The 52,219-nt window shown below is 60.9% G+C and carries 46 protein-coding genes and 1 tRNA gene (1 of these 47 only partly in view); 19 read left to right on the top strand and 28 right to left on the bottom strand.

Annotated elements, in window-relative coordinates:
• Nucleotides 1–267: 267 nt before the first annotated feature.
• Together ACILSO_RS04390 and ACILSO_RS04385 are read right to left on the bottom strand one after the other, a co-directional pair.
• A complete protein-coding gene (locus ACILSO_RS04390; protein WP_395736152.1) occupies nucleotides 268–1,833 on the bottom strand; it encodes a DEAD/DEAH box helicase in 1,566 nt (521 codons plus the stop codon).
• Between the two features lie 137 nt (nucleotides 1,834–1,970).
• Nucleotides 1,971–2,453, bottom strand: a complete 483-nt coding sequence (locus ACILSO_RS04385) for a GNAT family N-acetyltransferase (RefSeq protein WP_395736151.1) — start codon at nucleotides 2,451–2,453, stop codon at nucleotides 1,971–1,973.
• 168 nt (nucleotides 2,454–2,621) lie between these two features.
• On the opposite strand from ACILSO_RS04385, the gene ACILSO_RS04380 reads away from it, so the two are divergent.
• On the top strand, nucleotides 2,622–3,479 hold the full coding sequence (locus ACILSO_RS04380) for a L,D-transpeptidase family protein (RefSeq protein ID WP_395736150.1): 858 nt from the start codon (nucleotides 2,622–2,624) through the stop codon (nucleotides 3,477–3,479).
• Here ACILSO_RS04380 and ACILSO_RS04375 read toward each other — a convergent pair.
• From ACILSO_RS04375 to ACILSO_RS04360, 4 genes are read right to left on the bottom strand one after another with little or no spacing between them, the layout of a single operon-like run.
• On the bottom strand, nucleotides 3,453–4,343 hold the full coding sequence (locus ACILSO_RS04375; protein ID WP_395736149.1) for a nitrilase-related carbon-nitrogen hydrolase: 891 nt from the start codon (nucleotides 4,341–4,343) through the stop codon (nucleotides 3,453–3,455). The genes ACILSO_RS04380 and ACILSO_RS04375 overlap by 27 nt on opposite strands.
• Before the next feature lie 21 nt (nucleotides 4,344–4,364).
• The gene (locus tag ACILSO_RS04370) at nucleotides 4,365–4,493 is read right to left on the bottom strand and encodes a FeoB-associated Cys-rich membrane protein (RefSeq protein ID WP_395736148.1); all 129 of its coding nucleotides are present in this window, start codon (nucleotides 4,491–4,493) and stop codon (nucleotides 4,365–4,367) included.
• A 13-nt stretch (nucleotides 4,494–4,506) separates the two neighbouring features.
• The gene (feoB, locus tag ACILSO_RS04365) at nucleotides 4,507–6,693 is read right to left on the bottom strand and encodes a ferrous iron transport protein B (protein ID WP_395736147.1); all 2,187 of its coding nucleotides are present in this window, start codon (nucleotides 6,691–6,693) and stop codon (nucleotides 4,507–4,509) included.
• Entirely contained in the window at nucleotides 6,690–6,929 is a 240-nt protein-coding gene (locus tag ACILSO_RS04360; RefSeq protein ID WP_395736146.1) for a ferrous iron transport protein A, read from the bottom strand. The genes feoB and ACILSO_RS04360 overlap by 4 nt, the downstream gene beginning before the upstream one ends.
• A 193-nt stretch (nucleotides 6,930–7,122) precedes the next feature.
• On the opposite strand from ACILSO_RS04360, the gene argH reads away from it, so the two are divergent.
• Genes argH through tatC form a run of 3 tightly spaced genes read left to right on the top strand, consistent with a single transcriptional unit; the run spans nucleotide 7,123 to nucleotide 10,283 of the window.
• Nucleotides 7,123–8,493, top strand: a complete 1,371-nt coding sequence (gene argH / locus ACILSO_RS04355; protein WP_395736145.1) for an argininosuccinate lyase — start codon at nucleotides 7,123–7,125, stop codon at nucleotides 8,491–8,493.
• A gap of 5 nt (nucleotides 8,494–8,498) precedes the next feature.
• The gene (locus ACILSO_RS04350; protein WP_395736144.1) at nucleotides 8,499–9,101 is read left to right on the top strand and encodes an NUDIX hydrolase; all 603 of its coding nucleotides are present in this window, start codon (nucleotides 8,499–8,501) and stop codon (nucleotides 9,099–9,101) included.
• Between the two features lie 39 nt (nucleotides 9,102–9,140).
• Entirely contained in the window at nucleotides 9,141–10,283 is a 1,143-nt protein-coding gene (gene tatC, locus ACILSO_RS04345) for a twin-arginine translocase subunit TatC (RefSeq protein WP_395736143.1), read from the top strand.
• Between the two features lie 54 nt (nucleotides 10,284–10,337).
• Here tatC and ACILSO_RS04340 read toward each other — a convergent pair whose 3' ends face one another.
• The gene (locus ACILSO_RS04340) at nucleotides 10,338–11,591 is read right to left on the bottom strand and encodes a hypothetical protein (RefSeq protein ID WP_395736142.1); all 1,254 of its coding nucleotides are present in this window, start codon (nucleotides 11,589–11,591) and stop codon (nucleotides 10,338–10,340) included.
• A gap of 128 nt (nucleotides 11,592–11,719) precedes the next feature.
• Here ACILSO_RS04340 and ACILSO_RS04335 point away from each other — a divergent pair, with 128 nt between their 5' ends.
• The 10 genes from ACILSO_RS04335 (at nucleotide 11,720) to ACILSO_RS04290 (ending at nucleotide 21,982) form a co-directional block, all read left to right on the top strand.
• Nucleotides 11,720–12,442, top strand: a complete 723-nt coding sequence (locus ACILSO_RS04335) for an isoprenyl transferase (RefSeq protein WP_395736141.1) — start codon at nucleotides 11,720–11,722, stop codon at nucleotides 12,440–12,442.
• Between the two features lie 62 nt (nucleotides 12,443–12,504).
• Entirely contained in the window at nucleotides 12,505–13,980 is a 1,476-nt protein-coding gene (locus ACILSO_RS04330; protein ID WP_395736140.1) for a sigma-54-dependent transcriptional regulator, read from the top strand.
• A gap of 94 nt (nucleotides 13,981–14,074) precedes the next feature.
• Nucleotides 14,075–14,767: a DUF1080 domain-containing protein gene (locus ACILSO_RS04325; RefSeq protein ID WP_395736139.1), complete on the top strand. Its 693-nt coding sequence runs from the start codon at nucleotides 14,075–14,077 to the stop codon at nucleotides 14,765–14,767.
• 132 nt (nucleotides 14,768–14,899) lie between these two features.
• Nucleotides 14,900–15,427: a sigma-70 family RNA polymerase sigma factor gene (locus tag ACILSO_RS04320; protein WP_395736138.1), complete on the top strand. Its 528-nt coding sequence runs from the start codon at nucleotides 14,900–14,902 to the stop codon at nucleotides 15,425–15,427.
• Nucleotides 15,424–15,843 carry a hypothetical protein gene (locus ACILSO_RS04315; protein ID WP_395736137.1) on the top strand — a complete coding sequence of 140 codons (420 nt, stop codon included), beginning with the start codon at nucleotides 15,424–15,426 and terminating at the stop codon, nucleotides 15,841–15,843. Before ACILSO_RS04320 ends, ACILSO_RS04315 begins: the two co-directional genes overlap by 4 nt.
• Nucleotides 15,844–15,855: 12 nt before the next feature.
• Nucleotides 15,856–16,491 (top strand): Spy/CpxP family protein refolding chaperone, encoded by a 636-nt coding sequence (locus tag ACILSO_RS04310; RefSeq protein ID WP_395736136.1) that lies wholly within the window; start codon nucleotides 15,856–15,858, stop codon nucleotides 16,489–16,491.
• A 27-nt stretch (nucleotides 16,492–16,518) separates the two neighbouring features.
• Nucleotides 16,519–17,154: a hypothetical protein gene (locus ACILSO_RS04305; RefSeq protein ID WP_395736135.1), complete on the top strand. Its 636-nt coding sequence runs from the start codon at nucleotides 16,519–16,521 to the stop codon at nucleotides 17,152–17,154.
• 53 nt (nucleotides 17,155–17,207) lie between these two features.
• Nucleotides 17,208–18,647, top strand: coding sequence for a hypothetical protein (locus ACILSO_RS04300; protein WP_395736134.1), 1,440 nt, complete (start codon nucleotides 17,208–17,210; stop codon nucleotides 18,645–18,647).
• Between the two features lie 71 nt (nucleotides 18,648–18,718).
• Nucleotides 18,719–19,903: a metabolite traffic protein EboE gene (eboE, locus tag ACILSO_RS04295; RefSeq protein ID WP_395736133.1), complete on the top strand. Its 1,185-nt coding sequence runs from the start codon at nucleotides 18,719–18,721 to the stop codon at nucleotides 19,901–19,903.
• 111 nt (nucleotides 19,904–20,014) lie between these two features.
• Nucleotides 20,015–21,982 (top strand): bifunctional aldolase/short-chain dehydrogenase, encoded by a 1,968-nt coding sequence (locus ACILSO_RS04290; RefSeq protein ID WP_395736132.1) that lies wholly within the window; start codon nucleotides 20,015–20,017, stop codon nucleotides 21,980–21,982.
• 12 nt (nucleotides 21,983–21,994) lie between these two features.
• On the opposite strand, the gene ACILSO_RS04285 is transcribed toward ACILSO_RS04290, so the two are convergent.
• Entirely contained in the window at nucleotides 21,995–22,684 is a 690-nt protein-coding gene (locus ACILSO_RS04285) for a hypothetical protein (protein WP_395736131.1), read from the bottom strand.
• 219 nt (nucleotides 22,685–22,903) lie between these two features.
• On the opposite strand from ACILSO_RS04285, the gene ACILSO_RS04280 reads away from it, so the two are divergent.
• The gene (locus ACILSO_RS04280) at nucleotides 22,904–23,311 is read left to right on the top strand and encodes a DUF2721 domain-containing protein (RefSeq protein WP_395736130.1); all 408 of its coding nucleotides are present in this window, start codon (nucleotides 22,904–22,906) and stop codon (nucleotides 23,309–23,311) included.
• A gap of 7 nt (nucleotides 23,312–23,318) precedes the next feature.
• Here the strand turns inward: ACILSO_RS04280 and ACILSO_RS04275 are convergent, their stop codons facing one another.
• The 9 genes from ACILSO_RS04275 to ACILSO_RS04235 all read right to left on the bottom strand — a co-directional run bounded on the left by ACILSO_RS04275 (nucleotide 23,319) and on the right by ACILSO_RS04235 (nucleotide 33,020).
• Nucleotides 23,319–25,448, bottom strand: coding sequence for a hypothetical protein (locus ACILSO_RS04275; protein WP_395736129.1), 2,130 nt, complete (start codon nucleotides 25,446–25,448; stop codon nucleotides 23,319–23,321).
• Between the two features lie 203 nt (nucleotides 25,449–25,651).
• A complete protein-coding gene (locus tag ACILSO_RS04270; RefSeq protein ID WP_395736128.1) occupies nucleotides 25,652–26,263 on the bottom strand; it encodes a lysophospholipid acyltransferase family protein in 612 nt (203 codons plus the stop codon).
• A gap of 12 nt (nucleotides 26,264–26,275) precedes the next feature.
• Nucleotides 26,276–26,917, bottom strand: coding sequence for a (d)CMP kinase (cmk, locus tag ACILSO_RS04265; RefSeq protein WP_395736127.1), 642 nt, complete (start codon nucleotides 26,915–26,917; stop codon nucleotides 26,276–26,278).
• Nucleotides 26,914–28,296: a 3-phosphoshikimate 1-carboxyvinyltransferase gene (gene aroA, locus ACILSO_RS04260; protein ID WP_395736126.1), complete on the bottom strand. Its 1,383-nt coding sequence runs from the start codon at nucleotides 28,294–28,296 to the stop codon at nucleotides 26,914–26,916. The genes cmk and aroA overlap by 4 nt, the downstream gene beginning before the upstream one ends.
• 5 nt (nucleotides 28,297–28,301) lie before the next feature.
• Nucleotides 28,302–29,165: a prephenate dehydrogenase gene (locus ACILSO_RS04255; RefSeq protein WP_395736125.1), complete on the bottom strand. Its 864-nt coding sequence runs from the start codon at nucleotides 29,163–29,165 to the stop codon at nucleotides 28,302–28,304.
• 117 nt (nucleotides 29,166–29,282) lie between these two features.
• A complete protein-coding gene (locus ACILSO_RS04250; protein ID WP_395736124.1) occupies nucleotides 29,283–29,792 on the bottom strand; it encodes a hypothetical protein in 510 nt (169 codons plus the stop codon).
• Between the two features lie 31 nt (nucleotides 29,793–29,823).
• Complete coding sequence (dnaN, locus tag ACILSO_RS04245) at nucleotides 29,824–30,921, bottom strand: DNA polymerase III subunit beta (RefSeq protein ID WP_395736123.1); 1,098 nt, start codon at nucleotides 30,919–30,921, stop codon at nucleotides 29,824–29,826.
• A gap of 234 nt (nucleotides 30,922–31,155) precedes the next feature.
• Nucleotides 31,156–31,231, bottom strand: a tRNA-Ala gene (locus tag ACILSO_RS04240).
• A gap of 76 nt (nucleotides 31,232–31,307) precedes the next feature.
• Nucleotides 31,308–33,020: a tetratricopeptide repeat protein gene (locus ACILSO_RS04235; RefSeq protein ID WP_395736122.1), complete on the bottom strand. Its 1,713-nt coding sequence runs from the start codon at nucleotides 33,018–33,020 to the stop codon at nucleotides 31,308–31,310.
• Between the two features lie 237 nt (nucleotides 33,021–33,257).
• Here ACILSO_RS04235 and dnaB point away from each other — a divergent pair, with 237 nt between their 5' ends.
• On the top strand, nucleotides 33,258–34,784 hold the full coding sequence (gene dnaB / locus ACILSO_RS04230) for a replicative DNA helicase (RefSeq protein ID WP_395736121.1): 1,527 nt from the start codon (nucleotides 33,258–33,260) through the stop codon (nucleotides 34,782–34,784).
• On the opposite strand, the gene mscL is transcribed toward dnaB, so the two are convergent.
• The 6 genes from mscL to ACILSO_RS04200 form a co-directional block, all read right to left on the bottom strand.
• Nucleotides 34,781–35,206, bottom strand: coding sequence for a large conductance mechanosensitive channel protein MscL (mscL, locus tag ACILSO_RS04225; protein WP_395736120.1), 426 nt, complete (start codon nucleotides 35,204–35,206; stop codon nucleotides 34,781–34,783). The genes dnaB and mscL overlap by 4 nt on opposite strands.
• 91 nt (nucleotides 35,207–35,297) lie before the next feature.
• Nucleotides 35,298–37,154: an acyl-CoA dehydrogenase family protein gene (locus ACILSO_RS04220; protein ID WP_395736119.1), complete on the bottom strand. Its 1,857-nt coding sequence runs from the start codon at nucleotides 37,152–37,154 to the stop codon at nucleotides 35,298–35,300.
• Nucleotides 37,155–37,188: 34 nt separating this feature from the next.
• Entirely contained in the window at nucleotides 37,189–39,228 is a 2,040-nt protein-coding gene (locus ACILSO_RS04215) for a 3-hydroxyacyl-CoA dehydrogenase NAD-binding domain-containing protein (RefSeq protein WP_395736118.1), read from the bottom strand.
• A 35-nt stretch (nucleotides 39,229–39,263) separates the two neighbouring features.
• On the bottom strand, nucleotides 39,264–40,535 hold the full coding sequence (locus ACILSO_RS04210) for a thiolase family protein (protein ID WP_395736117.1): 1,272 nt from the start codon (nucleotides 40,533–40,535) through the stop codon (nucleotides 39,264–39,266).
• Nucleotides 40,536–40,539: 4 nt separating this feature from the next.
• Nucleotides 40,540–42,027 carry a phenylacetate--CoA ligase family protein gene (locus ACILSO_RS04205; protein ID WP_395736116.1) on the bottom strand — a complete coding sequence of 496 codons (1,488 nt, stop codon included), beginning with the start codon at nucleotides 42,025–42,027 and terminating at the stop codon, nucleotides 40,540–40,542.
• Nucleotides 41,981–43,018 (bottom strand): patatin-like phospholipase family protein, encoded by a 1,038-nt coding sequence (locus ACILSO_RS04200; RefSeq protein ID WP_395736115.1) that lies wholly within the window; start codon nucleotides 43,016–43,018, stop codon nucleotides 41,981–41,983. Before ACILSO_RS04200 ends, ACILSO_RS04205 begins: the two co-directional genes overlap by 47 nt.
• An 85-nt stretch (nucleotides 43,019–43,103) precedes the next feature.
• On the opposite strand from ACILSO_RS04200, the gene ACILSO_RS04195 reads away from it, so the two are divergent.
• Genes ACILSO_RS04195 through ACILSO_RS04185 form a run of 3 tightly spaced genes read left to right on the top strand, consistent with a single transcriptional unit; the run spans nucleotide 43,104 to nucleotide 44,426 of the window.
• On the top strand, nucleotides 43,104–43,379 hold the full coding sequence (locus ACILSO_RS04195; protein ID WP_395736114.1) for a hypothetical protein: 276 nt from the start codon (nucleotides 43,104–43,106) through the stop codon (nucleotides 43,377–43,379).
• On the top strand, nucleotides 43,376–43,834 hold the full coding sequence (locus tag ACILSO_RS04190) for a Spy/CpxP family protein refolding chaperone (protein WP_395736113.1): 459 nt from the start codon (nucleotides 43,376–43,378) through the stop codon (nucleotides 43,832–43,834). The genes ACILSO_RS04195 and ACILSO_RS04190 overlap by 4 nt, the downstream gene beginning before the upstream one ends.
• Nucleotides 43,812–44,426 carry an RNA polymerase sigma factor gene (locus ACILSO_RS04185; RefSeq protein WP_395736112.1) on the top strand — a complete coding sequence of 205 codons (615 nt, stop codon included), beginning with the start codon at nucleotides 43,812–43,814 and terminating at the stop codon, nucleotides 44,424–44,426. The genes ACILSO_RS04190 and ACILSO_RS04185 overlap by 23 nt, the downstream gene beginning before the upstream one ends.
• Here ACILSO_RS04185 and ACILSO_RS04180 read toward each other — a convergent pair.
• The 5 genes from ACILSO_RS04180 to ACILSO_RS04160 all read right to left on the bottom strand — a co-directional run.
• The gene (locus ACILSO_RS04180) at nucleotides 44,420–45,811 is read right to left on the bottom strand and encodes a proton-conducting transporter membrane subunit (protein ID WP_395736111.1); all 1,392 of its coding nucleotides are present in this window, start codon (nucleotides 45,809–45,811) and stop codon (nucleotides 44,420–44,422) included. The genes ACILSO_RS04185 and ACILSO_RS04180 overlap by 7 nt on opposite strands.
• Before the next feature lie 14 nt (nucleotides 45,812–45,825).
• A complete protein-coding gene (locus ACILSO_RS04175) occupies nucleotides 45,826–47,148 on the bottom strand; it encodes a proton-conducting transporter membrane subunit (RefSeq protein ID WP_395736110.1) in 1,323 nt (440 codons plus the stop codon).
• Nucleotides 47,149–47,184: 36 nt separating this feature from the next.
• Nucleotides 47,185–50,112 (bottom strand): putative inorganic carbon transporter subunit DabA, encoded by a 2,928-nt coding sequence (locus ACILSO_RS04170; RefSeq protein ID WP_395736109.1) that lies wholly within the window; start codon nucleotides 50,110–50,112, stop codon nucleotides 47,185–47,187.
• A 150-nt stretch (nucleotides 50,113–50,262) separates the two neighbouring features.
• Entirely contained in the window at nucleotides 50,263–51,585 is a 1,323-nt protein-coding gene (locus tag ACILSO_RS04165; protein ID WP_395736108.1) for a sensor histidine kinase, read from the bottom strand.
• A gap of 195 nt (nucleotides 51,586–51,780) precedes the next feature.
• Nucleotides 51,781–52,219 carry the 3' portion of a response regulator gene (locus ACILSO_RS04160; RefSeq protein ID WP_395736107.1) on the bottom strand. 203 nt of this gene lie beyond the right edge of the window, so 439 of the gene's 642 nt are visible here — the last part of the coding sequence; the start codon falls outside the window, past its right edge; the stop codon is at nucleotides 51,781–51,783.

Raw genomic sequence — 52,219 nt, 5'->3', positions numbered from 1 at the left:
GCACCCTCCCTCTGATAAGCGCATTACAAGCGCTCAGGAAAGCAGCACAGCACTGAAGGCAAAATCGCTTGGCAGAATGCCAGAATTTAACCGGCATTCCGGGCAGGCCTCTCTAAAAAGAGTGTTTTCACACAGCCTGTAAAGCCGGCACTACTATACGGCGCTGGCTGGGCTTCGATTTTTGGACGATGCGAGGGGACCCAGAACGGGCTGACGCCCGAACTACGTACTCAGAACAGCTGCGGCGTTGATTTATTCTGCGCTTCCTTACCGCCGCTTCTTCTTTTTCCGGCCGGTGAGGATGGCGCGGGCGCGGTCTTCGTCGTCGAGTGCGGTGGTGTACTTGTAGTTGAAGCCTTCGAGCTTACGGCGCTCGATTTTCTGACTGATCAGGCGCTCGATGGAAGCCACATTCATGAGTTCGTCCGCGGCAAAGAGAGTGAAGGCATCTCCCTCTTTCTGCGCACGACCGGTGCGGCCGATGCGGTGCACGTAGTCTTCCGAATGCTCGGGGACCATGTAGTTGATGACATGGGTGACGCCGCTGACGTCCAGGCCGCGGGCGGCGAGGTCGGTGGCGACGATGATTTCGAACTCACCATTGCGGAAGCCCTGCAGGGCGCGCTCGCGATCACGCTGGCCGATGTCCGAGTGCATGACGGCGACCTTGTATTCGTTGAGCTGCTTGAGCTCGGAGTAGATCTGGTCTGCCTGCACCTTGGTGCGGGTGAAGATCATGACGCTTTCGAAATGGGTCTGCTTCAGGATGGCGAGCAGCAGCTCCATGCGCTGATCGCTGGCGACCGGATACATGTAGTGGCTGACGGTCTCGGCGGCGGAGAAGCGGATGCCGACTTCCACGCTTTCGGGATCTTTGAGCGCGAAGTCCGCGAGGCTCTTGATCTGCGGCGGCATGGTGGCCGAGAAGAAGAGGGTCTGGCGCGTGGTCGGAGTTTTTTCCACGATGCGGCGGACGTCGGGGAGGAAGCCCATGTCGAGCATGCGATCCACTTCATCGAGAATCAGCACTTCAACGCCGCGCAGATCGGCCACACCTTCCTGCATGAAGTCAAGGAGACGACCGGGGGTGGCGACTACGATGTCCACGCCTTCCTGCAAACCTTTGCGCTGCTTTTCATAACCGACGCCGCCATGGACGAGGAGGACGCGCAGGCCGGTATGCTTGCCGTATTTTTCAAACTGATCGACCACCTGGGCGGCGAGTTCGCGGACGGGTTCGAGAACAAGGACGCGGAATTTTCCGGGAGCGCCCATGCGGGTGAGGGTGGGGAGGGCGAAGGCGGCGGTCTTGCCGGTTCCGGTCTGGGAGGCGCCAACGACATCCTTGCCGGTGAGGATGATGGGAATGGATTTCTCCTGAATGGTGGTGGGCGTGGTATAGCCGGACTCGCGAATGGCTGCGAGGACCGCAGGGGAAAGGCCGAGGACTTCAAAAGCCTCCGGGTAAGGACCTTCCGGCACGGGGGGCGGAGGAGGAGGAGGCACCGGAGCGTGATTCTGGCGCTCGGGCTTGTCCTCACGCGGGCCACGGGGTGGGCGGCCATCGCGCTCGCGACCGCGGGGAGGACCGCGGCGGCCATCGCGCTCGGGACGCTCACCGCGTTCCCGGGGAGGGCGGCCACCTTCACGCGGAGGACGCGGAGCGTGCTCACGGGCCTTGTCATCATGCGGCCGCTTGTGGGCGTGGATGGTGGCCGGGTGATGATCTTTGGAATGTTCTTTCGAATGCTCCTTGGAGTGTTCTTTGGCAGGCGCATGAGCGGCCGGCTTCTTTTTACCTCTGCCGATGACGCGTTTCAGCCCGTCTTTCAAGCGGCTGAAAAGGGAGGGTTTCTTGGGGGCGTGTTCGGGTCTGCGTGGGGTGGTCACAAGCGTTTTCTAGTAAAGAGACGGGGTCTATCGGCCAGATTGAGGGACAATGCAAACCCGCAGACATCCGACTGGCGAGGTCAGAGCCTCATGGCGTAGTGGACCTGGCGGGCAACCTCCTCGAAACCACAGCTGGGGTAGAGGTGCTGGCCGATGGCATTGGAGGCCATGGTTTCGATCTGTGCGAGCTTCATCCCCTCCTCCCGCATGTAGTCGAGAACGTGCTGGATGAGGCGGCGGCCGAGGCCCAGGCCCCGGGCGCTCTCCACGACGGCGAGGTTGGGAATCCGGCCACGTTGGTTCACCCGGTCCAGGCGGGTGGTGATGTAGCCGAGGATTTCGGTGCCACGCTCAGCGACGAAGCAGCCTTCCGGGCACTGGGCCACGTCGTCGTCGATGTGACTGGCCTTGCGGACCTTCCAGTCCCGCTCGTTCCAGAGGCCATATTTTTGCTCCAGCATCTGCTCAAGGGCGACGCTGCCAAAGGATTCCACCGTAATCCTGCGCAGCTGAGGCAGGTCGTCGTCTCGATACGGGCGGATGTGAAGGGGTGGCTCGTCCATGTTTGCGGGGGTTGAAAGTTGAATAAAAGGGTGATACGTAACGTCTCAAGACAAGCATCAATCGTTCAAATGGCACGGGTCTTGCGAAACACATGTGCAGTTGGCACCGTTGATAACAGTAATAATTCGGAGTTGCGAACATCTTAGCTTATATCATTCTTCTGGCCCATGCCGCTTTTTAGCCGGACTTCTAAAATTTGCCGATTCACTGAAAGCCTGTTTAAGGCGCTCGGAGTCGTGGTGCTGGCGGGAGTCCTCAGCCAATGCTCCGGCACTCCTCCTAAAGGAGACGTGGTGGTGAGCGTAAAGGATCAGAAGCTCGGCATCTACAGCGAGGGCAGGCTGACCAAACAGTACGTCATTTCCACCTCGAAGTTTGGGCTGGGGGACCAGCAGGGCAGCAACCGGACGCCTTTGGGCGCCCATGAAGTCATTGCCAAAATCGGCCAGGGCCTGCCCGCAGGGGCAGTTTTGAAAAGCCGCCGCTGGAATGGCGAGGTGCTGAAACCCAACGCTCCCGGTCGCGACCCGATCGTCTCCCGCATCCTGTGGCTGCGCGGCATGGAGACATCGAACAAGAACGCGTTCAACCGTTACATTTACATCCACGGCACCCCGGAAGAAAACCGGCTGGGCAAGCCCGCCAGCTATGGCTGTGTGCGCATGGGAATGACCGACGTGGTGGATCTGTTCAACAATGTGAACATCGGCGCCAAGGTGGTGATCACCAAAGGCGGACTCCCCGCCGGCCAGAAAGAGAAGGAAAAACCGGCGGCTGCCACGGATGATGTCGATGGCTCACCTGCTCTGAATTCGCCAGCCACGCTGGCCGCCCAGCCGATCGAACTTGCGCGGGTGACGGCCTCGGAAGGTGAAAAGAAGCGCGCGGAAGAAAATGAGGCCAAAGCCAAGGCAAAATCTGCCCCGGAGCGTGAGAAGCCCGCCATCAAATCTAAGACTTCCAAGTCCAAGTCCTTCACCAAGGTGGCAGGCCAGGCCTCACATAAGTCGAAAGCCAAGGCCTGACTCCTGACCGGGGTCGTCGCGGACCAGCTCGAAAGCGGGCATGTTTTTCAGCAGGGAGGGATTGGTCTCCAGCGGCATCCGGCGCATGACCTGCAGATGCTTGCGATCGATCATGAGGCGCTGCTTGTGAATACCCTCCTCAATGAGGCTGCTCTCCTGCCAGCGGGGAGCATCGCGAAATGACATCTGCGAAGGCCAGTAGACGGCGGTGCGGCCCACATTGACATCGATGAGTTCGACCTCGGTTTTGCCGGTGAGGTGGCAGACGCCCACGGCGCAGCCCAGTTCCACAGCACGAGCAGAGGCACAGCGCCCCACCCGCTCGACCCCTAGCACGGTTTCCGTGGCGCTGGGGACAAGCAGCACGTCCACCGCTGATCCGCGAAGGCGCGTGCTGATTTCAGGGATCTCGATGTCGAGGCAAATGACCACCGCGAAGCGCAGCCCGGCGAACTCCCAGAGGTGCAGCTCGGTGCCCGGGGAGAAATCGGATTCCCAAGGGGTGAGGTGCAGCTTGTCCTGATGCAGGACGCGATCTTCCAGAAGGATGGGCGCGCGGTTGCGCAGTTCCTGGCGCTCGGCATCCCAAAAGGGCACGGTGCCGAGCACGACGGCTTTGCCAGGGCGCGTGAGGAGGGATTTCAGCGCCGGGAGGACTTCATTCCAGAAGACTTCGGCAGCACGCTGGAGGGTGCGGGGCTCGACGAGCGGCACGAGGCCGACCCAGGCAAACTCAGGCAGCAGCACGAGGTCCGCGCCGTTGTTCCAGGAGGCTTCCACGCAGTCCACCACGACAGCGGCATAGGCTGCGGGAGATTTGACATCCGTCTTGGTATCAAAGGTGCAAAGATCGATCGCTATCATGGGAGGGGCGCACTCTGCGCCTCATTTCCCACAGCCGCAACTGCCGCCGCAGCCGGGCTTCTTGCGACGTCTGGCGGAGCGGACGATGAACAGCGTGATCGTGACGAGCACGACGGCGAGAGCTGCGATGGACTGCCAGTCTTGGTTCATGGAAAGGAGGGGGTCAGTAGCCGAGGGCGCTGCCGATCTGGAAGACCAGCAGACTCAGTACATACGCCGTGCCGGTCATGTACCCGAGCTGAAAAAGCGCCCATTTCCAGCTGCCGGTCTCGCGTTTCACAATGGCGATGGTGCTGACGCACTGCATGGCGAAGACATAAAAGACCAGGAGGCTGATGCAGACGAGCGGGGTGTAAACAAGGCGGCCGTCCGGTTTGCGCTCGGCGGCGAGTTTGTCGCGCAGCAGGTCGACATCGTCTTCAGCCCCTTCGACGGCATAAACGACACCCATGGTGGAGTTGAACACCTCGCGGGCGGCAAAACTGCCGATGAGGCCGATGCCGATTTTCCAGTCATAGCCGAGGGGGGCGATGGCCGGCTCGATAAACCTGCCGGCACGCCCCGCGAAGCTGTTTTCCAAATTCTGGGACTTGATGGCGTTGAGCTTTTCTTTTTGAGCGTCGAGCTCGGTTTTGGAGGCATCGTCCTTGGCGTCGCCGATTTCCTCGATGCGGTGCTCCAAGGAACGCTGCTCCCTGGCCTGTTCAGCACTGCGGGGGAAAGTGGATGCAGCCCAGATCAAAATGGAAATGCCGAGAATGATGGTGCCAGCGCGGACGAGGAACATGCGCGCACGCTGCCATACGTGCATGAGGATGGATTTGAGCGCCGGCATCTTGTAGGAGGGCATCTCCAGGATCATGGGGCTGGCCGAGCCTTTCATGACGAATTTGTTGAACACCCAGGCGAAGACGAAGGCACCGAAGGTCCCCAAGGCGTAAAGCCCGAGCATGATGCCCGCCTGCGTCAGCGCGCCGACTTCCTTCACGGGGAACAACACGCCAATAAGCAGGGAGTAAACCGGCAGCCGTGCCGAACACGAAGCCAGCGGCGCGATGAGGATGGTGATGAGCCGGTCCTTGGGATTGTCGATGGTGCGCGCGGCCATGACGCCGGGGATGGCGCAGGCGTAGGAGCTGAGGAAGGGCAGGAAAGACTTTCCATTCAGTCCCACCTTGCTCATGGCCCAGTCCATGATGAAGGCGAGCCGCGACATGTAGCCAGTGTCCTCCATGATGCCGATGAAGAAGAACAGGATGAGAATCTGCGGCAGGAAGATGACCACGCCGCTGACGCCTGGAATGACGCCATTGACCACGAGATCGCGCAGATCTCCGGCAGCCATGAGGCCGTCCACCCAAGATCCCAGTTGGCCGAAGCCAGCCTCGATCCAGTCCATGGGGCCTTCGGCCACCTTGAAAATGAGGAAGAAGAGCAGCCCGAGCACCAGCAGCAGGTTCACAAAGCCCAGTACCGGGTGCAGCAGAATGCGGTCGATTTTGGTGGTGATGGTTTCCACCTCCTGGTCGGGCCGTTTCAAGACCTGCTCGCAAAGTTTCTCGATGCTGCGGTAGCGCTCGGCCACGAGTTCGTCCTCCCAGCCGGGAAAGCTTTTTTCCATCTGGCCACGCAGCTCCTGAATGCGGCCGATTTGGGCGTCGCCGATGCCGTAGTGCGTGGGGTCGTGATCGGACAACAGGTAAAGTGGCTCCAGCAGCGAGGCACGGCTGTGGATGGCGCCGGTCTGACAAAGGGGGCCGCGGCTCTGCTCCAGAGCAGCACGCACGCCCTCTGGCAGCTTTGCGCTCTGCCACTTCGGCGGGGTGAGATCTTCGCGGCTGAGGGCTAGCTTAAGCTCGATGAGTCCCTGACCAGTGATGGCCTGAGTCTGAACGACGACGACACCGAGCAGCTCGGACAGTTTGGCCGCATCAATGCGCCACTCGCGCTGCACGGCCACGTCGATCATGTTCAGGACGAGAATCGTCGGCAGGCCGAGTTCGAGCACCTGGCTGACCATGTAGAGATTGCGCTCCAGATTGGCGGAATCCACCACGCAAACTACGCGATCCGGGCGCGGGGTGTCGGCCCTGCGTCCTAGGAGGACATCGCGCAGGACGGCTTCATCCGGCGAGCGCGCGTTCAGGCTGTAAGCGCCGGGAAGATCGATAAGGCGCAGTTTTTTGCCGTGCTGGCTGTAGCACTCGCCGATCTTTTTTTCGACGGTGACACCAGGGTAGTTGGCCACCTTTTGCTTCAGGCCCGTAAGCAGATTGAAGAGCGTGGTCTTCCCGGAATTCGGGTTTCCCACGATGGCGATGAGTGGCGGTTCAGTCGCGGCCTGGCTCATGCGACGGCGGGGGAGATGGCGATGAAAGCCGCCTCATGGTTGCGCATGGAAAGATGGGAGCCGCGCACACAGATTTCAATGGGTTCACCCAGGGGTGCACGACGCGTCACACGCACGCGGGTGCCGGGAACGATGCCCATTTCACGCAGCCGGGTGAGGCCAGAACGCCCGGTAGGCATGGCCTGAACGATGGCATCGGTGCCAACAGGAAGATCAGCAAGGGTGGCGGCGGACATGATAGGAAAACGGTCCTGCAACTGAGACTCTGTCGCAGAACATGAGATGAAATTAACAGGATCTGCGATTCTGGCAAATGCGGACTTTGAGCGGATTTTGCGCTGAACCGGCCGTCAGACTGCTTTTGGATGACCCTGCCGTGGTGGTTGCGCCGGTTCTGAAAGCCGCTAGTCTGCGCGCCCTCGAAAATTTATGTGGAAAGGACGTTTTGCTCAGGAAACCAGCGCTCTGGTGCAGCGCTATGGAGAATCCGTGTCGTTTGACTGGAGGCTCTACCCTCATGATATCGCCGGATCGATCGCCCATTCCAAGGGGCTGCTGAAGGCGGGCATCCTGACCGCCGAGGAGCAGCAGCAGATTGAAACGGGGCTGCTGGCCATCCGGAAAGAGATCGAGGCAGGGAATTTCGAGTTTAAAGAGGCTCTGGAAGATGTGCACATGAACATCGAGTCGGAGCTGACCAAGCGCATTGGTCCTGCTGGCGCGAAACTGCACACGGCGCGGAGCCGGAATGACCAGGTGGCCACGGATGTGCGTCTGTACTGCCGGGCCGAAACCGCGCGGATCACGGATCTTATCCGGGCCATGCAGGCGGCACTGATTGAGTGCGCCGAGCGCGGCGGAGAGACCGTGATGCCGGGCTACACACACCTGCAACGCGGGCAGCCGGTGCTGTTTGCCCACCATCTGCTGGCCTATGTGGAAATGCTGGAACGTGACGCGGCTCGCCTCGCGGACTGCCGCAAGCGCATCAATGTGATGCCGCTGGGTTCGGGCGCGCTGGCCGGCAGCACGATCATTCTGGACCGCGAATATGTGGCGCAGCAGCTGCAGTTTGACGGAGTGACGCAGAACTCGATGGATGCGGTGAGCGACCGTGACTTTGTGGCTGAGCTGCTGTTTGCGATTTCTTTGCTTGGGGTGCATCTCTCGCGCCTGAGCGAAGACGTCATTTTGTGGGCGAGCGCGGAGTTTGGCTTTGTGACGCTGAGCGATGCGCACACGACGGGCTCGTCCCTGATGCCGCAGAAGAAGAATCCGGATGTGGCGGAACTAACGCGTGGCAAGTCGGCGCGGCTGATTGGCAATCTCATGAGCATTCTGACGCTGCTGAAGGGCCTGCCGATGACTTACAACCGCGATCTGCAGGAGGACAAGGAGCCGCTGTTTGACTCGATCGACACGATCGACGTGGCGCTGCAGGTCTTCACGGAAATGATCACGGGCATGGATGTGAACCGTGCCAAGACGACCGCGGCGGCGAGCGACCCGATGCTGCTGGCGACGGATCTGGCGGACTACCTGGTGAACCATGGCGTGCCGTTCCGGCAGGCGCACGAAGTCATTGGCAAGCTGGTGGCCTACTCGATCGAGCAGCAGCGTGCGTTTGGAGACATGAAGCTGGAGGAATTTCAGCGTTTCTCGACAGCCTTTGAGGCGGATGTCACGGCCTGTTTGAATCTGGAAACGGCCATGGTGGCACGCAAGGGCATTGGTGCTCCGTCGCCGCAGAATGTGAAGGCGCAGCTGGCCCGCTGGCGCAAAGCTCTGACCCCAGCGTGACAGGCATGCAGATCCCGGATTTTGAACTTTACCAACCTGGAGCCGAAGACGGCTGGGAGAAAACTCGCAGCGAGGTGCAGTTTGCGAACCCGCATGTGGGCGTGGAAAAGGCCTACTTCACGACTCCGAGCCGCAAGAAGGAAGTGCCGTGGATGGTGGTGAAGCGCAAGGCCGCAGTAGCGATCGCCCCGGTGCTGGAGGACGGACGATTTGTGATGGTCCACCAGGAGCGCCTGCCGGTGATGCAGACGCTATGGGAATTTCCCGCCGGGCAGATCGACACCGAGGTGACGCGGGAGTCCCTGATTTACACCATTCAAAATGAACTGCGTGAGGAGTGCGGCTGCGCGCTGCATCCTGATCTGGGAACGCTGCAATCCCTCGGCTGGTTTTTTCCTTCGCAAGGTTTTACCGACGAGATCGTTTATCTCTTTACGGCGAAGCCCGTGTGTGTCGTCAGCCGTCCGGAACCGGATGGAAGCGAACACATCAGCGACGTGCGGTATGTGAGCGCGGGAGAACTGCGGGGGATGATTGCTGCCAATGCGATCACCAACGCCCTGACGCTGGCACTATTCGCACGGATCGCGGCCCAAGGACTGCCGTAGTCCTACGCAACCGCAATCCCCCTACCCCCTCCCCTTCCCATGTGGTCCGGCATACTTCAAAAAGTCTTTAAAGTTCGCGAAAAAGTCGCCTTGAATCTTGGCGGCAATGGCGACGAGGAAAAACCGTTCCTCGATCACCTGGAAGACCTGCGCAAAATGATTGTGCGCATGGTGGTGACACTGCTGGTGTCCTCAATCATCACCTTCACCTTTTACGACAAGCTGTTTGCGATCATCAAACTGCCGCTGTGGTGGACCGGGGTGGTCAAATCGGAGCAAGATCTCAAGAACATGCTGCAGATCCTGACGCCGCAGGAGGGCTTCATGATGGTGATGAACCTGGCGCTGATCGCCGGGGTCATGCTTTCATTTCCGCTGCTGCTGTTTTTCCTCCTGCAGTTCGTCCTGCCGGGGCTGAAGCCGGCGGAGAAAAAGGCCATCTTCCCGGCCATCGGCCTCGGAGCGGGCTTGTTTTTGATCGGCTCGTGCTTTGCCTTTTATGTCGTGCTGCCAAAGGCGCTGGAGTTTTTCTACACCTTCAACAACGACCTGGGGCTGCTGAATGGATGGCGGCTGGCGGACTATGTGAAATTTGCCACGCGCTTCATCCTGCTCTTCGGAGTGGCGTTTGAGCTGCCGGTGATTGTGATGGTGCTGGTGAAGCTGGATTTCCTGAACTTCAAGCTGATGAACTCGACGCGCTCGTATGCGATCGTGGCCATCGCCATTTTCTCCGCCATTGTGACGCCAACGCCTGATCCGTTCACGATGCTGGTGCTGGCCGCCCCCCTTTACATCCTCTATGAGACATGCATCTGGCTGGCCTACTTCATGGAGAAGAAGGACCGCGCCGCGTTCCCTGAATATTACGCGGACATCGACAAGGATGCGAAGGAACTCGAAGAGCAGGGCCCGGACGAATGGGACAACGAAAACTACAATCCGTGGTCTTCCGGCGACGATGATGACGATGACCGGGACGACGACTACAAGGCGCCTGCCGCCAAGCCGTCTGCGCCGCCGCCGGAGGTGGAGCATGCCGAGGACGAAAATCTGGGAGAGGACCAGAGCTCAAAGATGCCAGAAGATGAACCAGCAGACTCGCCACCACGCGAGATGACGCTGGAGGAAATGGCCCGCGAGGATGAGAAACGCTCCAACGAGCCGCCGCAGAAATCATAACTGCAGGAAAGTTTGAAGACCTAGGGGAGACACAGGTGAACAGCCTGTGTCTCTTCAGCGTTCGGTGGCGCCTTCACAGTCGATCACCAGCAGGCAAGGTGCATCTGCCTTGATGTCGAGCCTGCGCACCAGGAGGCGGGCGAGGTAAGCCCTGCCCCATTCGGTTTCACGATCCAGGAAGCGCCCCAGCGGCGAGTCGCGCTCGACGCAGGCGACGAAGTGGGGAACGCCCCCGGCAGAAACCTGCACGTCAAAGGTGATGTATTTGGAGCGCAGCTCGGCGGCGATATCCAGACCATGAGTAGGGCGCAAACCCATATGAAACCAGGCTGCATCCGCAGCAGGGAGCTTGAGGTAGGTCGCAAGAGCGGCAGAATGAGTCTCGATCAACAGCGGCCAGCTGATCCGGCGCCTGCCGTCGGCACCTGTTTCCAGCCGGAGCAAGGCCCCCGTGGCGCAGGAGGAAGTGACCAGTTTGAACAGCGGCGTGGGCTGGGAACCGGGCAGCGTCAATGGCGCGCCCGCAATGGGTGCGAGCAGCCGGGACTCAATTTTCGGCACGGCAGACGGCCCAAACAACGCCTCAATTTCAGCGCCGTACTTTCCAGCTTCATGAATGCACGCCGCGCGGCGTTCGGGCGTGTCTACGGCAAACAACTCCGTGACCAGAGCTTTCGCGTCCGCAGAGAAGGCTGCCACGTCAGGCTCAGGAATCACGGCACGAGCGATCTGCGGCTGGGGAGAAACCTGCGTTTTCTGAGCGGCCATCGTGGGAGCAGGAGGAGTGGCGCCGGGGGCCGGGCTGGCGGCGGGTCCACCGACGCTGTCCCACCAAAGCCAGAGCGCACCGCAGCACACCACGGCGAAGGCCAGAATGATGAAAGCATTGCGCCATGGAGAAGTCCTCAGGTGAGGAGGAGTGAGAGAAGCTTCGGGCTGCGGAGGCGGTGCGCCGGTGGGCATGAGCGCCGAGGAAAAGTGCAGGGCGGGCCGTGCGATGGAATGGGCGGGCGGCTGCGCCGGAGGGGTCTGCATGCCCGGCCAGGCTGCGGGTGGAGCGTATGCCTGAGGCGCGTGTGGCGGAGGCTGAACAGGAGGAGGCTGCATGCTCTGCATCGGCTGTGTCTGCGAAACACGCCGGCGCACCTGCGCCACGCCGGCCACCTGGGCCTGCGTGCCAAAATAGCCGCGCGGCGCATTGTGCGCGCAATGCGGACACTGCGTCATGCCCTCCATGCTCTGCTGCATGGAGAGAAATGCCTGGCCGCATGCCGGGCAGATCAGACTGGCGGTGGTCGCGGAATTCATCGTGCGCAAAAAACTTAACGCATCTTCTGCCTTTTTGCGCGAGTTGATTGCTGCAATCAGCCACATCAGCGGTACGAACACAGAACTTTCTGGCGAAGAGTGCGCCATGCGGTAGATTTTCCCTTCGCATGAGTCGCCCGAACGATGATTTGAAGCCCATACCACGCCATATCGCCATGATCATGGACGGCAACGGACGCTGGGCAAAAGAACGCGGACTGCCCCGTACGGAGGGCCACCGGGCCGGAGCGGAAACCGTGCGGCGCGTGGTGGAGTGCGGGAGCGAGATCGGGGTGGAATTCCTCACGCTGTACGCCTTTTCCGCGGAAAACTGGAAACGGCCGAAGCGCGAAGTGGAGGCGCTGATGAAGCTGCTGGAAATTTTTCTGCGCGGAGAACTCCCGCTGATGATGAAGCAAAATGTGCGGCTGCAGGCCATCGGCCGTCTGCATGACCTGCCGCAATCCTGCCAGAACGAGCTGCACCGCTGCATCGAAACCACCGCGCAGAACACCGGTCTGACGCTGATCCTGGCGCTGAGCTACGGCGGGCGCGAGGAGATCATCGACGGGGTTAAAAGCCTGCTGCAGAGCGTGGAAAGCGGTCACCTCGACAAGGCGATGATCGACGTGGAGATGTTCGGCAAGCACCTCTACACGCGTTACTATCCAGATCCTGACCTGCTGATCCGCACTTCGGGAGAAATGCGGCTGTCAAACTTTCTGCTCTGGCAGGTCAGCTACACGGAGTTTTACATCACCGAAAAGCTCTGGCCGGACTTCTCCAAAGAGGACCTTAAGGCTGCCATCCGTGCCTTCCACCAGCGCCACCGCCGTTTCGGCGGCGTATGACAATTGTTGACCTTGCCCTCCATTGCGGCGATAACGCCATCCCAACCCAAGAAAACGCGCTAATGCCAGACAACCCGGACACCCACCTGATCATCGTGGATCCAGATGCCGACTTCCTCGCATGGGCAGCCGCCCATCTGAAAGCACCAGGCGTTTCCATCAGTACTTTCGAGCGGGGTGAAGATGCCCTGGCCTCCTACGTCAAAAAGCGGGCCGACCTGCTGCTTTCTGAAGTCCGCCTGAACGGCACCACGGGCATCGAGCTTCTGAAGCGTCTGCGCCAGATTGATCCGCAGTCCATGGTGATCCTGTTCAGCGGCACGGCCACCACCAGCCACGTCATCGAGGCGATGCGCCTCGGAGCCTATGACGTGCTGGGCAAGGAACGGCTGCCGTACGAACTGCGCACCGTCGTTGAAAGCGCGCTCACCTCCATTGAGGCACGCAAGGTCACTCGCGCGCAAGCCGCTGAAGTGCCCACCGAATCGATCCAGGAGACCATCATCGGCCGCTCTGCGCCCATGCAGGAAGTTTTCAAGCTTATCGGCCGGGTCTCGCGTTCCGACGCCCCTGTCATGATCACGGGAGAAAGCGGCTGCGGCAAGGAGCTCGTGGCGGGCGCCATCCACAAGTTCAGTCCGCGCACGCAGAAGGAGTTTGTGGCCATCAACGTGACCGCCATTCCGGACAACCTGCTGGAGAGCGAGATCTTCGGCCACGAAAAAGGCTCCTTCACCGGTGCGGTGAACCAGCGCGTGGGCCGCTTTGAGCAGTGCGACGGCGGCACCCTTTTCCTGGATGAAATCGGCGACATGCCGCTCGCAGTGCAGAGCAAGCTGCTACGCGTGCTGCAGGAAGGCCAGTACTCGCGGGTGGGCAGCAATCAGACGCTGAAAACCGACGTGCGCGTGCTCGCCGCCACCAACAAGAACCTGGAGGAAGAGGTCGCGAAGGGAAATTTCCGCGAGGACTTGTTCTACCGACTGAATGTCGTGCGCATTCACATTCCGCCGCTGCGTGAACGGCGCGAGGACGTGCGCCTGCTGGCCGAGTTTTTCCTGCACCGCCTTTCCACCCGCCGCCGCGGACCGCAGATGCGCTTCACGGATGACGCGCTGGACATGCTGGACGCCTACGACTGGCCCGGCAACGTGCGCGAGCTGGAAAACACGATCCAGCGCGCCTGCGCCCTGTGCAATTCTGACGTGCTGCTGCCTTCCGACATTCCGCTGGGCAGCAAAGGCGCGCGCCACATGGACCCCTCCAGCACCGTCACCCGCATGCGCGATGCGCTGAGCATGCTCGTGAGCGTGGCGGAAAAAACGCCGGACATCGAACTGCTGCCCTGGGTGGAGCGCGAACTGTCCCGCCTGGCCTTCCGCCACTTCAGCGAGGATGCGGACCGCACGGCCAAATTCCTCGGCGTAAACATCGACGCGCTGCAGAGCAATCTCAGCGCTCCTGCGGTGAAAAAAGCCGCCGCAGAGATCCCGCTTACCGCCGCTCCCGCCCCAAAAAAAGCTAGGAAGGCTGGCTAAACAGCCTCGAACAACATGGCACCCCACACCCGTGAGGGACGTCATTTCATTCGTTAGACCCTTGTATTTTATCACGTAATCCCGCTCTCTCCCTATGCTCAAACAACTCACACTCACCGCCCTTGCGGCGCTCGCATTCTCCTCTGCTCAGGCCGAAGACGGCTGGACGTCCTTGTTCAACGGCAAAGACCTCTCCGGCTGGAAATCCAACGAGGAAGTCCCCGGCGTGTTCACCGTGGAAAACGGTGAACTCAAAGTCAGCGGCGGACGCGCCCACCTTTTCTACATGGGCGAAAAAGGCGACGCCAGCTTCAAAAACTTCGAGCTCAAGCTGAAGGTCAAGACCACTCCCGGCTCCAACAGCGGCGTTTACATTCACACGAAGTATCAGGACAAGGGCTGGCCGGACGCGGGATACGAGTGCCAGGTAAACAGCACGCACACCGATCCGAAGAAGACCGGCAGCTTGTACGGCGTGATCAACATCCTGGCCCTGCTGGAAGGTCAGAAGGAACCCGAAGGCGGCAAGCACATCAAGGTGCCGCTGGCTCCCAGCACGGACAACGAATGGTTTGACTACGACATCAAGGTCGAAGGCAAGAAGATCACCATCGCCGTCAATGGCAAGGTCACCGTGGAATTCACAGAGCCCGAGGGCTGGGACCCCGCCAAGGAGCTGAAAAACATGCCCGGCCGCAAGCTCAGTGCCGGCACGATCGCGATTCAGGGCCACGACCCCAAAAGCACCACGTACTACAAGGACATTGCCATCAAGGTGCTGCCTTGATCTGAAACTGGCTGATCTGAATTCCGAAGCGGGCGTCCTGAACGGGCCGCCCGCTTTTTTTGTGGGGTCGGACAAAAAAGAAGGGCAAATGCCGCGGTGGCTGACGACGATCTTGCAAGCACCCGCCTGTTTATGCAGACAACCCTCGATGAAGTCCAGCACAGCCAGTTCCTCCGCCTGTATGCGGCGAACGAGGCGGCGCTGCATGCGTTTGTCCGCTCTGTGCTGCCTTCACTGCAGGAAGCCGCGGATGTGATGCAGGAGGTGGCGGTGGTCCTGTGGCAGAAGTTTGCCGAGGCGGATGAATTCCGCCCCTGGGCCTTCGGCGTCGCCCGCAACATGGTGCTGCGACATCTGCGCAGCCGGGCGCGTGACCGCCATGTCTTTGATGACGAACTGGTGAACCAGCTCTTGGACGAGGCGGCGGCCATGGAGCAGAGGCACCTGACCCAGCGCGAGGCTTTGACCACATGCCTGCAAAAACTGCCCGAGGTGCAGCGCAAACTGGCGCTCACGGCCTACACCAAAGGCACGCGCATGGATGAGCTGGCCGTGCAGCGCGGACAGACGCCAATGGCACTCTACAAACTGCTGCAACGCATCCGGCAGGTGCTGCTGGAATGCGTGCGGCGCACCCTGACCCAGGAAGAACCCACATGAAAACGGACATGCATGAACTCATCCAGCGCCACCTCGCCGGACACACCACGGCCGAGGAATCCGAAGCGCTGCAGACGGCGCTCAAGGCCGACGCCAAGCTGCGTGCCCTGCTGCTGGACTACGCCAATCTCGATGTGGCGCTGGGCGGGCTGGCGGAAACCGAAAGGGCCGAACCAAAGGGGACGGTGCGCTGGCAAGTCTGGCGTCCGCTTGCCGCGGCTGCGGCGTGTGTGTTCGCTCTGCTGATTTTTTCACGCAAGCCCGTCCATCCTCAGCACGACCTGGCGGCGGTGTTTGCCACCACGGAAAAAACCATCGCCCACATGCCGGCGCCGTCGCTGGATCCGCTGCCGGAGTGGATGTCTCCCACGGCCTCCATGCTGCCTCCCTCAGATTTCTCACTCTTCACATTCTAACCCCCACACACCATGAAACACATCGTTCTCACGATTCTTCTGCTCTCCGTCTGCGCAATCTTTGCGGCCGACAATGCTGCTCCGAAAAACGACCCGTTTGGAGGCGCTTTTTTTCCGCCCGAAGTGATCATGCAGCTGCACTCGCAGCTGGGGCTGAGCCCGCAGCAGCTGGAGACATTTCAAGCGAGAGCCATGAAAACCCAACCTCAGTCCGAGGAGCTGCGGAAGAAGCTGGAGGCCGAGAGCGCGGCGCTGGCTGCTCTAGCCAAAAAGGATCATGTGGAGGAGGCGGCCATCATCGCCCAGCTCGACAAAGTGCTCGATGCTGAGCGCGAGCTGAAGCATCTCCATATTGGCCTGATGGTGGCGGCCAAAAACCTGCTGACAGCCGAGCAGCAGACCAAGCTGCGCGAAATGACCAAGGATGGTGGCGCACGGATTGCCGAGGCCGCGCGTGCACGGCTGACGGAAAAGATCGAGCGCGTCAAGGCGGGTGCTCAGGCATGGGCAGCTGGTGGCCGTGACCCCTCCGAGGTGCTGCGGGCTATGGAGCAGACCTTCAAACCTCTGATCGAGTCCGGCAAGATCATGGAGGCGGAAGCCGAACTGGACCGCGTGCTGGAACAGCTCAAACCGGACGCGAAGTAAGAGCATCCGTACGCGCCTTTTCAGACCATGAAAACCGGCACCATCATCACTCTAACCACAGGTCTGTTGCTGGCGACCGCGGGATTCATCCGATCTCAGGACAAAGAAGCGCGGGAGCATCTGCTGCACGAATTTGGCGGCTCGTATTTTGTCTCCCGTGAGAAGGTGCAGAATGAGTTGAAGCTTTCCGACTCACAGCGGCAGAAGCTGCAGGAGAAGCTCTCTGCCGACGTGCTTCAGGCCGGAGATCTCTCCAAGAAGATCAAAGGTCTCAGAGGCGGGGAGAAGGACAAGCTGATGCAGCCTTCCTATGAAGCGCTGGAGGCTTATTTGCAGGCGAATCTGACGGCTGACCAGTTCAGCAGATTCCGACAGCTCCAATTGCAGTATGAAATTCCGGGCATCATGCTCCAGCCCAGGATCGTCTCGGAGCTTCACATCACAGACGAGCAGCGGCAGAATTTCATGACGGCGATTCAGGAGATGCAGAAAACAATCTCCCCGCTGATTCAGCAGGCAAGATCCGGCGGCAACGCCCAGGGAATTCTAATCCAGGTGACAAACCTCCGTCTGGACTGCCAGAAGCAGATTGTCGCATTGCTTAACGAAACGCAGAAAAGGAAATGGGAGGAGATGACCGGCCAGTCCTTCATCATCTGGTAGCCGCTTCTCCTCCGGTCAAGAGCCCAGGCATTTGCCCCTTCACACCACAGACCATGAAAACAGCCATTTTTGCAGCCTTCGCACTCGGCATTGCATTCTCCAGCCAGCCGAGCGCTTGGGCGGCCGAAACCCAATACCTATCTTTTCAGCTTCAGACCGGACTACCTGGATATGCCAGCCAGTTTCACCCTGAGCCCGGGCATTTCTCCCTGAACAAGGCACAGCTGGGCGAGTTCGTTCAGTCCGTGATCAAGGCGATCGGTCTCACGGGTGATGCCCGGCACAAGCTCGCCTTCGCCGTGGGACCACTGTGTTTTGACATGCCTGATGAAGAGACACGCCAGTTCATCCGCGATGCCTTTGCGGTGGCGCGTGAAAACGATGTGGCCGTGGCATTGCACATCGACGACTCGATGGGCTGGGGACAGCGCAAAGATCTCATCTCGAACCCTGACAACATCGAAACGATGGACTGGCAGCAGACGCCGAACACGGGGCGACGCATGGACTGGGGGCGGACGCCCACGAAGTTTGCGCCGCAGATGTGTTTCAACAGCCCTGCGATTGTGGCTGCGGTCCAAGAGCGTGCCGCGCTCATTGGAACGGAGGTGAAGAAGGAGACGGAGGCGCTCAAGGCCGCGGGAAAAGAACATCTCTTTGCGGGTCTCATGGCGGGATGGGAAACGATGATCGGCCGCGATTTCGACACAGACAAAGCGCTCGGGTTTCGCGCACTGAAGAATCGCGGATTCAGCGAAGCGAACCCGCCCAAGGATGCGAACGGTCAGCGCGTCCAGGTGGTGCATGAGTTCATCGAGCTTTGGGCCGCCTCTCTGCGTGCGACGGGCATTGCCCGGGAGAAAATTTTCTGCCACATCGCCTTCACACCCCAGGGGCTGGATCACAAGGAGAAGGCCAACACCACCTCCCATTTCTCGCCGCCCGAGGTGGCATTTGGGACCTCCTATCGCCCTGGCTTCTCCACTTATCCCGAAGGAGGCACGTTCAATGAAATCCAAAATGCGCTGGCTGCCCATGGCTCTCCACGTTGGATTTCTGCCGAGGGCACCAATGTCTCGCCAACCGGCATGCCGAGCGGCATTACCATGGAGACCTACCTTGGGCGAATGTTCAACCGTGGTGCGGTGATGGTGAATGTGTTTGCCTGGGGCGTGGGTGGCGAGACGATGCGCGGTCATTTCTTCCGACGTGCGGCGGAAGATCCGGAGCCACTGGCGGCCTATGCGAAATTTCTGCGTGGGGAGCCCCTGGTGGAATCTGCTGCGACAGGCTTCTCCCCTGAAATCCTGCAGGCCAAGATGCAGCGCATTCAGAAGGAGCTGCCCGCCTGGGTGCAGGCGACGAAACAGCAGGCGCTGGTGATGCCCAAGATGGGCAAAATCCAGGAACTGGTGAAAAGCAAGCAATGGCAGGAGGTGAACAGGATGGCAGACGAAGTTCTGGCGCTGATTTCCGCTCCGAAGGCGGAATGAGCCAGAGACGCGCCCGCCAACTTGGGTGATGATTCATTTGACGGCGGGCGTGGTTCTGAGCACTGAGCAGCATGCTCCTCAACCACGGCATCCATCTCGGCTACTGCACCAACATCCACCGCGGCGAAACGTGGGAGGAAACTTGGAACGGTCTCAAAAACTACACGCTGCGCGTGAAGGACCGAGTGAGCGGCGGGAGGCCCTACGGCATCGGCCTGCGCCTGAGCCAGCAGGCTGCGGTGGAACTGAGCGCACCCGGCAAGATCGATGAATTCAAGGCATGGCTGGATGCGAACGGATGCTATGTTTTCACCATCAATGGCTTCCCGTATGGCTCTTTCCACGGCACACGGGTGAAGGAGCATGTCTTCAAACCGGACTGGAGCACGCAGGAGCGCCTGGAGTACACCAATCTGCTCTTTGACATCCTCGCACAACTGCTGCCTCCGGGCGTGAGCGGCAGCGTGAGCACGCTGCCGGGATCCCACAAGACTTTCAATGTCGGCGCGGATGAACTGCAGGCGATTTTCAACAATCTGAGGTCCTGTCGCGAGCATATTGAAAAGGTCGCTTTGAAGAGCGGGCATGACCTGCACCTTGGCCTGGAGCCGGAGCCGCTGGGCTTGTTTGAGACGAGCGGCGAGACGCTGAAGTTTTTCGGCCTCTATCTGGATCGCAATCCCAAGGACCGCGACTTTTTCAAATTTGTGGGCTTGAACTACGACACCTGCCATCTGGCCATAGAGTTTGAAGATGCGAAGAAGGCGCTGGAGCGCATCACCGGGGCGGGCATCCGGCTGAGCAAGCTGCATTTTAGTTCCGCGCTGAAACTGAAGCCCACTCCTGAGAATGTGGAGAAGCTGCGGGCCTTCGATGAGCCGGTGTACTTTCATCAGGTCATCTCCAGCTATGGCAAGGATGAGCCGCTGCGCCGGTTTAAAGACCTGCCGGATGCGCTGCAGTTTGCACAGACCAGCCCCGCGAGCCTGGGTGAAGAATGGCGGGTGCATTTCCATATTCCGATCCACGCCCAGCCGGGTGACGGCTTTGACAGCACGCGGGATCATTTGCTCGGTGCGATGGACTGGCTGGCGGCGAATCCTCAAAAATGCCAGCACATCGAGATGGAAACCTACACCTGGGAGGTCCTGCCGCAGGAGATGCGCAGCGGGGATGTGGTGGATCAGCTGGTGAAAGAGTATGAGTGGACGCTGGGAGAGATGAGCAGCCGAAATCTGGCGATCAAGGCCCCCTGACCAATCCCGTGGGTGGATGGGCGGCAATCCTATGATGCCCTGCGAGGTGACGTCTTGGCCCCTTGACATCCCCTCTTCCAGCCCCCAAGTCTGGACTCCCCTTTTCCCAACATGCAATCTCTCTGGAACGACCAAGAAGCCGCCACTTTCGGCACCGATCTCCTCGGCCAACGTGTCTATACCTCCCGCCTGCTCGGCCGGAATCCCGCCCTCGTGCTGCACGGCGGTGGCAATACCTCGGTCAAGGTGACGGAGAAGGACTACTTCGGCGATCCGGTGGACCTTTGCTACGTCAAGGGCAGCGGCTGGGACCTGGCGACGATCGAGCGCGCCGGCTTCTCCCCCGTGCGCATGGAGGCGCTGATCAAGATGTCCAAGCTCGCCACGATGAGCGATGAGGACATGGTGCTGCAGCAGCGCGCGGCGATGACGAATCCGAACGCGCCCGCCGCGAGCATCGAGGCGATCCTGCATGCGATCCTGCCGTTTAAGTATGTCGATCACAGCCATGCGAACGCCATTTCCGCCCTGACCTGCAGTGCAGAGGGCGAGGCGCGCGTGAAGGAGATCTACGGCAGCCGCGTCATCATCGTGCCTTATGTGATGCCGGGCTTTATTCTGGCCAAAACGATCGCCGAACTTATCGCAGGCCGCGATCTGCGCAAAGAGGGCATCCAGGGCATGGTATTGCTGAAGCACGGCCTCTTCACCTTCGATGACGATGCGCGCAAGAGCTACGAGCTGCACATCGAGATGGTGACGATGGCGGAAGACTATCTCGCCAAAAAAGGCGCCGCAGCGGCCACTGCTGCCGCCACGGAAGACTTGATGGCTTTGGCGAAGCTGCGCCAGGCGGTTTCCAAGCGCCGTGGGTTCGCACAAATCGCCCGGCTCAATGCTTCTCCCGAAGCGGTGGGCTACGCGAATCTTGGCAGCGTGGCTGAGTTCGGCACCCGCGGCCCGCTCACGCCTGACCACAGCATCCGCACCAAGCGGGCACCGGCTTTCATCGGACAAGATCTCGACGCCAGCGTGCAGACGTATGCCGGCGAATATGCCGCCTACTTCCAGCGGCATGCGAATGGCCAGACGATGCTGGATGCGGCCCCGCGTTTTGCGATCTGGCCGAACCACGGTGTCGTGAGTTTTGGCGATACTTTGAAGGACGCCAAGATCGTGGCTGACATCGCGGAGTCGACCGCTGCCACGGTGCAGCTTGGAGAGTCTGTCGGTGGCTGGGAGCCGCTGCCGGAGAAAGACATCTTCGAGATCGAATACTGGGATCTGGAGCAGGCCAAGCTGCGCAAAGGTCCGGCGCGCAAGGTGCATCAGGGCAAGGTCGCGCTGGTGACCGGCTGTGCCGCAGGCATTGGCTTTGCCATCGCTGAATCACTGGCCGAACAGGGCGCGCAGGTGGTGGGACTCGACATCGACAAGGAGATCCCTGAGATCATGAAGAAGATCGGCGCGGTCGGCATCGTGGTTAATCTCACGGAAGACCAGCCGGTGCAGGACGCGATTGATTTCACCGTGCGCGAGTACGGCGGCATCGACATCGTCGTCAGCAATGCGGGCATCTTCCCGAAGAACGATCATCTGGATGCGATGGCGCAGAGCGACTGGGACCGCACGATCATGATCAACCTCACCAGCCATCAGAAGCTGATGAACAAGGTCATCCCGTATGTGAAGCAGGGCATCGATGCCAGCATCATCTTCGTGGGCAGCCGCAACTTCAAGGCACCCGGACCAGGAGCCAGCGCCTATTCCTGCTCCAAGGCCGCGCTCACGCAGCTCTGCCGCGTGGCCGCGCTGGAGCTGGCGCCGCACAAGATCCGCGTGAACATCGTCCATCCGGACGCCGTGTTTGACACCAAGCTCTGGACCCCCGAAGCCCTGCAAAAGAGCGCCACCCGCTACGGCATGACCGTGGAGGAATACAAGACCAAGAACCTGATGAAGGTGGAGATCAAATCCAAGGACATCGGCAACATGGTCAGCGCCATGGCGAGCCCGCTGTTTGCGAAGGTGACCGGAGCGCAGATCCCGGTGGATGGTGGGAATGACCGGGTGATTTGAGCCGTGTCGCTCTCATTCCAAAAGCTCGACTTCATAACCAGTGACCTGCCATCGGCCGTTTATTTTGCTCAGATAATACCTTCCGTAGTCAGACACCACCTCGGCCCGAGTCTCCGTCAGCCACAAGATATCTCCAATCAAGATTTCCATGGTTTTGCCGGGGGAGTCTGATTCGTGCTGGCCGGGATCTTTCGGACTTCGGCTTGATTTCACCACCGGCTTTTCACCCGCGAATCGAAACCAAAACTCCGCCGGTGGTTCGACCTGTTTCGCAGGAGGCGGTTCAGGCGGGGGTGGCGGTGGCGGTGGATTTTTTGGCGGAGGCTTCCACGAAGCACCAAACGGCTTGTCTGAAACAACCAGTTCGTACATGGAAACATGCAAGGCCGAAACAGAGCTATTCGCCACTTTCCGAATCTCTCCAATCCGGTAGCGGATCACCGCCTCTCGGACATTCCATGCTTCGGCATCCTGGTTCTTGAATGAAAACCTGGGACCGCGAAGCTGAACCCAGACAACTCCATCAGGATGGTCTTTGGCCGGCACCTTCTTCTGGCGACGCCCGCAAGATGCTGCGACCAGGCAGGCAGCCCCTAGAACCCACAGGCATTTCCGACGCCAGAACGAGATGATCACACCTGAAGCATGCGGCGCATCATGAGGATTTCGCGGCCCTATTGGCGACGATTCCGTCAGATACATACCGCTTCCAAACCTCGGACCCTCAGGCTTTGCGTGATTTAACCACTCTTTGTGGCCGGGCTATGCTGCGAGTTGTCTCCAAACCGAGACGGCAGATGCGCTGATCATCAGGCAGGAATTCGACGAAGGTATTAGCTGCACAACGGCTACCACCCTGCCCCGTGTTATTCAAGCCACCTGTCGGCTTGCCGAATGATGGCTGTGCGGCGATCTGACGCCATGTCTCTGCCTGATCTTCCCCTTTCCACTCCTTCCCTGCTGTTTCCGGCGATCTCGCTGCTGATGCTGGCTTTCACGAACCGCTTTCTCGGGCTGGCGGCGGTGGTGCGGGGGCTGCATGCGAACTGGCAGGCGACGCGGGAGCCGATGCTGCTGGCGCAGATTCAGAGTCTGAGGAGGCGCATCCAGATCATCAAGCACATGCAGACGCTGGGCGTGCTGAGCCTGATGTTTTGCGTCGCCAGCATGACGCTGCTGTTTTTTGGCCGTCAGGCAGGAGGCCAGGCCACGTTTGGCGTGAGCCTGGTCCTGATGCTGGCTTCATTAACTCTGACCCTGGTGGAGATCCAGATGTCCGGGACGGCGCTGGACCTGCAACTGCGGGATGTGAAATGCCGGGAGCAATGAGTCGCGCTCAGCCCGAGATGCTGGGATCCTTGATGATGCGGCGCAGCAGCGGGAAGAGGGCGTCCTCGCATTCCTTGCGCTTGAAGCGCAGCTGGCGCTTCACGAGCGGATTGCCAAACATGCGGTGGCTGTCTGTGACGCGGCCTTCGAGAATGTCCAGCCAGGTGGCGTTGGAGGCATCCAGCGCGGCGGCGAGGCTTTGATCCAGGACCGGCATGCGCAGCACCAGATCCTGCGGCCGGACGATCTCATCCAGGAGTTCGGCGGAGACGGGGCCGTCCTTCAGGCTGACGATGACGATAGAGGGAGCGTCTCCGAAGATGGCGGAGCGCCACTGCTTGATGGCAGGCCAGGTGGCGGCCTTGGCGGTGACGGGATGGATGGGCAGCCAGTGCAGTCCGTCGTCTTCGCGCAGGCTTTGAATGATTTCGGGATTCAAATCACGGCCCAGGATGTCCTGGCAGCTCGCGGGAAGATCTGCGAGGACCAGCTTGCCCTCCATGGCGGTCTCCACCATGCGGCGCATGGAGTCGACATTGTCGATGGGCATGGCCTCGATCTTGTCCGGGGAGATTTTTTGGAAGTCCCGGTTTCCCAAGGCATCGCAGTCAAACATGGCCACATCGTCGCGGGACTCAAAATTGGCGAGTTCGTAGATGAGACGGGCAATGGTGCTTTTGCCAGTGCCTCCGCTGCCAGCGGTGATAAGGATCATCTTCATAGGGTGTTGCGGTAGCTTATCGGGTGAATGGTTGAAAGGAAAAATAGAGGATGAATTTGTGGGAGCATCCACCTCCGGAGCACGAGCGGCCCGAGGCGGGGACACAGCGGCAGCGGAAGCCGCCTTCGGAGCCACATCACGGGCCACGGGCTGGGAGTCCTTGACGCGACCGAGACGCTGGAAGGTGGTGCCAAGATAACAAAAGAACTGCCCGGGCAGCTCGCGGTTTTCAATGGATTCGATGTTGTAGCCGGAGAGGCTGTAGGTGCCGTCCTGCAGCGTCTGCCAGAGCCGGCTGAGCTGTTCATCCACATCGCCACGGAGATCTGAAAAGGGTTTTCCAGGTTCGACAGCTTCGCGTATGACCACGGGAGAACGTCCCAGCGAAAGGCTGTCGCTGGCAGAAATCAGGGCGACGGTAAATTCCGGCAGGCTGTCCAGCCGGATGTCCAGCATCTTTGAATCATTGGCGCTTTCTCGAAGGCCGGGCAGGCGCAGGAGGATGTGCTCTGGATCTAGAGCCAGTCCGAGCACGGGCACGACGGTGGCCTGCTCCCGCAGACGGTTGTGCAGCATGAGGACCTCGACTTCCGTCAGGCGGTGGCGATGCGCCAGCAGCCGCGAAAGCCGGACGGAAATGACCGGCATGCGCGAGCCTTCGGCGCGGCCGTAGATGCGTGGTGCCGAACGAGGCGCCGGGAGCAGCGGATGCCAGCGCTCGTTGGCGTAAAGCTGGGCCATCATGTTCGAGCCACGCAGTCCGCGCGTGACAGCGGCAGTGGACATCAGCATGATTCCCTTGATCTGCCCCAAGGTGAGCTGCGTGCTTCCGAGGGACTGCAACTCACGCAGGTGCGTCAGCAGAGTGGAGGGCACCTTGGCTGCCACCGCAGGGCTGATGGGATCAGCCGGATGTCCTTTGATCAGCATGGCGCAGTTTTGAAGCACCCGTGAGGCGATCTCTGCACGTGATAAAGGCCGCGTCTCAAAGCGATCAATGAACAGCTGCAAAAAATCCTGCTGCCAAAGCCCGACCTTGCAGTTCAGAGGATCGACAAAACCCACCGCTTCTGGCAAAAAAGATTCCAGTGCCTCCAGTTCCACCGCAAGCCGCCATACAAGCACACAGGCAATGCCAATGGGCAGCGGCCCCACCCGGCTGCAATACTGCCTGACCGCCTCACCAGGCGCCGTTCCAAACATGACATTTGTCTGCGTGCCTTCATTGAGTATGTCCAGCACGCGCGGAAGCGAGGGGAAATAAGCACCCAGCATGGAGGAGAGCCATACAGTCTCGGCCCGGAGAAACGACTGCCTCAGCAGCCACGGCCCTCCCTGCGGGCTGAACTCTTCATGCCCCTGCCCGGTATTTTGGGATGATAAAGTGGGAGATTTGACCGGAAGGATGGTTTTCACGATCAAAGACCGGAGCTTGGACATTGAGGAATCAGCGGGAATGAATTTGGGCGAAAGAGCGAAGCACACGTCGTTCCATTGCACGAAGCAGATTAAACGAAAATGCTAGTTCTAGAGCGAATTCTCCGCAAAAAACCAAGCAACAGCAATCATCTTTTCAAGGTTCCAACACCTTGAATTTCACTCATCTACACCTGTTCAGATCATGCCCTAAGCTCGGTGATGCGACGCATGACTTCGTCTGCAAGTTCCTGATAAAGCTCCCTGCCGGTTTGGGCATAGGTTTTTAAATCAGGCTGCCATAGGTCGCCCACGACGAGGGTGATCTTGGCGGGATGAAGAAACTTGGCGCCGCGGGGATAGGCCTCGTAGGCGCCGTAAAGGCGAACCGGCAGCACCGGTGCATTGCCTTTGGCAATGAAGAGCCCGATCCCAGCTTCGGCAGGCTGCAGCGCGCCATCATGACTGCGGGTGCCTTCGGGAAACATGAGCACTTTTTTCCCGCTGCGCAGGAGACGAATGGTGGACTTCAATGCGGTGGTGTCGTGCTTGTCACGGTCCACGGCCAGCACGTTCCAGTTACGCAAAATGAGACCTGCAAGCGGATGATCAAAGAGCGACTTGCGGGCGAATGAATAAACCACCTCGTCAAAAGAAGAACCGATGAAGGGAGGATCCAAAAAGCTGACGTGATTGCTGGCTATGATGGCAGGACCTTCGAAGCGGAGCTTTTCCGCACCGACCACGCGGAAATCAAACAATCCACGGGCGAGCTCACGGAAGAAGCGCTGACTGAGCCAGTAGAAGAGTTCCATTTTTGTTCGCTGTTAGGTCAGTTGAAGCGCCGCAATCACCTGATCGACCGCCTGGTCGAGGGTGATGTGGGAGTTGTCGATGACGATGGCGCCCTTTGGAATGATCAGTGGACTGTTTTTGCGCTGCTTGTCAATGCGGTCACGCTCGGCGATTTGATCGCTCAGCCCCTGAGCGCCGCGGCGGCTGGCCCGCACCTCCTCGCTGGCATCAATGTAGATTTTGTGCGGACTGTCGGGAAAAACCACGGAGCCAATGTCACGCCCCTCCATGACCAGCGGGCCGATGGCTGCTAGAGCACGCTGATCCGCCACGAGCCGGTCGCGCACTTCCGCGATGCTTGCGACCAATGAGACCGCGCGATTGACGGGATCGCTGTTGAGTTCGGCATCCGTCGGTGTGTGGCCGGAAATTCGCACCTGGGTTTTTCCGTCAAAAACGGGTGACTCGATGACAATATCCGCAGCAGCGGCACGGACGGCGGCCGCATCCTGCGGATCAGCGCCGGACTGCAGCACAGCCCAGGTCATGGCGCGGTACATGTTGCCGGTGTTGACGTAAGTGCGGCCCAGACGCTGCGCGACGAGGCGTGCGATGCTGCTTTTTCCCGAGGCAGCAGGGCCGTCAATCGTGATCACCGAATGGGCAGCGCTCATGACTTGGCACGATTCATTTTATCCACGAGCGGCTGCGGCACGGTGGACATGACGGGAATCGGACGTGCGCCAGCGTCTCCATTCAAGAAGAGATCAAGATGACGCTCGAAGCCTGGATAGGAGGTGGAGATGCACTCGGTGCCTTCCAGGGTGGTGGTGCCCTCGGCGAACAGGCCGGCGACAAGGAAGGCCATGGCGATGCGGTGGTCTCCGTAGCATGGCAGCGTGGCCCCCTGCAGTCTGGCTCCGCCTTCGATCTCCATGCCGTCCGGATGTTCGGTGACGGTGACGCCCATGAGGCGCAGATTGGAAGCGACGGCGGCGATGCGGTCCGTCTCCTTCACGCGCAGCTCGGAGGCGTCACGAATAAGAGTTTTGCCACGTGCCAGCGCAGCGGCGACGGCGAGGATCGGCAGTTCATCAATGACATTCGGAATTTCCGCCCCGCCGATGACGGTGGCGTTCAGATCACCACCCCGAACGGTGATGTTGCCGCGGGGTTCACCGTCGGAATGCGTTTCAGAATTCGTTACAAGAGCGCCCATGCGCAAAAGGACGGTGATGATCCCCGTGCGGGTGGGGTTGAGGCCGACATTGTTGATGGTGATCTGCGAACCCGGGGAGGCGGCGGCGGCCACCATCCAGAATGCGGCGCTGGAGATGTCTCCGGGGACCATGATGTCCTTCGCCTGAGGCTCCTGGCCACCATAGACGCTGACGCAGTCGTCCTCACGCAGCCACTTGATGCCAAAGTGGGTGAAGAGGCGCTCGGTGTGGTTGCGGGTGGCCACAGGCTCCACAACGGTGGTTTTGCCAGAGGCGAACAGGCCAGCCAGCAGGATGGCGCTTTTCACCTGGGCGCTGGCCACGGGAAGCTTGTAATAAATGGATTTCAAGGGGGCGCCTTGAATGGTAAGCGGAGCACAGATTTTCTCCCCCTGCCCCGTGATCATGGCTCCCATCTGGCCCAAAGGATCGGCGACACGCTTCATGGGGCGTTTCGAAAGGGACGCGTCTCCGAACAGCTCTGTTTTGAAATTCTGGCCGGCAAGAATGCCGGAGAGAAGGCGAATGGTGGTGCCGGAGTTGCCGCAGTCCACAGGCTTTTCCGGAGCTTTCAGCTGCATGCCGTTGCCGGTGATGGCGAGCTTGGTGAGGCCCACGCCTTCGGTTTCCTCAAGCGGCTCCATGGTGGCGCCGAGGGCCTGCATGGCATGCACGGTGCAGAGGCAGTCCTCGCTGGGAAGGAAGCCATCAATGATGGTGGTGCCCTTCGCGAGTCCGGCAAACATCGCGGAACGGTGGGAAATGCTTTTGTCACCGGGGACGGTGATTTCGGCGGGAATGCTTTTGAGTTTCTTCGACTTGAGGCTGGCCATGATCTTCAGACCGCCGGAAGGAGGTCGCGCAGGGCTTTGGCCTGCGCGAGAAAACGGCGGAGGGCTTCTTCGTCCATGGTCTGGAGCATTTCAAGAAGCTCTGTCAGGACAGTGGAGGCATCTTGCAGGGCCGCGATGACCTCGATGCGGTTTTGCATGAGGATGCCGGCCCACATGCCGGGGTCTCCACTGGCCACGCGCGTGGTGTCCCGAAAGCCGCCGGCGGAGCTGTCCAGCACCCGGGTGTCCTGCCTGAGGGCGGCCAGCGTGGTCAGCACCGCCATGGAGTGCGGCAGGTGGGAAATGCGGGCCACGCAGTGATCATGCTGCGGCGGCGTCATTTCCTGGATGCGGCAGCCGAGCTTGCTCCAAAAAGAGCGCAGCCGGGCCAGATGCTCCGGCTTGGTGTGGGATGTCGGCGTCAAAATGCAGGCGGCCTGATGAAACAGGTCTCCCCGCGAGTGGACGAGGCCGGTGTGCTGGGAACCTGCCATGGGGTGGCTGCCGAGAAAGGCGGCCTTGGTAGGCATGAAGAGGGCCTCCAGTTCATCCACCACCGAGTTCTTCACGCTGCCGACGTCTGTGACGATCAGGTCCTCCGACAGTTCGCAGGCGGCGATCTGCTGGGAAATCTCTCCCATGAACTGAATGGGCATGCACAGCACTGCGAGGGACACCCCCTGAATGACGGTGGCGACGTCCGTGCTGGCGAGAACACCGGGAAGCACCCTCAGGACTTCATCCACGGCCTCGCTGCGCCTGGCCCAAACACGCACCCCCACGCCAGGCATGCGCTGCTGGATCGTTTTCACCAGTGATCCGCCGAGAAGGCCGGGACTGAAGATGGCGATGGAACGTTCGACGGACACGAAGAGAGTTGGGACAGTGCAGCTCCGCAGGAGCATCAGCGGCTGCCACGGAGAATGCAGACCGTCTGCCACTCCACCCTCTGCCGCGGCAGGGGGCGAAGCAGGCAGATCAATGGCTCACGGCACACGGAAAATCTTGCCGGTGTAAGGGCAGCGCGCCTTCTGACCCGACTGGAAGTCACGCACATCAATGGCCTGTCCATTGGGATCAAACGGGCTCTTCACAAAGCCTGGCTTGCCGGAGATGCGGGTGGCGTAAGGAATGTCAGCCGCAGGCGGAGGAGCAGGCGGCGTGGCGGGGTTTGACGGCACCGGCGTGCTGCCCGGAGGGGTGACGCTGACCGGCGGCGGCGCCGTCGGGTTGTCAGTCGTCGTGGGCGGCGGGGTGACGTTCTCGCCAGTCACCGGAGCATTAGGATCAGGCGTCTGAACGGCCGCCGGATTGGAGTTTTCCAAATTAACGCCGTTCAAGTACTGGGTCTGCTCCTGAGAGACGCCATAACGGGGAGGGACATCCAATGAGCGTCCACGTCCTCCGCGAGGGGGAGGCGGCGGATTGGGGCTGTAGCATGCGGTGAAGCTGGTGGCGGTCGCAATCAGCAAGGATGCCTGCAGGAGTCGTTTCATGGCGTGTGTGAGGGAGAAATGGAAAGCGGGATCAGGCGTTCACACGCATGGGCATCAGCACATAGAGGAAGTTGGTGCCGCTGCGCAGCACGCCAGGGCTGATTTCATCGATGAGATGCAGATGGACTTCATCGGCGCTCAGATTGCGCAGAGGAGCCATGGCAAATTCAGGATTGAACGCGATGGTGATGGACGCGCCCTTGTAGTTGATGGCCACCGTTTCACGAGCTTCGCCGACGTCCGGAGAGGTGGCGACGATTTCCACGCTGCCTGGCGTGAAGATGAATTTGATGGAGTTCGACTTCTCGGTGACGAGGAGGGAAACGCGGGAGATGGCGCGGAGGAAAGCCTCGCGCTCCAGCGGGATGCGCTCCTTGGACTCGCCTGGAATGACCTGACGGTAGTTGGGGTAGTTGCCGTCGATGAGCTTGCTGACGAGAAGGCTGTCCCCAAGATCAAACCCAACCTGGGAACCGGTGACGCGGAGGGCCACTTCGCCCGAATCTCCCAGCAGACGGGAAAGCTCGTTCACGGCCTTGGTTGGCACGATGATGTCAATCTCCTGGCTCTGCGGGAACTCAAGCTCCTGCTCCACCATGGCGAGGCGGCGGCCGTCCGTGGCCACCATGGTCATGGCGTTGTCCTTAAAGGAGAAGAGAATGCCATTGAGGACGTAGCGGGTCTCGTCGGTGGAGATGGCGTAGCTCGTCTTACGCAGGCAGTCGCGCAGAACCTGCTGTTCAATGCGGAACTCGCGCGCATCATCAAAACGGGGAAGCGCGGGGAACTCCTCGCTGGTGAGACCGAGCACTTTGAAAAAGCTGGGGCCGCTGCGAATGGAGGCGACGTTTTTCTCATCCACCTTGACCTCGATCTCCTGCGCAGGGAGCTCGCGCACGATGGTGGCGAGGCGGCGGGCGGGGAGCGTGGTGGCGCCGGGTTCATCGACCTCGGCCGGGACGGAACACGTCACGCCGACGTCGAGGTCGGTGGTGGTGAGTTCAAGCCTGCCATCCTTCGCCTTGAGCAGCACATTGGAGAGAATGGCGAGCGTGGTGCGCGAACTGACCACGTGCTGGACCTGATTGATGGCGTCCAGGAAGGATTCTTTGCTAATGGTGAACTTCATATAAAATGCCTGCTACGGGTCGGTTTGTTAACAAACCCAGATGAAACGGCAAGGATATTGAGCGGAAAAATACGGGTGTCTAACTGCAATCTAACTTCCTTCACTTTCTCGGCAGCCGCAGGTTTTGAGGGAAAGACACGGCCGAACCGGCACTGAATCAGCCATCTGTGGCGGGAGGAGTGTCCGAGGGACTGAGCATTGCGGTGTCGCAACATCCCAAGATGGCACGGGGTTTGGTGGAGCATAGCGGGTTCGAACCGCTGACCTCCTGCATGCCATGCAGGCGCTCTACCAACTGAGCTAATGCCCCGGAGTTTAAAAAAAACCGGCTCCCCTGATTTGGGGAGCCGGAGACTAGCAAAGAGCGCTACTTTGACAAGTGCTATTTATTTCTTCTTCGGTGCAGCACCTTTGGGGGCCTCGTTCACCGGGGCGGCAGTCGCAGGAGCAGCGCCAGCGGAGGGCTTCGGAAGTTTTTCGAACACCTTCTTGGCTTCGGCCTTCTCGGCGTCGCTCATCTTGCCTTCGAGCTGCTGAAGCACGCTGGTGGTGACGTCGATGTCAGCCTTGTTGCCGCTCTTCTGGGCGACTTCATCAGCCTGCTTGGCGAAAGCCCATGCACGGGTGTACTCGGGCTTGCCGGGTTCCACACCGACGGCGTAGAGGTTGGCGGCGCGAAGCATGGCCAGAGCCACGCCCTGCTGGGCAGCATCGGAATAGAGGTTGGAGGCAACCAGACGGCTCTGACGCACGCCTGCACCCTGTTCATAGAGGATGCCAAGAGCGATCTGCGCAGGAGCGAAGCCCATGTCAGCAGCGCGCTGATACCAGCCGGCGGCGGCCACGACGTCCTGGGTGACTCCGGTGCCGTTGGCATAGAGACCAGCGAGGCGGTTCATCGCCTGGGCGATGTTGGCGGTGGCGGCTTTCATCAGGAAGGCGAATGCCTTGGCAGGGTCTTTGTCCACCACGGTGCCGGTTTCATAGTACACGCCGACGTTGTAGAAGGCTTCGGCCAGATTGTTCTGAGCGGCGAGGCGGTAGAGGTCAAGAGCGCTCTTGGGATTGGGTTGGATCAGCACGTTGTCCTTGTCGTCACGAGCCTTCTTGGGGTCTTTGATGATGCCGGTTTCGAACGCATTGCCGAGGCGGAAAAGAGCCTGGGGGTCGTTGCCATTGGCTGCCAGGGTGTAGTAGTCGAAAGCCTTCTTCACGTCCTGCTTCACATCAGCGCCATCGACGCCGACACCGTTTTCATAGATCTGACCGAGGATGCGATTGGCAGCGGCAAGGCCTTTGGCTGCGGCGTCTTCAAACATCTTCAGAGCTTTTGCCACGTCTTTCTTCACCAGCTTGGGGCTGCCAGCGGTGTCGGGATCGCCGTTCAGAAGGCGGGCACCATAGGTGCTGAGGGCCACTGCGCTGCCCTGCTCACCTGCCTGGATGAGATACTTGAGGGCCTGTGCATGGTCCTGCTGAGTGCCATCGACGCCAGCGCTGTAAAGCTGGAAGAGGCCCAGAGTGGCTTCGCCGTCACCAGCAGCGCTGCCTTTTTCAAGCAGTGCCTTGGCTTTCGCGGCGCTCTTCTCGACCACCACGGTGCCTTTTTCACCTTCGGTCACACCCTGCAGGTGCAGCTGGGCCAGCATTCGGCGGGCGACCTTGTTGTCTTTTGCTTCAGCCTGCTGGATCAGCTTGATGGCTTCCTTCACGGCTTCCGGATTCTGCGCGCCAGCCTGCATGAGGACCTGGGCGAGTTCGGACATGGCGAGCACCTGGCCTTTGTCCGCAGCCTTGCGGAACAGGGCGGCGACTTCATTGATGTTGGCACCGCTGAGCACTCCCCAATGGGCGAGGGCATAGATGGCGTCCTTGTCTTCCTTCTGCGCCAGCTCGCGGATTTTTGCGACGGCGTCGTTGAAGGACTTGTTCACGTCCACGTTGGAGTTGCCAGGAGTAGCCTGGACCTTGTCCGTGTCGGCCTTGAGGTCAGTGAGAATCTTGGTGAACTCTGGGGATGCTCCAGGCATTTCGGCGGTGTCGATGCCGGCGACGGCGACGAGAGCAGCGAGTTTAAGTTTGAGTGCTGTAAGTAACATATGTGGTTGTTATTTGGAGGGGCGTTTGACCCGGTTGTTCCGGACCCGTTCACTTTTTCAGGTTAATTCCCTCTCATCAAGCTTTTGATAAAAGTATAATTTCGGTGCCCACAAAAACTCACACACAAAAATCTGGAGGGGTGTCGTTGACGCGAAAATCTCAAACTGACCCAAAAAGGGCGAATTTGGGCCCAAATGATCAAGGAGTGCGGGATTGACGTCATCCACCATCCGGGCATGCTGAAATTCCCCATGGCCGAAATTTCCACTCCAGAAGCACCCGCAGAAGCACCCAAAAATGGTGGAGCCGCGCCTGCAAAAGGGCGGGACAATTTCAAGAAAAAAAACGACATCCCTTCCGCGGAGGAACTGCTGGCCTCCTTCAACCGCGCCCTACCCTTCAGTGATGAGGCGGAAAAGGGCGTGCTGTCCTGTTTGCTGCAGGATCCCAACGAACGTCTCAGTGACTGCCGCGTGAACCTGCCTGCGCTGGCTTTTTACCACGAGGCCAACCGCACCATCTACGAGAAGCTTCTGGAGTTTTATGACAAAAACTTTCCGGTCGATCCCGTCACTCTCACGCATGCGCTGCGAGATCAAAACCTGCTCGACAAAGTCGGTGGCGCGGCTGCGATCTCGGAGCTGTTCGCCTTCGTGCCGATCCCCTCGCACTTTCCGTATTACAAGAAGATCGTGCTCGACAAGCACATCCTGCGCGAGCTGATCCACGCGAGCTCGCTGAACATCCATCACTCTTACGAGCACGGCAAAGAGCAGATGGATGAGAACATCGACACGCTCATGGACCGCGCGGAGCAGCGCATCCTCGCCGTGCGTGAATCAGTGGGCGCGAAGGAAGGCATCAAGTCCCTCTCCACGCACGTGATGGACGCCATCGACAGCATTCAGTACATGCTGGAGCATCCAGGGCAGCTGCGCGGACTCTCCACCGGCTACAGCAAGCTCGACCAGATGAGCTCCGGCCTGCAAGGTGGTGAAATGTTCGTCATCGCCGCGCGTCCTTCGATGGGAAAGACCTCCTTCGCGATGAACGTCGTCGAGCACATTGCGGTGGACTGCAACACACCCTGCGCGGTGTTCAGCCTGGAAATGAGCGCGACGATGCTGGTGCGACGTCTTCTCGTCTCGCGCGCACGCCTGAGCATGCAGGATCTCTCACGTGGCCTGCTTTCCCGCGCGCAACAGGATGCACTGGCGAAGGCCACGCGCGATCTGCAGAAGGCGCAGATCTTCATCGATGAAACGCCCGGCCTGGACATCATGGAGATGCGCGCGAAATCGCGCCGTTTGAAAAAGCAGCACGGCATTCAGATGATCATGATCGACTACCTTCAGCTCGTCACCTCGCAGAGCCGGCGAGCGAAGGACAACCGTCAGATCGAAATCGCGGAAATTTCCGCCGGCATCAAGGGGCTGGCGAAGGAGCTGAACGTGCCGGTGATCGTCCTCGCCCAGCTTAATCGTGCGGTGGAATCCCGCAAAGGCCAGCGCCCGGTGCTTTCAGACTTGCGTGAGTCGGGCTCCATCGAGCAGGATGCGGACATGGTGGGCCTGCTCACCCGCTCTGACTACGCCGGTGCGAAGATGGAAGTGGAAGACGAGGAGGCCGAGGAGAAAAAGAAGGGCGAGGCCATGCTGATTCTTGCCAAAAACCGAAACGGCCCCACCGACGACGTGCTGCTGCGCTTCATCGACCACGCCATGCGCTTCGTGGAGCGCTTTGAAGAGCCTGAGTCCCCTTAAGCTTTGCTTTTCAGCAGGTCACGGATCTCCGTGAGCAGAGCAATGTCCGCCGGAACGGCGGCGGGTGTTTCAGGGGGCACACCTGCGGCTTCATCGCGCTTGATGCGGGCCAGCAGCGCATTCGTGGGCTTGACGATGACGAAGAAGATCACCGCCGCAGTGATGAGGAAGCCGATGATCGCATTGATGATCATGCCGATGTCCAGCATGTTGGGAACCTTCTCCCCTTTGTCATTGACGAACTCGCCGATTTTGATGCCGAGGGAGACGTTGGGATTGCCACCAATGGCTTTCAGGAGCGGCTCGATGATGCCCTTGGTAAATGCAGTGACAATGGTGCCAAAAGCTGCGCCGATGATGACACCGGTGGAGAGATCGACGACGTTGCCTTTAAGGATGAACGCTTTGAATTCTTTGAGCATGGCGGTGGGATGATGGAGATGAATGTGGCCGGTTTGGAAACCGGCCACGTTGTAACTCCAACAGCATTCGTCATGCCACACAAAAATGCGCTTATACTTCCTGCGCCACCCGCCAGCTTTCGGCATCATTGTCTTCCTTGAGATGGCGGAAGCTGGTGGCGATGCGCTCCCGCGTCATCCTGCCAAAGAAACGCACCAGCCGCACCAAACGGTCGATGTCTGTCTGAGGCATGGATGAGTCGCTCACCTTGCTCTGGGCATGTGCGAGCGCACAGCCCCAAACGAAGAGCTCGGCGCCCACGTCCACAAAGTGGCCCAGAAGCACCTGGCGTTTTTCGAGTTTGGGGCCGTTCATGGCCATGGCCAGGAACAGGCGGCGCGCGAGCATGCGGCTCAGCCTTGCGACGGCATCCAGATCAAACTGCAGGGAGGGATGCAGCATCTCAGCGGCCTTTCCAGCGCCCAGTGGCAGCCATTTTTTCGGATACCAGGTGGCATAGAAGCGTGCGGCGCGCATGGCAGCTTTGGCGCGGACTTTCCAGGGCAATGTGGTGTTCACTGCCTCCGCACCCAGATTGAGATGCGGCTCCAGCGCTTCACGAGCGATGAAAAGGCGCATGATTTCGCTGCTGCCTTCGAAGATGGTGTTGATGCGGGCGTCGCGGAACAGGCGTTCGACGGGTTCGGCCGCATCTCCGCGTGCTTTGAGCGAGGCGGCGGTTTCAAAGCCGCGACCGCCGCGCATCTGCATGGTGTCATCCATGATGCGCCAGGATTTTTCGCTGCCCCAGAGCTTGCCGATGGCGGCCTCAAGGCGGACGTCGGCGTGCTTGTCACGGTCCACCAAGGCGGACACATAACGCACGATGCTTTCCATGGCGAATGTGTCTGCGGCCATACGGCTGAGCTTGTCAGCGATAGCAGCATGGCGGCCAATCGGCTGGCCCCACTGCTCGCGTGAACGCGCCCAGCGTTTGCTGATGTCCAGGCAGCGCTGCGAAAGCCCCGTGCAGGCAGCAGGCAGCGTGATGCGGCCCGTGTTCAGGGTGGTCAGTGCGACCTTGAGGCCGCGGCCGACTCCGCCGAGCACATTCGCCACGGGCACGCGCACATGGTCAAAATGGATGACGCCATTGTAAAGCGCCTTGAGGCCCATGAAACGGCAGCGGTGCACGATTTCAACACCAGGCCAGCTCGTTTCCACGATGAAGGCGGTGGTGGCATGCGGCTTTTCTGCGGTGGGAGTTTTTGCCATCACCACGATCATTCCCGCCTTGGTGCCGTTCGTGCACCACAGCTTCTCACCGGTAAGGATGTAGTGCTCGCCATCGACATCCAGCTTTGCTTCTGTCTTCATCCGCGCGGGGTCGGACCCCACTTCGTTCTCAGTCAGAGCGAAGGCGCTGATCTCGCCTTTGGCGCAGCGTGGCAAATATTTGGCTTTCTGCTCTTCGGTGCCGAAGAGAATGAGCGGCTGCGGCGCACCGATGGATTGATGCGCTGAGAGGAGTGCGGCGAGATTCCCGCAGCGGCTGCCGAGCAGCATGGCCGCACGCGAGTAGTTGGTCTGCGACAATCCCAGGCCGCCGTAGCGGACGGGGATCTTGATGCCGAAGGCGCCGATGCGTGCGAGCTCGCCCAGCAGTTTGTCGGAGATCTCGCCGGTGGCGTCGATTTCATCCGGGTCGGCGAATTGGTCGAGCACGTGTTCAAGACGGTGCAGAAAGGCGTCTCCCTGGTCGTGGTCTTCCACGCTCTGCCTTGGAAAAGGCAGCAGCAGATTGAAGTTGGGTTCGCCAAAAAAGATGCCGGCGGCGATTCCGGTGTTGCGGCGTTCGTCGCGTGCGGCTTCCGCCATTTCGAGTGCAGCACGCTGGCCCGCGTTCATGCGGGAAGTGTCGATGAGGGTTTTCCCTTCGTTTTTGTTTTCTTCAAGAGTCGTTTTCATGGCCTGAATGCTCCTGCTGAGTGTGTGTGTTTGTTTAATAATCGATGATGCCCGTATCCCGGGCGAAAGTGATGGGGCCGCCGCGGAAGGGCGGGTAGCCGGTGCCGAGCACCATGGCGAGATCGATGTCATCCGCGTTGCGGGCGATGCCTTCCTTGAGGCAGCGCATGGCCTCCTGGCTGATCAGGAGCGCGAGGTTGGTCTGGATGCTTTCATGCCGTGGCAGGTCGGCGTGAGATGTGTCTGCGACCTCATGGCCTTTCTCGTACCGATAAAAGCCCTGGCCGGTTTTTTTGCCGAGATGGCCGGCACTCACGAGCTTGTCGAGAGCATCGGTGTGGGGAAAACGATCCGGGAAAGCGTCCGCGAGGGTTTTGGCCACATGAGCCGCCACATCAAGGCCGATTTCGTCGAGCAGGCGCATCGGCCCCATGGGCATGCCGAATTCGAGCATGGCCTCGTCGATGTCCTTCACGGGGATGCCGGATTCATGCAGGCGCACGGCCTCCATGAGATAGGGCACCAGGATGCGGTTCACCAGAAATCCGGGGCTGTCTTTGACGACGACGGGGGTCTTCCCCAGCTTCTGCACAAAGCTGACCGCCGTGGCGAGAACGTCTGCCGAGGTTTCAGGCAGAGTGATGATCTCCACCAGCGGCATGCGGTGCACAGGATTGAAGAAATGCAGGCCGATGACACGCTCCGGATGGGGCACGGTTTTGGCCAGCTCCGCCACGGAAAGCGCGCTGGTGTTGGTGGCCAGGATGGTGTCCTCCGAAACACGCGCGGCGAGGTCGGCGAAGATTTTTTTCTTCAGATCCATGCTCTCGGTGGCCGCCTCGATGACGAGATGCTGGCGGTTCATCGGCACCGGGACATGCGTGGTGCTGATGCGGTCCAGCGTGTCGCGGGCCTGCACCTTGGTCACCAGCCTGCGGCGCGTGGCGTCTGAAACGAGGCCATGAATCCGTTCCAGTCCACGCGCGAGGCTGTCGTTGGAGACGTCCGTCATAAGAACGCGGACGCCACGCGAAGCGAGTGTGTGCGCGATGCCTGCGCCCATCACGCCCGCACCGATGACGGTGGCATCGTGGATGGGCAGGGCCGTCCCGCTGGCAGCAGGACGCTTGCTGGCTTCTTCGCGCTTGAAAAATAGATCGATCAACCGGGCCGAATCGTGGCTCTTGATCAGTTCGGCCACGGCATTGCGTTCCAGCAGCAGTCCGTTCTCGATGTCGCCATGCACGGCATCCGTGACGACTTCGACGGCCTTGGTGACGGAAGGGTAAAGTCCGCGCGTCTTTTCGCGCACTTTGCGTTCCGCCATGAAACCAATGACCGGCGAAAGAAGGTTTTCAAAACGATAACGGAAAACGGGTTTCCTGCCCCGCACGAGGCGGCGGGCAAGCGTGTCCAGGCGCTCCGGCGGCACCACATGGCTGACGAGGCCTTTGCGCTTTGCCTCGCTGGCATTCAGCAGCTTGCCGCTGGTGATGAGATCGAGCGCCTTGCGCACACCGATGAGGCGTGGCAGGCGCGTGGAGCCGCCCCATGCCGGCAGAATTCCAAGCTGGGTTTCTGGAAGGCCGATCTTGGTGCTGTCACTGTCGCTGGCAATGCGCCAGTCACAGGCGAGGGTCACTTCAAAACCGCCGCCCATGCAGGCCCCGTGGATGGCGGCGACCTTCGGCACCTTCAGCCGGGCGAGGCGGTCAAACACGGCCTGGCCAAGCCAGATGAGTTCATTCACCCGCACATTCTGCATGTTGCGGATGGCCTTGATGTCGGCCCCTGCAACGAAGATGCGATCCTTCGCGCTCCGCAGCACGAGCGCCCTCACACGCGTGTCATGCTCAATGGTCTCCAGCAGGTGATTGAACTCGCGCAGCGTCTCCTCGTTCCAGACGTTCACCGAAGACTTCGGTGAATCGAACGTGATCCACGCGATTCCATCGTGGTCTATTTCGAGCCGGAAATGTTTCGGCGGTATCGGGTGGCCCTGATGGATGATATCCGCCAGGACATGGGGTGGATCGTGAATGATCGCGGGGCAGCTGGTGAAGAAAGTTTTCATGGCTTTAAGTTGGATGCAGAGGTTGTGCTTTAAATTCATAGGGCCTCCAGGCACGCGGCCATGCCCTGGCCGCCGCCAACGCAGAGGCTGACCACCGCGCGTTTTCCATCGTTGGCGTGCAGTTGATTGAGCGCGGTCTGCACCAGGCGAGCGCCGGTGGCTCCCACGGGATGGCCAAGCGCGATGGCTCCACCGCAGGCATTCACCTTGGCGGGGTCGAGCTCGCCCAGCGGCGCCTCCAGTCCGGCGCGGCGGGCGCTGTTGGGATCGGAGAGGCATTTCATGACGGCGAGCACCTGGGCGGCGAAGGCCTCATTGATTTCAAAGACGTCCGCGTCGTCCAGCTTCCAGCCGCTGCGATGCAGAGCGGCATCCAGCGCGCGCACAGGGCCGAGCCCCATGCGTGCGGGATCACAGCCGGTGGCGGCATAACTGACCAGACGGCCCAGCGGCTTCCAATTGTGAGCGGCGGCGGCTTCTTCCGTGGCAACGAGAAGGGCCACTGCGCCATCGGTGATCTGGCTGGAGTTGCCTGCGGTCACACTGCCGGTAACGGTGTCGAAAAGCGGTTTGAGTTTGCCCAATTTTTCCAGGCTGGAATCCGAGCGGATGCCGTTGTCCGCAGACACCACGTGCTTGCCCAGCACGGGTGCGGTCTCCTGATTGAGCAGGTGATTGGCCTGCGTGGCGCGCAGATGGCTGCGCATGGCAAAGACGTCCTGCATTTCCCGGGTGATGCCAAACTCACGCGCGAGCACCTCCGCCGTCTGGCCCATGTTCAAACTGGAGACGGGGTCGGTAAGACCAAGCTTGATCCCAATGACTGGAGCAAAGTCCGAGGGACGAAAATGCAGCGCGGCCTTGGCACGGCCGCCGAAGTCGCGCGCACGGTTCATGGCAGTAAATTTTTCAACGGCAGGCCGTGAGAAATAGAACGGCATGTTGCTCATGCTTTCCGTGCCGCCGACCACAAAGACCTCCCCCTGCCCCGCGCACATTTTGGCATGCGCGAGCGTCAGGGCTTCAAGACCGGAGGCGCAGTTGCGGTGCACAGTCATGGCAGGCTTGGACTCCGGAAGTCCCGCACGCAACGCGATGACACGGGCGATGTTCATAGCTTCCGGCGGTTGGCCCACGCAGCCGAGAATGGTTTCGTCGACCAGCATGGGATCAATACCCGTGCGAGTGAGCAAGGCGGAGACGGCGTGGCGTCCAAGGTCAACGGCATCGAGCTGAGCGAGATCCGAGCCAGCGCGCGAGAACGGCGTGCGGGCTGCGGCAACAATGACAAGAGAAGGCGTTTTCATGGCTTTAAGAGCTGAGTGCCACATGGGATGCGGCGGGTTGATGTTTCGGGCGATGATCGACGAGCTTTTCCTCTTTCAGGAGGCGGCCGATGCCGAGCTGCTCACGAAGTTCCGCGAGCGGGTGGAAGTGCAGTCCGTTTGGAGTGATCTCCGTGGCTTCGTGGAAGCGGCGGGAAACGGCGAGCTGGAGTTCGGACTCGCGCACACCGGGCTCGGCGGTGAGATGCAGATGCACTTCGTCGGTGTCGAGCGGGTCGTCATGGCGCTTGCGCAATTCGATCTGCCAGGCGGCGATGCCTTTTTGATCATCGAGCAGATGTTCGAGCAGGTTGAAGTTCACCAGGGTGCCCTTCAGCTTGTCCACATGCAGCTCGCGCACCTCGCTGACGCGCGAGATGGGTCCAAGCAGGCGTGGGCAGGAGCGGCCGCAGTTGGGGCATTTCTCCCAGGTCATGCCACCTTCGGCAATGTCGCCGGTACGGTAGCGCAGCACGACCGTGCCGCGGGCGTTGAGAGGCGTGAAAACGATTTCACCCGCCTGACCATCAGGCACGAGTTCACCCGTTTTAGGATCGATCAATTCCACCATGCCGAGGTCCGGGCTGAGGTGATAACCGCTGGCCTCATGCGAGTGACCAACGCACTCTGGAAAGGCCAGTTTCGCCTCGGTGAAGCCGTAAGTGGCCATCACGTGGGCATCAGGACTGCCGAGCAGACTGGCGAGTTCGAGCAGACGGGCGCGAAGACCATCGGCGACTTTTTCACCACCGAGGACGATGCGCTTCAGATTGGGCCACTGCCTGCCGGTTTCATAGGCCTCACGCAGCACATGGTACATGAAGGTGGGCATGCCGATGAGAATGTCCGGCTGGATCTTGTCGATGAGCTTGATGTTGCCTTCCGTTCCGAGGGTTTTGCCACCGCCGGTGCTGAGCATGAAGGTGCCAAAGCCAAGCCCTGCATGATGCGCCAGCCAGAAGGCCAGATGCGGCGCATAGGGGAAGAGATTGATGTGCTTGAAGTCTTTCTGCGAGCGGCCGGCCAGCATCAGGCGGCTGCCGCTGATGTCCAGATTGTGCAGATCGTGCTTGGTGTAGAGAAAAGGCACGGGATCCGATGAGCGGCCCGTGGTGCTGGTGAGGAGGATGGGGCGAAACTCCGCCTCCGCCTTTTCCTTGGCGGCGGCACGCCCGTGCAGCAGCGCGGTGCCGATCATGCCAGGTTCATGGCGCAGCAGCGTCTCCTCGGGCACGAGCACGAAGTCACGCGGATTGACCAGATCCTTCTTCGAAGTGAAGGGCACGCGGCTCCAGTCATCAAACGATCGGATGTCCTGCGGCTCAATGCCGTGCTCTGCGAAGAAACGACGGTAGTGCGAACTGAAGGGAATGACGCGATGCTGCAGATAATGGCGCAGCTGCTTGAGCTGCCACTCACGCCATGCCTCATGCGGCGTGTCGTTCCAGTCGGGCATGTAATGGAGAAATTTCATGGCTGATTGTCTCCTGGTTGAGGTTGGTTTCGGTCTGAAGCAGTGCGCGGATGGCAGGGAGAGCGGCGAGCGCCGCCTCACGACCTGCCTGCAGGTACTGCTCAAAGTGTTCGTAGTCATGCCACGTGGAGGCGGCAAAACGCGGATGGATGACCACATCCGCCGCGGCTTCCTCCTTGGCGATGAGATGCAGCTGCGCCGCCATCAAAGCGCGGCGGAACGTGTCCAGCACATTGCCATCGGCGAGCAGGTTCACCTTCTGCCAGAAGGAACGGAAAATGCGCGAAAAGGCGCGGGCAGCAGGCTTGTCTCCCTGGATGAAGGCCTGATCACCACCAGCTTCCACATCCGCCGGTGTGGGCATGACGTTCACGGCGATGACGGCGTCGAGTTTGAAGCGTTTTTTGAGCAGCGTGACAGGCAGCGGCTCCGACACGCCGCCATCGGTGTAGCGACGGTTGTTGAGCCTCACGGGAGCGCACACTGCCGGTATGGCTGAACTGGCATGCACTGCGTGCGACACGATGCCTGAATCAAACACAAAAGGCGTAAGGCGGTCCAGATCCGTGGCGACCACCAGCAGAGGTTTTTCAAGATCGGCGAAGGTCTTGTCTCCCAGATCCCGCTCCAGATGCTTGCGAAGCTTCTCTCCGCGGATCAGCCCCTCGGAGGGCGGAATGTTAAAGTCCATGAGGGCCTTGAGGGTGGGCCGGTCTTTGATCTCCCGGGCGCGCTCCTCCAAATCCGCACCACTGAGACCTGCCGCCCACAGGCTGCCCACATAAGCCCCCATGCTGCAACCCGCGATGGCCGTAATGGGAACACCCGCCTCCTCCAAAACGCGGATCACGCCCACATGCGCCAGGCCGCGCGCTCCACCACTGGAAAGAACCAACCCGATTCGGGGTGTTTTGCCACCCCCGGAGCCGTACTTGGAGCTTTCTTCGGCACGACTCCATCCCCGGAAGGGAAGCTGGAGCTGGGTGTTCATGGCCTGCTGGGTTGTTGGTGTTTTAGACCGCGTCAGTGAGAAAATGATTCAAATATTGCGAATCTTTGTGCATAGATCGTGTGCCATGAACAATTCGGATCTAAGCCGTATGCTCAAACATGCCGCCACCGCCCCTCCGGCGGCGCTGCCGGGTGCGCTGCAGGAGACGATCATGGCCCGCGTCCGGGCGGATGACGGGCGCGCGCGCCGCTGGCGTTCATTCGTCCAGTGGCTGCTGATCCTGGCCGCCGTGTCCGGCATCGCGACAGCTTGCTTGATCGGCTGGCTCCTCGCGTCACGTGACACCACGCACACCACGCCGCCCACCATGGAGCTTTTCCGCACGGGAGGACCGCAATGACCTCGCGCGTGAAATGGGTGCTGATTTCCGTGTTTTTCTCCGTCACCCTGGCAGGCGGCACGGCCTGGCTGGTCACAGACTGGACGCTGCACCGCCATGGCGAAAGCCATGCACATGATCACGCACCAACAGATCTGCATGCGTGGATGCATGAGCACCTGGACATCACGCCTGAGCAGCATGAAAAACTCGCGCCGCTGGAGGATGAATTTGAAAAACAGCGCGTGAAGCTGAAGGAGGAAATCCGACTGGCCGACGTGGCGCTGGCACAGACCATCCGTGAATCCAATGTGAATGAAGCCGCGATGAACTCAGCCCTGGAGCGGCTAAACAAAGCACAAGGGGCGCTGCAACGTGCCACGCTGGAGCATTTTTTTGTGATGAAACGCTACCTGCGGCCCGCGCAGGCGGCCAAACTTCTGGAATGGACCCATGACAGCCTCACCCGCGATTGACGCCATGCTGGCGCCGCAGGCCGCAGCCGCCGCTGATGAGTCAGCGGAGGCGCTGCACGTCCGTGCCGCGCAGGCGGGCGACATGGCGGCGTTTGAGTGGATCGTACGGCAGCATGAGGAAAAGCTCTTCGGCTTCTGCTGCCGCTGGCTGCGCTGCGTGGAGGATGCGCGTGAAGTCTGCCAGGATGTTTTTGTGCGCGCGTGGCAGGCGCTGCCGGAGTTTGAGGGCCGTGCAAGGCTTTCCACATGGCTTTATCAGATCGCCCTGAACCTCTGCCGTGACCGCGCCAAATCGCGCAGCGCACGCCAGCGTGAAAGCACCACCACGATCGAACACCTCGAAGAAGCGCCGGCCTGCCCGCAGAACGCACCCGATGCGAATGCGGAATGGCGCAGCGAGATGCAGAAGCTCGAGCGCGGCCTGGCGCTGCTGCCGGAAAAACTGCGCTCGGCGCTGATGCTCTCCGCCATGGAAGGTCTCAGCCACGAAGAATGCGCGCAGGTGCTGAACTGCTCCGTACGCGGCACGGAAGGCCGCATCTACCGCGCAAGGCAGATGCTGCTGCGCTGGTGGAATGAGGAAGGTCAGTGAGCCGCGCCGGTGGCGAGGCCCAGGGCTTTGGCGATGACCTCCGCCGCATCCTCGCGCCAGCCGATGATCACGCTGGGAAACAGGCCGCCGAAGATGAGGAACACCACGCAGGCGGTGAGCGGCCAGCGCTCGCGCGGCAGGGCATCGGGGATGTCGATCACGTGCTTGGGCAGCACACCCAGAAAAAGGATGTTGAAGAGGCGGATGAGATTGATGGCATTGAAAACGGTGGCCACCAGAAGGGTGATGCCCACGGCCATGTGATTGGCCAGCATGCCGTGAAACATGAGCTCTTCGCCGCAGTAGCCAAGCGTGCCAGGCAGGCCCACGAGGGCGAGTCCACAGACCAGAAAGAACGTGGCCAGCCGTGGAGCCTTCGCCGCCAGGCCCAGATGCATCATGGGATCTTCGGCGCTGCTAACGCGCACCTCCAGCACACGCACGATGCAGATCAGCCCGGTGGACGCCACCGCGACGACGAGCCAGTGCACCAGCGCGCCGGTGATGCCCGCAGCATTGGCCGTGGTGATGCCCGCGAGCATGAAACTGGCCTGGCTGATGCACACGAACGCCAGCAGCCGCCGCGGCTTCTTTTCTGCAAACGCCCGCAAACTGGCCAGGAAAATCGTGGCCACCGCTGCAATGCCGAGCACGTCAAACGCCTGCCGGGCGATGTGCGGCAGCCCGGCGGATTCTGCACGTGCCACGAGCAGCACGCCGAGGTGTCCGTTGAAGAGCAGCGCCTTCGGCAGCAGCGGTCCTTTTTCAAATGACTGCACCACACCGGCATGGAAGGGAAACAGGCCTTTGCGCAGCACCACTCCGGCAATGATCAGCCCAAACGCCAGCCTGCCGCCAGTGGAGAGATCCTCAAAGGTCGCGGTGCGCAGCATGATGGCAGCGGCTCCGAGCGCTGCACAGCTTGCCAGTAGAATGCCGTTGGCGAGCTTGGTTTCACGCCTGCCACCCACCATACCAAGGGCAAAAGGCACGCATGAAAGGCACCAGCCTGCGACCAGTACGAACAGATTTGCGGAGGCATAAGCCACCTGCGTCGCGAGGGAGACGAGCAGCATTCCCGCCACGACGCGGCCTTCCGCATCGCGTTTGGGAGCCAGCACCACGACGAAGAGAGTCAGCGCCGCATAGAAGGCCATTGGCACCGCATTGAGACCATCCGCCGCAAAAAATGGCAGCAGCGGATCAAGCAGCCGGGCGTGCCCCGCCGCCAGCGCTTCCCTGGCAGCACCTCCAAAACACAGGAGCGTGATCAGCGCCGCCATGATAGCAGGCTTGCGCGATCCTCTGGGAAGCCAGCAGCCCACCACACCGCCCAGCAGAGAGGTCAGTCCGGCGGTGCAGAAGGGCAGAGATAGATGTTCCATGGCTTCTGTGGGAGTCAGGACACGGTCGTCTCCACCGTCTTGGTTGCGTGCGGAGCTTCAGTCGTCCGCTGTGGGAATCTCGGTTCAAAGACAGCCAGCATGCGTGCCAGCGCATGAATGGGGGCCACCACCCAGCGGTCCATCAGAGAGTCGTAGAAGCCGCGGCCAAGCGCCCAGCGGTAGAGCCAGAGCTGCACGGCGGCTGGCAGCAGGGATTCGTAGTGGCTCCCAGTCGGGCTGAGTTTTCCGCCGGCTGCGGCATGGATGCGGTGGTAGTCCCGCAGCATGGAGGGCGTGCGGAGGAACTGCAGCGTGCGCAGCATGGCGTGGCTGACCAGATGGATGAGAGCAAGAGTCGTCCAGCCCAGGCCGATCTCCGCAAAGATGAGGCCGATCTGTGTCTGCGCCGCATAGGCAAGAGAGGTCTTGGCATCGGCGCTGGTGCGGTGGATGAGCGTGCCGAGGAATGCTGTGCTGAGGCCGATGAAGATGACCAGCGCGGTGGCGGCCGCTGACTGACGGATCAGCGGCTCAATGCGCAGCAGCAGGTAGGCCCCGGCATGCACCGAGATGGCGCCGTAAAATACCGCGCTGGAGGGCGTGGGCCCCTCCATGGCACGCGCCAGCCAGCCGCAGAACGGCCCCTGCGAAGATTTGCCACCCGCAGCGATGACCAGCAGCACCGCGATGAAGCTCGCACCCGAGTTCTCAATACCCAAAAGGCCCGGCCATGTGGCGGTGCCAAACCAATGATGCGCGAGAAAGATGGCCACCAGCATGAAGAGATCTGCCGCGCGGTAGGTGGCAAACACCCGCAGCGCATTGCCCACCGGCTCCGGGCGATACTGGAAGAAGGCCACCAGCAGCACCGAGGTGATGCCCACGATCTCCCAGCCGCAGATCAGCAGGTCCAGCGAGGCCGCGGTGAAGACAAGCAGCGCACCAAAGGTGAAGAGATAGAGCAGCAGAAAGAAGCGGAAAAAACCGGGATCCCGATGCAGGTAGCGCACCGAGAACGAACCCACGATGCCCGCCAGCACCACTGTGATGCCCACCAGCGCGAGCGAGAGCCGGTCGATCAGCAGAGACAGTGGAAAATGGTAACTCTCCACGGCAAACCAGTCTCCCAGCTCCACATGCACGGCGTTCAGGCCGCCTGCACGCATCTGCCAGCCGATCATGGCCGCCACCACGACCAGAAAGGCATACACCGCCTTGGTGATGCGGGACAGCACACGTTCCGGCACATGGCCGCCGAGCAGCCAGACCACGCTCAGCAGCAGAAACACTCCCGCCGGAGTGGCGATCAGGAGCGGGAGCAGTGTTTGCAGAGACATGGTCGGTATAAAAATGAAAGGAGTCAGCCGCGCCGCTCATGCAGCCTTTGGATCGATGCGGGCCAGACCGAGGTGCTCCCTTTTGCCGCGATACCAGGCCATGGAAGTACGCGCCACAGGCAGCGGCTCTTCATCTCCTACGAGCTTCTCAAACACGCCGTCCCGGTACACCTCCACATGACCGTCATCGGGGTCCATGGTGGCCAGACGGATCCATTGGTTGCCCACGAACTGAGTCAGCTCCGCGCTGGCGTTGATCACGTGCATGAGCCGCTTCGGCGTGGTCTCCACCACGAAGAGAATGCGCACCGGCTCGTGGATTTCCACCGTCTGCACCGGCAGCCCCGTGCGCAGGTCCCCCTGGTAGCCGTTCATCACACCGATGAGGCCGGTGACGTTGTGGGGGAGCTTGGTGCCGCTGCCATAGGCCTCCACATCCACGGCGGAGAAATAGTATTCAAGATTGATGCCCCCGCACACGGGCACCACGGCGCCGAGCACCTGCGCCAGCGCCTCGTTAGCAGGATCTTTGGCGGCGTCATACGAGACGAGGAAAGCGCGGCGGTCCATAAACAGGCCTTTGGTGATTTCACGCCGCCCCACAAAGGTGACGGCATTGGTGCAGTGGCCGTATTCAGGCCGCGGCTCGCCGATGTGCTCCGCACGTTCCTGCACGTGCCGCAGGCCGCGCTCCGGTGAGATGCGCGCGCCCGCTGCCTCAAAGCGCCGCGTGCGCTCGTGCGCGCTGAGCATGCGTGCTTTGCCAAGTGAGCGCTGCACGCGCATGAAGTCGCCATGGTGGGTCTCAGGCAGCAGATCCACGTCAAAGTAGTCAATGTCGTCGCTGCAGGTGTCGTGATAACCGCCGATGAACCAGGTGTCTTCGGGGATGATGACGCCTTTGGCGCGCAGGGCCTCCCTCACGGCGGGACGATTGGCGATGAGGGCAAACAGCCGCGCATTCGGCGCACCGCTGCGCCCGCCGCAGGCACCGCAGCAGTAGGCGGACTCATACGGATTGTTCAAACTGGTGGAGCCATGCCCCAGGATGACCACCAGACGCGCATGCCCCTTGTGCAGACCCGCCGGCCCGAGCACGGCATAGACGCAGTCCGCCTGCTCCTGGGTGGTAAAGCCGCGCATGAGCCCGGTGGTGGCATCGCGGGAGGATTCATCATCCCGCATGTAGGCAAACTCGGTCTTCGGCTCCGGAAGGAACGCGCGATTGAGGCGCTTGATGAAGCGGCCGTAAGACAGCGGGGTGAGGACACGCAGCGCCAGGGGGAACAGGCTGAGGAAGCCCAGGCAGGCGGTGCTGAGCCAGCCACGCACCAGCGTGCGCGAGGAGATGAAGCCGTTGCGCGCCATCCGCGCCCAGACACGGCGCAGTCCAGCACGCTGCTCATGCCGCTGCGCGTGCTCCTCCACCGGCACTTCACGCACCGCATGCCCGGGTGTGACCACGATGGGGCAGAGGGAGACTCCGCCTGCGTCGTCGATGCCCGCGTAGTTGATGGCCACACCGAAGAAGCCGGCGACACCGACGGTCTCGATGCTGGGGTCCACCTCTTCGAGCGCACGGCGGATGGACTCCTCACGCTCGTCGATGCAGAAGACCACTTGCGCTACCAGCCTGTCGCTCTGCGGAACCACCCGCGGCAGGACGCGGTGTTTTGCCAGCGGGATGAGAATGCTGCGCTCATGCCGGCGCTCGTAGGCCAGATGGAGCAGCCGCCGGCGCTCCGTCTCGTGGCAGGCGAGGATCTCATGATCCAGAACCGCGATCTCTTCATCCGTCAGCGCGAGCAAGGCACTGCTGCTGAGCCCCACGAGCTGCGCGACATCAAACACGCGCGCAATGTGGCTGAGAGGGTCTGTCCTCTGCGAAGGCAGTTTGGCGCTGCGCCATGCGGAGGTGTCTCCCGAGATGTCCTGCAGCGCGGCCACGGTGTAGGTGAGACGCAGCGCCAGAAACTCCATGACCGAGCAGCGCACGCGGTCGTGCGGCGCGAGGGCTGCATCCTTTTCCAGCATGTGGATCATGCCGGCCCAGCCACGCAGGGCCAGCAGCTCCGCGGCGAGGTATTCCTCCCACTGCTCCGCGGGCACCGCGAGCTGAGCAAGCGCCTCCAGCACCACGGCCTCGGCGCTCATGCCGGCGGACGCCTGCCTCTGGAATGCAGTGCGCACCCCTTTGAGATGCGCGGGAAACATCGCCAGGCCCTGCGACATGATTTTGCGCACGGCCTTGAGCAGCCCCTCCTCCCGCAGCGGCATGGGCCAGTAGGCGATGCCCTGGTCAAGATAAGCCCCCGTGAGCCGGATGAGCGGCGGATGAATGAGCAGATCCAGGTCGATACCACGTTGTGCCAGCACGGCATCTCGCGGGCGCTGGGTCATGGCGGGCGCGGGCGCGGGCGAGGGCTTCACGCGGGCCAGACAGGCGTCCCACAGGGCCTGGGGGCGGTCCTTGCCACGCAGGCGTCGGGCGGCCTCCGGCACGTCCCGGCGGAAGGCCTGCAGCCAGTCCCCTTCCTCGATCTGCCAGGAAATGTTCACGCCATTCACGCGCCGCACACCGGGCGTCAGCATCACGCGCCGCAGCTGGCGGCGGGTCAGCCTCCCGGGCAGGATCTCCGCATCGAGCTCACGGTCCAAAATGGCGTCGATGTCTTCGTCCAAAATCCGCCCGCTGCTGCGTGCCTGCTGGTAGGCTTCTTCGGCGAGAAACGGCTCCCCCCCAAACAAATGCCCGCCCTCGACGACGGCTTCTTCAAATTTCTTGTGCTGCAGGGAGTGCAAGGTGTTGTGGTGCACGAACACGCCTATGGGGCCCTGGGCGGGCAGGAGAAGCGACGCATTCGCCACCGCCTCCCGGAGATGCTCCATGCGCTCCCCTGCCGGCAGCGTGTCCTTTTCAGGCACGTGACAGCCACAAGTGCCGGAATGGGTGTGAATGTGCATCGAAGATGGGTAGGCAAAGCTATAACCGAGACGGAGAAAGCGCCGCCATCCCCTGATCAAGGGGTATTCCGTTACGGGCGGAGGGAGGCGCTTTTTCCGCGCTTTCGCCCCGTCACCCGGCAGGGGCTGCCGCAGCCTCCGGCGCGGGGCTTACACCGCCGGCTCCTCCGGCGGGAGCTGCAGCGGTATGACCACCTCGATGCGCAGGCCCTGCGGGTCCAGGCTGGTGGCCGTCAGCTCGCCGCCAGACTGGCGCGCTCGCGCACGCATGCCCACCATGCCCAGGCTCGGGCTGTGAATGATGTCCCCGCTGTGATTGGGCAATCCTTTGCCATTGTCCTCAATCGTGAGGCAGATGCTCTGGCCCCGCCGAGCCAGGGTGATCTTCACTTCGGAGGCCTCGGAGTGCCGCGCGATGTTGGTAAAGGCCTCCTGGGCGATGCGGAACAGATGCGTCTCCGTTTCATCCGCCAGACGGCCGGTGAAGTCAGACACATAGTCCACCTTCAGCCGCGTGCGCTGGCCAAATTTCTCCGCCAGCCAGCGCAGGCCGGCATCGAGGCCGAAGTCGTCCAGAATCACGGGCCGCAGCAGCTGCGAAAGCTCGCGCACATTGGCGATGGATTCATCCACCAGGTGCAGGCAGTCGGCGCGCAGGGAGTCCAGATCATTCGTGGAGCCCTTGGTCAGGTTCGACCGCACGGCGGCGAGCGACTGGCCCAGTTCATCGTGCAGCTCATGGGAGAAGCGCCGGGCGGCCTGCTCCTGCGTCTGCAGCATGTGCCAGGAAACGCGGCTCAGCTCCTCGGACTGCCAGCGGATGCGCTGGATGCTCTTGCGGGCAAAGGAAATGGTGAGCACGGCGGAGATGGCGGCCAGGATGAAGCTGGAACCTAGCAGCAGGGTGGATTCATCGCTGAACTCCTGGGACTGCAGTTCCAGCTCGTGCTCGGTTTTGGTAAGGTGCTCGGAGCTGCTGACGATCAGCTTGTTCACCAGCTCCACCACACGGCCATGGTGGGTGAAGAGCGTCTCCAGTTTTTCCCGCTGCACCGGCTCGCGGCTTTCCAGCAGGCGATGGCATTCCAGGGTGAAGGCTTTCACGCCACGGTCCAGATCCGCCCACAGATCCGCACCCGCCAGGGAGCGAACTTCGACTCCCAGCCGGGAGATCTGGCGGTCGCTCTCATCCAGCTCCTGCAACAGCCTGACGAGATCCGCGCGCTTCAGCTCGATCTGCGCAAACTGATGCAGCACCGCCGTCATGGTGTTTTCCTCCGACTGCACATCCTGCCGCAGACGGGCGATGAGGAACTGGTCCCGCGCCATCTGCTCCACCCCCCGACGGATGCCCTGGCTCTGTCGCACGGCGATGAGGCCCGCCGTGCCCAGCAGCACCATCACCAGCAGGAATCCCAGCGCAAGCACACGCAGCACATAGCGCTCGGTGATGCGAAGGAAAGTGAAGGACATGGTGGCAGGTAGAAGGCTCAAACTGCCTCAACCTCCAAAATGGAATGCGGCAGGCAGCAGGAACCGGGAGTCTGAATGAACGATGCCATGCCGGTTTGAATATCATACAATGCGCCCACAATCCATCCCCTTTCCCGGCTGCACCCAGCCCGCGGGCGCGCTGCTGCGCTCCATGATCATGTGCATGGGGCCACCTCAATCAATCAGCCCATTCCGAATGGAGAACCGCACGAGCTCGCCGATGGAATGCAGGTTGAGCTTCTCCATAATGCGGCCGCGATGCGCTTCCACGGTGTACACGCTGAGGTTCAGCACGGAGGCGATCTCCTTGTTCGTCTTGCTCTCCGAAATCATCTGCAGCACCTCGCGTTCACGCGGGGAGAGCAGGTCGATGGGGTTGGTGACGTGCTTGCGGTAGTCGTCCAGCACGGCATCGCTGACTTCCGGGCTGAGGAACCCTTTGCCATTGGCGACGGCGCGGACGGCGGCGAGGAGGTCGCTCTCATTGCTGTCCTTGAGCAGGTAGCCATTGGCTCCCGCACGCAGCATTTCGCGCACATACACGGAATCTTTCTGCATGGAGAGCGCGAGGATGCGCGCCTTGGGCACCGACTTGGAGATCTGCCGTGCGGCT

Origin of the sequence: Prosthecobacter sp. (assembly GCF_044226605.1) — a bacterium.
GTDB lineage: Bacteria > Verrucomicrobiota > Verrucomicrobiia > Verrucomicrobiales > Verrucomicrobiaceae > Prosthecobacter.
The sequence above is the reverse complement of the archived record's forward strand: the minus strand, read 5'-3'. Positions and strand labels throughout refer to the sequence as shown.

Bases quoted from the DNA above. Each gene is read 5' to 3' on its own strand.
- ACILSO_RS04250 (WP_395736124.1), bottom strand. From the start codon at position 29,792: ATGAAACGACTCCTGCAGGCATCCTTGCTGATTGCGACCGCCACCAGC.
- ACILSO_RS04330 (WP_395736140.1), top strand. From the start codon at position 12,505: ATGCCAGACAACCCGGACACCCACCTGATCATCGTGGATCCAGATGCC.
- ACILSO_RS04235 (WP_395736122.1), bottom strand. From the start codon at position 33,020: ATGTTACTTACAGCACTCAAACTTAAACTCGCTGCTCTCGTCGCCGTC.
- ACILSO_RS04375 (WP_395736149.1), bottom strand. From the start codon at position 4,343: ATGATAGCGATCGATCTTTGCACCTTTGATACCAAGACGGATGTCAAA.
- ACILSO_RS04190 (WP_395736113.1), top strand. From the start codon at position 43,376: ATGACCTCGCGCGTGAAATGGGTGCTGATTTCCGTGTTTTTCTCCGTC.
- ACILSO_RS04380 (WP_395736150.1), top strand. From the start codon at position 2,622: ATGCCGCTTTTTAGCCGGACTTCTAAAATTTGCCGATTCACTGAAAGC.
- ACILSO_RS04300 (WP_395736134.1), top strand. From the start codon at position 17,208: ATGAAAACAGCCATTTTTGCAGCCTTCGCACTCGGCATTGCATTCTCC.
- ACILSO_RS04175 (WP_395736110.1), bottom strand. From the start codon at position 47,148: ATGTCTCTGCAAACACTGCTCCCGCTCCTGATCGCCACTCCGGCGGGA.
- ACILSO_RS04335 (WP_395736141.1), top strand. From the start codon at position 11,720: ATGAGTCGCCCGAACGATGATTTGAAGCCCATACCACGCCATATCGCC.
- ACILSO_RS04340 (WP_395736142.1), bottom strand. From the start codon at position 11,591: ATGAATTCCGCGACCACCGCCAGTCTGATCTGCCCGGCATGCGGCCAG.
- ACILSO_RS04165 (WP_395736108.1), bottom strand. From the start codon at position 51,585: ATGTCCTTCACTTTCCTTCGCATCACCGAGCGCTATGTGCTGCGTGTG.
- ACILSO_RS04210 (WP_395736117.1), bottom strand. From the start codon at position 40,535: ATGAAAACGCCTTCTCTTGTCATTGTTGCCGCAGCCCGCACGCCGTTC.
- ACILSO_RS04360 (WP_395736146.1), bottom strand. From the start codon at position 6,929: ATGTCCGCCGCCACCCTTGCTGATCTTCCTGTTGGCACCGATGCCATC.
- ACILSO_RS04325 (WP_395736139.1), top strand. From the start codon at position 14,075: ATGCTCAAACAACTCACACTCACCGCCCTTGCGGCGCTCGCATTCTCC.
- ACILSO_RS04280 (WP_395736130.1), top strand. From the start codon at position 22,904: ATGTCTCTGCCTGATCTTCCCCTTTCCACTCCTTCCCTGCTGTTTCCG.
- ACILSO_RS04370 (WP_395736148.1), bottom strand. From the start codon at position 4,493: ATGAACCAAGACTGGCAGTCCATCGCAGCTCTCGCCGTCGTGCTCGTC.
- ACILSO_RS04270 (WP_395736128.1), bottom strand. From the start codon at position 26,263: ATGGAACTCTTCTACTGGCTCAGTCAGCGCTTCTTCCGTGAGCTCGCC.
- tatC (WP_395736143.1), top strand. From the start codon at position 9,141: ATGTGGTCCGGCATACTTCAAAAAGTCTTTAAAGTTCGCGAAAAAGTC.
- aroA (WP_395736126.1), bottom strand. From the start codon at position 28,296: ATGGCCAGCCTCAAGTCGAAGAAACTCAAAAGCATTCCCGCCGAAATC.
- ACILSO_RS04220 (WP_395736119.1), bottom strand. From the start codon at position 37,154: ATGAAAACGACTCTTGAAGAAAACAAAAACGAAGGGAAAACCCTCATC.
- ACILSO_RS04215 (WP_395736118.1), bottom strand. From the start codon at position 39,228: ATGAAAACTTTCTTCACCAGCTGCCCCGCGATCATTCACGATCCACCC.
- dnaB (WP_395736121.1), top strand. From the start codon at position 33,258: ATGCTGAAATTCCCCATGGCCGAAATTTCCACTCCAGAAGCACCCGCA.
- ACILSO_RS04315 (WP_395736137.1), top strand. From the start codon at position 15,424: ATGAAAACGGACATGCATGAACTCATCCAGCGCCACCTCGCCGGACAC.
- feoB (WP_395736147.1), bottom strand. From the start codon at position 6,693: ATGAGCCAGGCCGCGACTGAACCGCCACTCATCGCCATCGTGGGAAAC.
- eboE (WP_395736133.1), top strand. From the start codon at position 18,719: ATGCTCCTCAACCACGGCATCCATCTCGGCTACTGCACCAACATCCAC.
- ACILSO_RS04170 (WP_395736109.1), bottom strand. From the start codon at position 50,112: ATGCACATTCACACCCATTCCGGCACTTGTGGCTGTCACGTGCCTGAA.
- ACILSO_RS04385 (WP_395736151.1), bottom strand. From the start codon at position 2,453: ATGGACGAGCCACCCCTTCACATCCGCCCGTATCGAGACGACGACCTG.
- ACILSO_RS04185 (WP_395736112.1), top strand. From the start codon at position 43,812: ATGACAGCCTCACCCGCGATTGACGCCATGCTGGCGCCGCAGGCCGCA.
- ACILSO_RS04285 (WP_395736131.1), bottom strand. From the start codon at position 22,684: ATGTATCTGACGGAATCGTCGCCAATAGGGCCGCGAAATCCTCATGAT.
- dnaN (WP_395736123.1), bottom strand. From the start codon at position 30,921: ATGAAGTTCACCATTAGCAAAGAATCCTTCCTGGACGCCATCAATCAG.
- ACILSO_RS04195 (WP_395736114.1), top strand. From the start codon at position 43,104: ATGAACAATTCGGATCTAAGCCGTATGCTCAAACATGCCGCCACCGCC.
- ACILSO_RS04320 (WP_395736138.1), top strand. From the start codon at position 14,900: ATGCAGACAACCCTCGATGAAGTCCAGCACAGCCAGTTCCTCCGCCTG.
- cmk (WP_395736127.1), bottom strand. From the start codon at position 26,917: ATGAGCGCTGCCCATTCGGTGATCACGATTGACGGCCCTGCTGCCTCG.
- ACILSO_RS04290 (WP_395736132.1), top strand. From the start codon at position 20,015: ATGCAATCTCTCTGGAACGACCAAGAAGCCGCCACTTTCGGCACCGAT.
- ACILSO_RS04305 (WP_395736135.1), top strand. From the start codon at position 16,519: ATGAAAACCGGCACCATCATCACTCTAACCACAGGTCTGTTGCTGGCG.
- ACILSO_RS04180 (WP_395736111.1), bottom strand. From the start codon at position 45,811: ATGGAACATCTATCTCTGCCCTTCTGCACCGCCGGACTGACCTCTCTG.
- ACILSO_RS04205 (WP_395736116.1), bottom strand. From the start codon at position 42,027: ATGAAATTTCTCCATTACATGCCCGACTGGAACGACACGCCGCATGAG.
- ACILSO_RS04200 (WP_395736115.1), bottom strand. From the start codon at position 43,018: ATGAACACCCAGCTCCAGCTTCCCTTCCGGGGATGGAGTCGTGCCGAA.
- ACILSO_RS04310 (WP_395736136.1), top strand. From the start codon at position 15,856: ATGAAACACATCGTTCTCACGATTCTTCTGCTCTCCGTCTGCGCAATC.
- ACILSO_RS04350 (WP_395736144.1), top strand. From the start codon at position 8,499: ATGCAGATCCCGGATTTTGAACTTTACCAACCTGGAGCCGAAGACGGC.
- mscL (WP_395736120.1), bottom strand. From the start codon at position 35,206: ATGCTCAAAGAATTCAAAGCGTTCATCCTTAAAGGCAACGTCGTCGAT.
- argH (WP_395736145.1), top strand. From the start codon at position 7,123: ATGTGGAAAGGACGTTTTGCTCAGGAAACCAGCGCTCTGGTGCAGCGC.